Below are 57,671 nucleotides of genomic sequence, written 5' to 3' on the forward strand. Positions count from 1 at the left end.
TCTTCTTCTGCCAAAGCACGCCGACAGCGACGAGCTGATCGACTTCGGCTGGTACACCACCACGACTCTCAACCAGCTGGTCCACGTGGCGGACGCACGGCGTGGCCGGTGATCACCCGCCTTCACGAACGGGCCCTTATCCCGCATAGCCCGCTTCAAGAAGCGGTGGGCCGTCCGGTGTCCTGGGAGGAAGGGCTGACCGAGTGCACGGTCGTCGCTTACTGGCCGGGCCTCGACTCATACGTCCTGGACGCCGAGCACCAGAGGTGGACTTCTGCCCCAGGGGGCCGAACACCTCGAAGACCTCTCCCGTCCCGCCAGTCGCCGTTCGCTGCCGACCGGGCTGGTGATAGGCCCTCCGCGCACCGATCGCAGTAGGAGAAACGTCCCTGTCTCGCTCTTCCCGCTTCCTGACCATCCGCCGCGCCCCGCATTCCGGCGAAGTCCTCGCCCGCGGTGGTGACCCCGAAGCGCACGGCATCCTTCAGCGCGCGGGCTTCGTCGACGTCCACCGTCTCCACGAGTCCTATCACCGCGCCCCCTCCGGTCTCACCACAGCGGAGGAGGCGTACCTCGCGAAGGATGCCGTCGGCCGCCTGCGCGCCGTCGGCTACCAGGTCGACTGCGACGAGAACTTCGACACCGATGCCCGACCCCCGCAGTACCCGTCGCTGGGTGCGTCCGTCGCTCGCTACGCCGAGGGGATCCGCGCAGCCGTGACGACGGAGGACGCAGGAGACGCTCTCACCGAAGTCACCGCCGCCCACGACGGCGTCCTCGCCGCCCTGGATGAAGTCCTGCGTGCCACGGCCGAGTTCTATGACGGCCTGAGCGATACCGCCGCCGACCCGTGTACCGCACGGCGGCTGCGCTATCTCGCCGACGAGCACCTCCGCGTCATCCGTAATGACCTCTCCCGCACCCGGAACGATCTCGCCGACCGGCACGCTGAGCACCCCGGTCGCAGCATCTGCACCGAAGAGGTGCCCGTCACCGAGCGCGAGCGTTCCGCCGTGTGCGCCTGCCCGCCCAGGCCACGCACGCCGCCGGTCCCGCCGCCTCCACTGGCCGCCGGTCTGCGCCGCTGACCTCCACCTCGCCGAAGGACCCCATGCACGACCAAGCCGCTTCCGAGCGCCTCGCCTCCTACGCCGACGTTCTCGCCGGCGAACTGCCCGACACCTGGACCTGCTCCCACCTGGCGGCCGACGCCGGGGACGATCTCGCCGAATTCGCCGACCGCATCTGGGACCTGGACCTGGTCGCCGCCTGCCTGGCCCAGCATCCCCTCCAGCAGGCCGCTGTCCTGAGCCGACCGGACGGCGCACAGCTCGTTCTGCTGGACCGCCGCGACGGCCGCGACGGCTATCTCATCGCTGCAATCGCCCCGGACACCCTGCCCGACGAGGCGTACCGCACCGTCTCCGAGCCCAACGGCATCGCTCTGTCCGACGATCCCTTCCTGAGCGCCGAGCAGGTCACCAGCGACCTGCTCACCCGCTACGACAGCGCCCTCACCCAGGTCCGCCACAACGCCCTGGAGCGCATACAGCCCTCAGGGCCCGACCGGGTGATCCTGACGTGGCAACGGGACGGCAGCATCGCCACCGTCACCGGCGACGCCCATGTCAGCGCGGTCCTCGTGGCCCACGGCTTCGCCCACGACTCGCACAGCGGCATCCACCGCCTCCCTGGCGACGACACTCAGGCTCAGGCCCGCTCCCTGCGCGAAATCAGCCCGGACCTCGACGCGCTCGGCCTGGGCACCGCTCTCCAGCATCCCGCTGGCCGCACCGCGCCCACCGCCGCGCCCGCATCCGTGCCGCCCGTTCCAGCCGGTCTCCGCACGGCGGCCACTCAGTCCCGGTGAAGCAGGCGGAGCCCGATTTCCGGGTGCTGGAGTACGTCACCATCACCAAGGACCCGCGCACCGACCTGGTCGTCGCCATCGGCGGCACCGAAAAGAGCGCGGCTATCCTCCAGCGAACCGGCGGCTTCCTCTCCGCTCCCGGCCCACGCGGGGACTATCACCGCCTCCCGCACGGCCTACCCATCGAGCAACAGCGCGTCAAGGCGACCGCGGCCTCGCACGCCCTGCTCGCCGCCGGACACAGCGTCCACCTCGACCCCGCCTTGAACATGCTGGCGGTTCCGCCGGACGGCGAACGTGAGGCCGCCTTGCGTTACCTCGCGGATCTAGCTGGGCGGGCCACCGTCGCCACCACCAGCAGCGAGGTGGCGGAGGTCCTTACCGAGGTCGCTGCTCCCGTAGACGGCCTACTGCCTCTGGCCAGAGAGGTCATCGTCCGCTCCTGGATCACCGCCGGCGAACTCCAGGGGCCCACGCCTTCCGAGGACCTCGATCCGATCGGTCGGCTCGGAGACACCGCCGACTCCCTAACTGCGGCGACCCATGCCATCCTCCGCGCCCGTAACCACGCCGCGAGCCAGGCGCCGCAGCCGGCACCTACCTCGCCGCTGCCAAACTGTGCCCCCGCGGCGAGCCGCCGACGCCGACGTTGACCCCCGGCGGCCTGTAGCCAACCTCGTCGACGCCCATACACCGAAGCCAGCGCCGACTACCGAACCCCATAAGACGGCCGAGCGGTCTTGGCACCGCGCCGGGACCGCTCCGCCGAGCCATTCGAGATCCGGAGAAATCCGTAGCCATCCGCACACCCCCGCCGATCAGCAACAGGCTCAAGCCCCGCCTCGCCACGGCCCTCTTCCGCCGCTACCTACGCGCCTGCATCCCGACCGGTCCCGACGACACCTCCTCGTTGGCCGGCGCCCGCCCGGAGGCCGTTCTCGCCGAGAGACAGCGCATCCGGCAGCGTCACCGTCACTGACCGTCCACCGCCCCGGAGGAGCATGTCCCACCTCGCCCCCATCCCGGTGAGACTGGCCGACGAAATCACCCGCCAGCTCGGCCAACTCGCCGACCATCTCTCCCAGCTTCCGCCGTCCCAAGCGGCTCAAGTGATCGCCCGTGTGCTCGACCCTGACCACGGGGTCCTGGGCGGCGTCACTCACCTCGTCGCCACCGGCAGCGTGTTCGCCAAGGACCAGGCCGAGCGAGGCGCGCTCCCCGCCGAGGTATGGCTCGCTCTGGGCCGTGCCGCGAATGAACTCGACGACATAGTCCTCGACCTGGACGAACACAAGGACACCCTTCACCGCGTCGGCGCCCAGCCCGCTACTGCGGCGGCCAAACGCCCGGCCCCCGCACCGCTCGTCGTCCGGAGACACCGGTGAGGAAGAAGCAGCGGCAGGGCTGGGCGTCGCCCGGCGAACAGGCCGAGCAGCACTACCTCGTCCAGCCTCGCGCTCTGGCGGGCGGCGGCGACATCCGGCACGTCTCGGAGTTCTTGCGTGCCTCGGGCTGGCGCGACAAATCCAAGCGGGGCGGCCCGCTGCACATGGAGAGCCCGGACCGCGCCGTCCCCATCACCTACGACCCCTACGTCCTCCCCGTCGGCGGCTGGTCCGTCCGCGGCCGTGCGGACGGGACGAATGGTGAGTGGTCGGCGCACCTGGGCACCCAGACCCCCGTGGAGATCGTCGCCGGCCTGACCGACGCCCTCGCCCAGCCCCGCTTCGCACACGCCCCCAACGTCTGGGCCCCGCTGCAGGAGCAGCAATGGCACGCACGCTCCGAGGGCCAGACCTACACAGCGACGAGCCCCGACGGCACGGCGTGGATGCAGTACCGGCAGGGGCCCGAGGGGACGGCGCTGTGGTGGACCGGAGCGAAGGACACGCAGGGCAACGGATGGACGGCCACCTTCACGCCGAACATCCCGCTGCACCTGGTGCAGGCCCTCTCCGCTGAACTGGCCAGTCCTGAACCCGTGTTGCGCCCCCGCGGACGCGTACCACTCAGTGCGCAGATCCGCACCTGGTCGGTGTCCGTGAGCCCCGCCCAACTGGGTGCGTGGCAACAGGCCCGCATCACGGCCGCCCGAGCCGCCATCTGGGCCCGCACCAGCACCCGAAACGCCAGTCCCTACACCCCGTCTGGCGGCGTGCGCACCCGCCGCTGACCGCATCAGTCCACCCGGAGGAGCCAGATGCCCGCACTCACACCGGACACCACCCGAACCTCGACCGAACCGCTCGCCGACCTCACCGAGGACCTGCTCAAGGACACCGCCCCCGTACGAGCCCCCGCGCTCGCCGAGCCCCTCCTCGATGAGCACATGGATCTTGCTGCCCATTTCGCTGACTCGACGCGCGCCCTCGCCCGCGCCGAACAGGAGAAATGCGTGCCGGGTGATCGCCGCGAGCAGTGCGGCAATGCGCAGTCGAGCAAGTCGGTGTGCGCCAAGTGCCCCTGAACGAACGGCAGCTCGCGGCGTTCGCCGACAAGCTCACCGAACAGATCCCCATCGACACCAGCCCTCGTCACCTCGCCGGACCGGGAGACGCCCGCCACGTCACCCACGGCCTGGCCGCCGCCGGATGGAAACCCATCTCCGACCCCCTGAGCGCTGAGATCGTCCTAGCAAGCCCTGACCAGCGTTATCAGATCCAGTTCGATCCGCAGTCCCACACCTTGGCGTGGTGGCGGCTGCGGGCGGAGCCCGTCGGCGCCGAGCCCGGCTGGTACGCCGAGTTCGGCGAGCACGTCCCCGCCGAAGTTCTCGCCGGCCTCACCGACGCACTCGTGACCCAGGCGCCCACCACACCGAGGAGCCCGCAGGCCGTGCTGGACGCCGCGGGCTGGCTCATCGACGGCCGCGGCATCGCATACAGCGACCCACCGGTTTGCCGGGTGGAGCGCAAATCCGAGAACGGCGTGGGCACCGTGCCGTGGCGGGATCAGGTGCGCGTCGCATGGCACATCGACGTGCGCGACCGACCCGCCGCCGGCGGCCTTAGCACTCACCTCTGGCACGCCTTCTTCCAAGGTCGCACGCCCGAACATCTCGTGACCGCCTTCATGACCGCGCTGACCAACCCGGCGCCGCTGCAACGCGGCGCATTCGATCACACGGCCATCCACAACGTGACCCACAGGCCCAGCAGCCTCGCCCCTCGTCAGAGAGCCGACGCGCACATCACCCGTATCAAGGCCCTCCGCGCACGCAACAAACCCCCCACGCCCCCCGCGCCACCCCCCGCGGCCGCCAGCAGCACACAGCCCGCCGCCCCTCGCCGCTGAACCGACAGGACCCTTACCCATCGCCCGAGACCACCACGCACACCGCGATCTCCTGCGCCGTCTCGACCACTTTGTGCGCGACAGCCAGAAGATCCTCAATGCCTGGGACATCTATTCCGACGAGCACACCGACCTCGAAGGCTGGCCCTACGACGACCACGCCTACGGCGTGCGCAAGAGCCAGCGTGACGCCGACACTGCTGAGGCGTTCGAGTCGTTCCGCCACGGTGCCCGGCATCTGCTGGCGACCGCCGAGACGCAGTTGGTCCAGTTGCCGGAGAACACGGTGCAGGGCCGCTGGATCTACCAGCTGGGCGTGCTGCAGTCGGCCCTCGACCGGCTCGACGAACTGCGCGAGCAGTGGCTCGTGGCGCGTGACGCCCTGCCCATCGGCGCCCGGCCCGGCACCGTCGAATTCGACGACGCTCTCGCCGACCACCATGCCGAATCGTGGAGCCTTCTTGACGAGTGGGCCACCCACGGTGCAGTGCTCCGGGAGATCAACACAGCATCCCGCCGAGCTTCTTCACCCCTAGCCCGCGCACCGGTCCTCGGTGCCGCCCGGCGAACCGCGGCACGGAAGTAACCGCACCGACGGCACCCCCTCCCTTCACGGCGCGCGCCGGCCCGGCACGGCCGCAGCCGCTGACCTTCCCGTCCCCGCCTGGAAGTACGTAGTCCTTGTCACCTTCCTCCTCCAGCAGCGACAGCACCGGATACGACGTCGTCCTGCGCCTCCTCCTCGGTGTGCTCGCCGTCGTCATCCCTCTGTCCCATCTGGCGTGGCTGTCCGGCAACATCACCGCCTACCTCAGCGGCACCGGGTGGGCCTCATACCAACCGACCAAGGCGCTGCTCCATCCCGAACAGGTCTGGCCCGCCGCAGGAGAAACGTCCCTGCTGATCGGTGCCCGCATCGTCCCCGTTTCCCTGTTCCTCGCCCTCGGGGCAGCGGCGGGCGCCCTGTGGGCCCGGCACAAGAACCGAACCGGCGGCCGGAACAAGATCACCGACATGGCCAAGGCCCGAGACATCGAGCCGCTGATGGCCAAGGCCATCACCGCCAAGGCCCGCTCCCTGCGCCCCAGCCTGAAGAACACCAAGCACATCGACGCGAAAGACACCGGCATCCTGCTCGGCAACCTGCAGAGCAGCCGCCTCGAGGTCCGCATGGGGTTCGAGGACGTCGCCGTCGCGATCATGGCCCCCCGGTCCGGCAAGACGACGAGCTTGGCAATCCCCTCCATGCTCGGCGCCCCCGGCCCGGTCCTGCTGACGTCGAACAAAGCCGCCGGCGACGCCTTCACCACCGCCTACGAGGCACGGGCTCGGGCGGGGGCGGTATGGACCATGGACCCACAGCAGATCGCGCACGCCACCCGCGAGATGTGGTGGAACCCCCTCGCCAGCGCGAAAACCCTGGACGGAGCCAACCGACTCGCCGGACACTTCCTCGCCGCAAGCGTCGACGCGTCCCAGCAGGGCGACTTCTGGTCGAAGGCCGGCAGCAACATCCTCTCCCAACTGCTCCTGGCCGCAGCTCTCGACGAACGCCCGATCACCGACATCATGCAGTGGCTCGCCTTCCCCGCCGACCGCACACCACTCGACATCCTCCGCGACCACGGCTTCGCCGCCGTCGCCGCTCAGCTCAAGGGCACGGTGGAAGGGCCGCCCGAGACCCGGGACGGAATCTACGAGACCGCCCGGCAGTACGCCTCCGCACTCCTGAACGCAGACATCGCCGCATGGGTGACGCCGCAGAAGGACGTCCCGGAATTCAGGCCGGAGCAGTTCGTCACCTCCACCGACACGCTGTTCCTGCTCAGCAAGGACGGCGGAGGCGGAGCCTCGGCGCTGATCGCCGCGTGCGCGGACTCCGTGATGCGGGCCGCGACCGCCCAGGCCGAACGCGCCGGCGGGCGCCTCGATCCGCCCATGCTGGCGATCCTCGACGAGGCCGCCAACGTGTGCAAAATCAACGATCTTCCGGACTTGTACTCCCACCTCGGCAGCCGCGGGATCATTCCGATCACCATCCTCCAGTCCTACCGACAGGGCCAGAAAGTGTGGGGCGACGCGGGCATGGACGCCCTGTGGAGCGCTTCCACCGTCAAGGTGATCGGCAGTGGCATCGATGACCCCGACTTCGCCGACAAGCTGTCCCGTCTGATCGGCGACCACGACGTGGAGACCACGTCCACCTCGCACTCGGAGTCCGGCAAGAGCACGTCGGTGTCGATGCGACAGGAGCGGATACTGCCCGCCGACGCGATCCGCGCACTGCCTAAGGGAACCGCGCTCTGCTTCGCCACCGGAATGCGCGCGGCCATGCTCGATCTTCGACCGTGGTACCGAGAGCCCGGCGCGGAGGAGCTGTCCGCTGCCTCCGCCCGCGCGTCGCAGGCGATCACCGCCCGAGCCGTCGCCAAGCACACGCTGACGCAGTCCGACTTCGGGAAGGCCGCGTGACCGACACCCCGCTGCATCTGGTGCCAGTCCGCTCACGCCAGGCCAAGGACTTCGTGCGCACCTGGCATCGCCACCACCCGCCGCCCGCAGGGCAGATCTTCGCCGTCGGCGCAGCAGACGAAAACGCCGTCCTGCGCGCTGTCGCCATCGTCGGGCGGCCCGTGGCCCGCCACCTCGACGACGGCACCACCCTTGAGGTCACCCGGACCGCCAGCGACGGCACGCGCAACACCAACTCGCTGCTCTACGGGGCATCGTGGCGCGCGGCGAAGGCCCTCGGCTACCGACGCCTGATCACGTATACCCAAGAGGGCGAAAGCGGTGCCTCCCTGCGCGGCGCGGGCTGGCACGTGATCGCCAGCCGCCCGCCCCAAGCCGGGTGGCACACACCCTCCCGGCCTCGGGCCGGCAACGGCAACGACAACGTCGGCCGCTTCCTGTGGCAAGCCCCCGAACAGATGTCGTCAGGCGACAGGGTCCAGCGGTCCGGCCTGGCCGCTGCCTGCCCGCGCGATCCAGCCGACGAGGAGCAGCCTCCGCCCACCTGAAAGCAAATATGAAGAGAACCGCTGCAGCGCCCCTCCCGGTCCAGCTCCTTTACTTGGGCGCCGACTTCACCCGCTACTACGACGCCTTGAGCGACTTGACGCCCCTGCACGGGCCGGAGCCCGTAAGGGCCCTGGTGCAGCATGTCCAGGCCACCGCGGACCTGGCCAAGAAGGCTCTGACCCTCCGAGACCTCCATCGCGGCACGGAGCAGTGGTACCACTTGCCGGACGTAGCCGCGGCCACAGACCGCTGCACCCAGCTCGCCGGGCTCCTCGCCCTCGCCGGCGACCACCTGCTCAGCGCTGTAGACACCATCAAAGACGCTTCCCACGCAACGGGGCCCCACGCGGCAGCTCACCAGCAACGCGCGCTTCGCAGAGCGGAACTCCGCGTGCGCCTCGCGCTTCAGCTCACCTCGCTCGGCGCGGAGGACTGCCTGGCCACCGCTTCCGTCGTCAGTCAGGCTCAACGACGGCAACACTCGAAACCAGCTAACGACGCAGCCGGGCTGTCGACGGTCCAGGCCAGAGCACTCCGGACCATCGCTGCCGGTCACATAACCTTCGGTCCGCGCCAAGACAATCCGGCCGTCGCACGCGGGGGCACCTTCATCTCCAACAGCGCCCTCCGCTCACTCGCCGCGCAGGGCCTCATTCAGCCGGAGAACACCGACAGCCCACCCTCCACCGGGCACCTACGTCTCACGGACGCAGGCTGCCACCGACTCGCTGCCGCCCTGTCCAAAACGCCCGGACCGGCATCCGGCCGCTCAGCGCTTCGGCCCGCTCCAAGGCTCGGCGCACAGACCCTCTCGGGCCGTCACCGCTAGGCAAAACGCATCTCCTCGAAACGCACCGGCCCCTGGTACGCCGAACCTGACGCCAGCGAACTAGCCGCAGCGTCGACCCACGCGTCGAAGACCATCACCGAGCGCGCCATCGCCAAGCACGCCCCGGTCCAGTCCGACTACGGCCAAGCCGCCCGACCCGCGCGACCGGACCAACCGACGAACCCGCACGCACCGTGTCGCATACCTGTTCCCTACATGGAGTTGTTCTGCACTTCGTCGACTTGACCGAACACACCCGCCTCCTCGGCGCAGTGGCCCCCGCGCTGAAGGACCTGTGCGCGGAGGTGGAACGCGTCCGAAACGGCGAGATCGCCAAGCCGGTCCGTGAGATCGCGCCCGTCAGCCTGCGGGTGCAGGAGCTCGCGATGCAGTGCACGCGGCAGCTCCACGGCCTGTCCACCAGCCAGTTCGCGGCAATGAAGGGCGGCAAGGAGGACCTGGCGTTCCTCGCCGGCGCCTGCTCCCAGATCTCCCTCGCCGCCACGCTGTGCAATCTGGCCATCAACGACCGCACCGAAGCCATCGTGTACGAAGACGCGGACCCCACCCCCACAGCCAGCCGGGCCCGATTGCGTCAGGCCGGGGACGAAATGCACCGCGCGGCCACCACCTTCCACGGTGCGGCCAGGCGGCTTTCCCGCCGACTGGCGTCGGCGAGCGCCCAGCGCGAGGACCGGCACCTCATCGCTCAGGCCCTGGACGGTAGACCGGAGGAGCCGTCCTTCAGCCCTGCGCCCTCGCCGGCCACCACGATGCCACCGGACCCGGCCTTGAAGCCGGTCGCATGCAAAAAGCGCTGACGTTCCCGAACGTCAGAAGCCAGCCAACGCCGAACCCGAACCCTGCAATGAGGTGTTCGCGAACCCATCCGATCACTGACCGACGTTCATGGTCGTGCAGTCTGTGACCCCCTGCTCGGAGAGCACCGTCCGAATGCGCCCTAAGGCCGCAACCAAGATCCCCGCCCTCCGCGACTTCGGGGTCAAGATGGCAGCAACCCAGGTCGCTGGCCGCGCCGGTGACGTCGCCGTCGAGCTTGAACGCCGCCTCCAAAGTTGCCGACCTTTTCACCGTCGATCGGAAGCCGCACAAACACGACCTCGGCGAACACCCCGGCCCTCGCCTTCAACTCGGCGAACCGTAGCGGTCAGAGCGCCAGCCACCGGACCGCGCACCAGCCCCCGCGTGCTCTTCGCCCTGAACACAAGGAACCACTCTGACGAACCCTGACTTCGAGCTGTACGACAACGTCGGCCGCACCAGTGAGCAGATCGCCGCCGCCCACATCGGTGGGACCACTTGGGACGATCTACGGCGCTGGGCCGCCAGCGACGCAGACCCCTTCCGCAGCGCGCACCCGCTGCCGGACACCCTGCCCATACCTGACCTGGCCCCCTTCAAGAATGCCCTGCGCGACGCCACGACGCCGGTCGAGTTCAGCCACGTCCTCAACTCCCTCGTCGAAGCGGTCTATCCGCTCCTGTACGAATTCACCGAACTCCTCGATCTGGCCCGCGTCTGGAACAACCAGCACGTGAACACCGCACCCGACTCGCCGTCAAAACTGCTGGGCAAAGCCGCCAGCAGCATCTCGCTCGGGCTCAGTTACGCAGCCCGCGCCGACCTGGAGGGGCTACGCGATCACTACGGTCTCCGCGCCACGCCGCCTCAGACCGTAGCCGCAACGCCGCCGGACTCGCCCGCCAACGGACCTCACCCGCCCCGCCGATGACATCGGCCAATCCCCCCTCGGACCCCGGCATCGATCCGGAAAGAAGAGGAATTCAGCCCGGTGAGGAGCACAGCACGAAGCGCGCACGGCCGAAGGACACCCGTAAAGACCGCCACCGCTGGGAACTCGCCCGCGGGCCCATCACGGCCTTCGGAGAGACCAAGGTGGTCTCCGCCTGGGCCAAGGACGCCCGATGCACCGTGAACCTCCAAGCTCTGCGCACCCGCCTGGCTCTCGGATGGAATCCGGAAACCGCCATCAGCCGACCGCGCCACGAACGCGGAGTTCTGGAATACACCCACGCCGGCCGCACCATGACGCTCCGTGGCTGGGCCGACCAGAGCGGAATTAAGTACCACACGCTGTGGAGCCGCATCAAAGACAGCGGAATGAGTTTCGAAGCGGCCCTCGACAAAGGTGCCGAGGGCGCCCATTTCACACAGCTCGTCAGTGCTTTCGGCGAGACAAAACCTGTGAGTCATTGGGCAGTTGATGCGCGCGCCAACTGCGCTGCCACAACTCTTCTGCGACGACTGGCCGAAGGCTGGGAGCCAGAGCGGGCAATCATCGAGGAACCCCTTTCCCGCTCCAATCTCGGCTCTGGGCTGCCCTACCACGCGTTCGGCCACAGCATGGGGATCGAAGACTGGGGGCGGCACACCCAGATCCCTGCGGGAATGCTCGTCCACCGGATGGAACGACATCAGGTCACCCTGGAAGCCGCTCTCCGCTCATTCGGATGGGCCCCCAGCAATGCCGTGGATTCCGCCGACGCCGAGTTGACGGAGGTCACCTCCGCCCACCTGCACCCACGAGACCACATCCCCGCCGTCTCCAGCGATGCGGATCCCATTTTCACTGTCCGCCGCCCCGCGGCACCTCCTGCCGAGACTCAACGCCGTTCCCCAGCAGCGCCACTGCCCTCCACACGTGCTCCAGCTGCTCCCGCACCTTCCTCGCCGCCGCCCGTGCGACGCCGCTGATAACGCCCCCTCCCCGAGCCGGAAGCGCGCGGGACCTCTCAGCCCGCCGGCCCGCAGGATGCCCAGCGCTACCCCAGCACGTGCGCTCACCACCGCGCATCCAAAGCAGCACACTGCACGCCACCGCGCGCGGGGATGTGACCGTCAGCGAGGGCCGGCCCTACGACCGCCGTGCGGGCGCCCGCATCAACATCAGCACCATCCGCTCGCTGGGGAACCGCGCCCTGATCACACGCGAGGACTGCCAACTGTGGCTCGTCGACGAGCGCGTGCACCTGAGCCCTGCCGGGCGCCGTGACATCGCAGCCTCCTTCGCGCGCTCCCGACCCACCCTGGCACCACGCACCCGCTCCTACGACAGCAGGCCGATCCAACGCTCGGCTCCCCGTCACCTCACCGATCCGGCTCACTCTGAACCCACAGCTCTGGAGACCTCACGTCCTCAAGTACGCCCTCCATACATGACTTTGCTCGTGCGCTCGCTGCCCAGATTCCCGGCGCCGCTCCTCGCGACGTGATCGTCAACTTCGGGGTTCGGCGTCAGGTCGCAGCCCAGTACGGCTACCGCTCCGGCGGCGGCCCCGTAACCGTCTATGCGCAAGCCCTCCACGCCGAGCTCTACGGCCTACCCTCGGACGACGACCCCGTTCCCGCCGCGCTGGACGCGCTGCTGCAGGCCGCGCACAGTGCCCGCAGTCCCGAACAGCAGACCGCGATCCTGCAGCAGCTCGCCGAGCAACTGCGCAATGCCGCCGAGATCTTCGAATGGGCGCGTGACCACGCGCGCCGGAGTCAACTCCCCCACGCATCCTGGGAATGGCTGCGCGATGCCACCGATAACACGCGCGGCCTCGCCGACGGCCTCGATGTCATCCGATCCGCCTTCATCCGTGATGCCCCCGCATCCGCCCTGCCGTCGCAGCCAACCCGCCACCCCCCTGGGCCGACCGTCGCCGCACCGGACGGTCGCCGCCGCTGACCGGGCCCTTCGGGGGTCGCCGCGCCCCAGCTCTTCCTCGATCCAGTGCGGGGACCGGCAAGCGCCTAGTCCGTGCACCTGTCGTTTCTCGATCCCCTGGCACGTCTGGTTTGGCCGCCCAGGACGCGAGCACGGAACTGACCCGCCGCACTGCCGCGCCGTCGAGAACGAGCCTGCCGGCACGCCCATCGCGTCCGCCACCAACCTGCTCGACGAGTTCCTCGCCCTGTGCGACCCCCCGCGTCGAAGGCCAGCTTCGGCCGCCCCCGCACTCGTGCCGCCGACGCGCTCGGCCGCATCTCCGCTCCCCGCCATCTTCAGGATTCCACCATCACCGACCAGCCCCAGTTCCGCGCCCTGTCCCTGGGCGCCGGAGTCCAGTCCAGCACCCTGCTAGCCCTCTCCGCCGAAGGCATCCTTCCCAAGGTCGACTACGCGATCTTCGCCGACACCGGGTGGGAACCGCGTGCCGTCTATGACCATCTCGACCGTCTGGAGCGGGAGATAGCCGCCCCGGCCGGAATCCCCGTCCTGCGCGTGTCCACCGGCAACATTCGCCACGACGCGCTCGACCCGCACCACCGATTCGCCTCCATGCCGCTGTACATCCTCAACCAGAACGGCAAAGCCGGGATGACCCGGCGGCAGTGCACCGGCGAATACAAGATCAAACCGATCAAGAAGCAGGTCCGCGCGCTCCTCGGTTACCCCTACCCCGCCCGGATCCCACGGGAGGTGTTCGTCGAGCAGTGGGTCGGCATCTCGACCGACGAGTTCCACCGCGCCAAAGACGCGGACGTGAAGTACATGCGCAACCGGCACCCGCTCATCGACCTGGGCTGGTCGCGAGCAGACTGCGTCCGCTATCTGTCGTCACTGGGCCTCGCCGACACCCCCAAGAGCAGCTGCCTGGGCTGCCCGTTCCACGGCAACGCGCAGTGGCGGCAGATCCGCGACACCTCTCCCGAGGAGTGGGCGGACGTGGTCGCCTTCGACGCCGCGATCCGCCAGGGCAACGCCCGCGCCAACGCGAGCGGCAACCCCCTGCTCGGCCAAGCCTTCCTGCACCGCTCGCGAGTCCCTCTGGCCGAGGCACCCATCGACCACGTCACCGCCGCCGAGTGGGCCACCCTGCAGCAGGAACTGGGCAGCGACGAAGACGTCGAGGCGCTGGAAGAGGGCGTCACCGATGGATGCTCGCCCTGGGCCTGTCGCGGCGACGCAGACGCTCTTACCCGCGATGACTTCGGGCTGGCCACGTGATCGTGCTCGACTTGTTTGCCGGTCCCGGTGGCTGGAGCCACGCACTGAACGCCCTCGGTGTACGCGACATCGGCCTGGAATGGGACGAGTGGGCATGCAAGACCCGAGTGGCCGCCGGGCAGTTGACCCTGCGTACCGACATCGCCTTGTACCCGGTGTGGCCCTGGGTCGGCCGGACGCTCGGGGTGATCGCGAGTCCGCCGTGCCAGGCGTGGTCGATGGCGGGGAAACGGCTGGGCCTGGTCGACCAGCCCCTCGTGCACCAGGCTGTCGCCGACCTGGCCGCCGGACGCGACACCCGCGCCCAGCTCCTCGCCGCATGTCAGGACCCACGCAGCCTGCTGGCTGCCGAGCCGATGCGCTACCTCCACGCCCTGCACGCCGCGGGCGAGCCGGAGTGGGTGGCGATGGAGGAGGTTCCCCACGTCCTGCCCCTGTGGCGGCAGTACGCGGCCATCCTTCGGACCTGGGGATTCTCGGTGTGGACCGGGATCTTGAACTCGGCCGACTACGGGGTACCGCAGACCCGTAGGCGGGCCATTCTGCTCGCTTCCCGCGTGCGGACCGCCGAGCCGCCGGTCCCGACACACGCCCAAGTCGCCGAGCCGGAATCGCTGTTCGGTCCGGGCCGTGCCCGGTGGGTCAGCATGGCTGAGGCCCTCGGGTGGGGTGCCACCGACCGGCCCGTGCCGACGGTGTGCGCGGGCGGCGGACCCGGTGGCGGGCCGGAACCATTCCCTTCCGGCTCACGCCAGACCCTCGCCGCCGCCCGCGACCGCGGCGCCTGGCTCCAGCATCCCGAGCACCACGTCGTCCTGGAGCCTCACGCGCGCGGGGCGGGCTGGATCACCCGTCACGGCGACCGCAGCGCCACGCCCGCGTGCGCCCCGGCGCCCACATTCACCGGCAAAGCCGGGCAGTGGCGGTGGTCCCTGCGAAGCAATAACCAGACCAACGCCACCGTCCGGTCCATCGAGGAACCGGCGGGCACGCTGTTCTTCGGGCACCGCGCCAACGAGTGCACCTGGGTCGCCGAACCGGCCGCACCGCCCACAGGCGACGCGGTGGACCTGGCGGCGCCGGAGCCGATCCGGATCACCACCCGTGAGGCCGGCCTGTTGCAGACCTTTCCCGCCGACTACCCCTGGGCGGGAAACAAGGGCCAGCAGTTCTCGCAGATCGGCAACGCCGTGCCCCCGCTCCTGGCGGCCCAGCTACTCGCCCCGCACCTCGGAGTGGACCTGCGCCCCGACGACTTCACCCTGGCCGCCTGATGCTCCACCCCCCGACCTCGTATGAGGACCACACAGCCCCTGGCCCGCCGCCTGAGCCGGGCTTCTACGCCGAGCAGGCCCTCCTCGGCGCTCTCCTCCTCGAACCCCCACTCCTGGACGAGATATCCGGGATCGAACCCGACTCGTTCTCCCGTCCCGCGCACACCGCGCTGTTCACCGCGATACGCAGCCTGCCGGCCCCCGACCCCGAGCAGCACACCGAGACCGTGGCATGGCTGGACCGGGTGCTCACCGCAGCCCGCGAGCACGTACGAGGACTCGACGCCCCTTACCTGCACGCACTGATCCAGTTCTCCCCGATGCCCCGCCACGCGAGCGCGTACGCACGGACCGTCGAGGCCGGCCACGCCCGCCGTCTCCTGCGCACCGCAGCCCAGCGTCTCGCACACAGCGCCCAAGACCTCACCCACCCACATTCCGTCCCGGCCGCCCTGGCCGAAGCCGACAATCTGGCGGCTGTCACAGACACCATCGCGGCACGCTTCCCCCCGCACCCCGGCTCGGTGCCCCGCACCCCCTCTACTCCACCGGCCGAGAAAGGCGACAGCGCCGAGGCAGCCGAGGAGGAGCGGCTGCTGCTCGCCACCGCGACGGCGCACCCCGAGGAGGCTAAGGAGATGCGGTGGCTGACCGCCGCCGACTTCACCCACCCCCTGCACGCCGGGCTGTGGCAGTCCCTGGCTTTCCTGCTCCAGCGCCGTCTCCCCGTTGACCCGGTCACGGTCCTGTGCGAGGCCCAGCAGCGTGGCCTGCTTACCGCCGACGGCGACACCGACTCCGCCGCCCTTCTGCGTCTCCTCGCCGACCCGCTCGGCTCTCCTCAGCACTGGGGCGAACGCATCCTGGAACGTTCCCTGCTGGCGACCGCGCGCGGTGTCGGACACCGCGTCGGCTGCTACACCGCGGATCCGGCGACAACGCCGTACCAACTGGTCGTCGGCAGCCGCCGCGCCTTGGCCGACCTTTCCGCGATCCGCGCCCGCTGGCAGCACGCCACCTCGCCGGCACCACCTCGTCCCGCACACCCGAAGACCACCGCGCCGCGAGCCGGTCCGCCGCGGACCAGGGCTGCGACCGTCACGCCACCAGCCCGTTGACCCTTTGACGACCAGGGGCCCGGATCACCCGAACCGGGCCCCGGCAGAATCGAGCCCCTCCACATGACCAGCCCCACGCCGCCCTCGGAGCAGGTCCGCTTCGACCTCCACCCCGACCACCCCACTGCCGTCACCGCCACCCTGCCCGGCAAGGGACTTCAGCTCGCGCGCGCCCTCCTGACCGCGCGCGGCTTCGAAGCCCTCGCCGAGCACACCCTGGTGCTGGCCCGCATCGACCGCGAGGAGCCCCACTGGGCCGAGCAGGCAGCCCACGCACTGGACGGTGAGAACATCCCGATCGAAATCACGCCCCGGCTGCGCGAGAAGATCGACGATGATTGGACCTGGCCCGTCTACCCGATGCCCTTGCTCTCCCGCCAGGAGTTCCGGGAGGTCTCCGACGAAGCCAACACGATCTACGAGGACATCCGCAGCGGCCGCCTGATCATCCACGCCCACGCCGACGACGGCTGGACCACCGTCGCCGTCGGCACCTACCGGGACACCGGCAAGAGCGTGCACCTCCACGGCCAGGACTACTTGCGCCAAGTGGAATCCGGCTACGACACCCCCGCGAGCGCCCTCACCGCCTTCCAGGAGAATCACGGTCCCCGTGTGAGGTCCGGCCCCGCGCCCGCCACCGCCACCGAACGGCAGGCCGAGAAGGCCCGCACCTCACTCGGCACACCCCCGGCGGAGCCGGAGCCCGAACAGCCCACCGTCGCCCCGCAGACCGTGCCCGCCTACGCAGCCGATCCCGGCGACGGCGACGCCCTCCTCGAAGAATTCCTGACCGGACACCGCGACTGGGAGAAGTGGCGCACCTGGTACGACAACTACACCCACGCCTTCCGCGAGAACCACACCCTGCGCATCGAGCGCGTCCACGAAGCCCACCCGCGTGAGACCGCCTGGACCGTGGCCGCCTACGAGACACCCGTCTCCGACCGGCTCTGGCACCTCACCGCCAGCGGCGCCACCCCCGCCCCCCTGATCCAGACCCTGCTCCTCGCGCTCAGTAGCGACCTCGGGGATTCCCCCGTCGGTGACCCGCTCCCGCAGCAGGCAATCACCGAGGCCACACGCCCTCTCACCGACGCTGGATGGCAGCAGAGCGACTCCGGACGGTGGACTCACTGGCAGACCACCGCCGGGACGGGCTTGCACGCCGGCATCCAGTTCAACCTCGTCGCCGCGCAGAATTCCCACGACTCGGTGCCAGCCTGGACGCTGTGGGCTGGACCCAGCCTCGACCAGCCCACGTGGACCATCACCGCCTCCACGCACACCCCCGCCGCCCTCCTGGCCGACCTCGCCGAGGAACTCGCCCACGGCACCGGCCAACACACCCCCGCCGAGCCGAAGCCCACCGCCTGCCACACCACGACACACGCTTCACTGCCCGAGCCACCCGCGCCAACCACCAACGGCCGAACCCGCTGACCGTCCACCACCTAACCCGGCTGGCCCTCACCACCGGGCGACGAGCGTCTCCTGCTTACCCCGGTTGCGGTACAGCCAGGTGGTGCCTGGCGGGACGGCCCCGGTCAGATAGCCGACAATGGGCTCCCGTTGCGTTGCGCTGTCCAGTTCGCCTAGCAGCTCTAGGGCGTCGGGCAGGGGGAAGAAAGCGGCCTGTTTGATGTCCTCGTCGCGAGGTGCGAGGTCCCCCGACCACTCGTCGATCTCGAAGGCAGCGGCCAACGCCGAAGGGTGGCGCTCGGTGTCGATGTGCATGAGGAATGCGGTCTGTACCGGATTGCCCACCAGCAGCCCGGTCTCTTCATGCAGCTCGCGCCGGAGAGCTTCGTGCATGAGCTCGCCGTCCTCGACCCCGCCACCGGGCAGGGACCAGAGCATCTCGCCGCCAGCGCCGAGGATCTCTCGTACGAGCAGGATCTCGTCGTCTTGGCGGATGATGCCAATGACTAGCTGCACCCGAGGTCTGGGGGCCGTCGTGCTCTCTGCCGTCATGCCGTAGACCGTACGGGATGGCCTCCTCGGTGGTCTTCTACCGCGTCCGCCTCATGAAGGTTACGGACGCGTGGGCCGCGTTGGAGGACTTCGAGGAGGTCACCGGATCGGCAGCATCCTGCTCGAACCCGCCCTCGGGTACTTCAGTACAGAGGTCGATCAGCGGCTCGAATACCTGGGAACGGACCTGCTGGTCATGAGCCGCTTGACGCGCGGCTTCAGCCACCGCTCCCGTCATCCCAACGGCTGAAAACCGCCGACGCCGACCCCTCTCAGCGGATGCCTCCCGCTCCGAGCAGCAGGTAGTGCGTGACGCGCGCGCGAGCCTTCTCCGGGGCAACGCCCAAGGCGGTGCCGAGGGCCTCCCACTGGAGTTGCCCGTCGTCTTGGACAGCGCCGGCGGCCAGCTGGCCCGTGCGCCGGCTGAGTCGGCCCAGGGCTTCCGCCGCGCGCAGCGCGGCCGCCGGGGCGTCCTCTACGAGAGTGTCGAGCACCGTCTCCAGCTGGTGCAGCAGTTCGTCCAGGGCGACGGGGAAGGGCACCGTCGCCTGCTCGACGGCCTCGATGTGGGCGTTCCAGTCCTCGTACGGTCCGGCGACGTCCAGGACGTCGGACTCTTCGCCGAGCTGCTCCCAGTCGATCGGATAGGAGGCGCCGCGCCATCCGCATGCACAACAGCCCCGCACGCATGCCGCCTTCGGCCTGCCGAGCATGCCGCTGTAGGCCCACCACTCCCTGGTGGCACGGAAATCGGCCCCGCTACCGGGGTCGAGATACACCGGCTTCGGCTCGCTTCCGTCGGGGAGAACTGCCCCGACATACCCTTCGTGGGACTCACCGAAGTCGGACTTCCAGGTCATCGGCCACCCTTGATCGCTCATGGTACCCAGGTCGTAACCACATGCTTCCAGGTAGCGCCCCAGCTCAAGCGGCCTTTGCGGACACTGCGACGAAAGAACCGTGAGCCTGCGTCCCACTCGGCGCCCAGGCGACCTGGCGCGCTCGCCGACAAAGACTAGTGATCCGCAGCTCGCAGCACACGGGAATCACCCGGTACGCGCCAAACCGCGGGCTGAGGTAGCACCGCGACGTCGCCGAACCGGAGGGGCTAGCAGCCGCTCACAATCCCGCACCCTCTGGCCCACAATCAAGCGGCCGGACGCCAGATACACCCATCCGTGGGACAGCATTGTTCGATTATAGAGGGCTAGCATTCCCTTCACGTCAGCGCGTGAAATTGCAGGGCGGAATTGCACGAGGCCCCCACCTGCACATCTCGGCTAACCGCAACACGGAAGTCAGAAAAATGGGATTATCGAACAGAGAGGGCGCACCCCAATGATGGAGTTCATTAACGGAATGCCTGCTAATCTCATCCCCGGGCACTGGGTGAAGAGTCGCCAGAGCGAGGCGCAGGGCATGTGTGTCGAGGCGATCCCACTGCCTCACGGCGGGGTGGCGCTGAGGAACTCGACCGACCCGAACGGGCCCGCCCTCGTCTTCACCGAAGGCGAGATGAGCGCCTTCCTCGACGGCGCCAAGAATGGCGAGTTTGACCCCCTGGTGGGGGCCAACTAGCTTTTGGGGGACGAGAGTTCGGGCGACACCTTTGCCCTGGGCGTGTCATCATGTGAATATGACAGCGCCTTAAGGAGAATGCGTGTCCACGGACCCTATCCCGATCATCCGTCCGGCCCGGCCCCTGGCCGGGCCGGAAACGACGAAGACGGCCGCCGGCATCATGCTGGGCCTGATGGTGAAACAGCGCCGGGAAGCCCTCGGGCTGAAGCAGAACCAGCTCGCCAAGGATGTTGCCGTCTCCAACTCCAAGATCTGCCGCTTGGAGAATGCCGACGGCCCGCCCGAACGGCGCATGGTCCACGACGTCATCAAGCAGCTGAGATTCGATGACGCCGGGCGCGAGGTCATGATGATGCTGCTCGCCCGCGCCCTGGAGCCCGAGTGGTTCCAGCACCGGTTCAACGACATCACCCCTGACTACCTGAAGCGACTCCTCGGCCTGGAGTCGATGGCTCTCTCCCTGACCGCGTACGACGTGCGCCTGGTGACGGGACTGCTCCAGACGCCGAAGTACGCGAGCCGGATCCTCCAGTCCGGCCTGCACCTCAACGAGCAGGACGGCGAGGAGATGGAGCTACGGCTGGCGCAGCGGCTGGAGCGCCAGAGCCGCGTGCTCGGACAGGCCGAGCCACCGCGGTGCGTGTTCTTGATGGACGAGTCCGTCCTGATGCGCCGGGTTGGGGACGACGACGTGATGCACGGGCAGATGGTGCACCTGCGTGAGTACGCCGATCACCCCTACGTCACCATCCGCTTCGTGATGCTGGACCGGCTGATCGCCGGCAACGCGGCATCGATGGCCGGGTCCATGGCCGAGCTTCAGTTCGGGCGCGACGGCCTTCCCGACATGGTCTACTCCGAGGGGTACGAAAAGGCCGACTACCACACGCGACCCTCCTCCGTCTCGGACAGGCTCGGCGCCAGGCTCACCCGAAAGCAGAACGACTACGAGCGGCACCTTCAGCTACTGCTCCGAATCCAGGGCGAGGCGTGCGCCTCGCCGGCCGAGAGCAGGCACCTGCTGGACGCCGCCATCAAGCGTTACGCCCCCTAGACCTCGTCGTGCGCCTCGGACGACCTCCGGGGCGGCACCTTGCCCAGCCCGCCGTACTCCGTCCACTCGACGCTGCGCTGACGCTGCTGGAGTTCGGAGTCAGGTCTCCAGTCGGTCACATCGACAAGACCCGGCTCCTCCACGACGAGGCCCTCGAACATCGCGTCCACATCGCCCTGCTCACGCACCCGGCCCCAATTGCCACGGGTGAGCACGCGCATGAGTTCGGTGACCTCATCACGGACCTGCGGATCTTCGCTCACAAGCTGGCAGACGACAACGAAGCTGCCGGGCACGAGCTTGCTGACGACCCGCTGGACGAGGGCTTTCGGTTCCGCGCTGTCCGGGAGACAGTGCAGCACGGAGACGAACAGGGCAGCTGTCGGCTCCCTGAAGTCAATCAGCCGCTTGAAGTCCTCGTGCGCGAAGATCTTGGCAGTGTCGGTCATGTCCGCCGACAAGATCGCGGTGTTCTCGTTCTCATCGAGCAACGACTGGCCGAGAGCCAGGACCACAGGGTCATTGTCGACGTAGACGACGCGGGCCGCCGGATCGACGTCTTGAGCGATCTGGTGCACGTTGCGCTGGGTCGGCAGGCCGGAGCCGAAATCGATGAACTGCCGGATCCCGTGCTCCTGAGCAAGCACGTGGACAACGCGCTGGAGGAACCAGCGGTTATTTAGCGCGACTTCGCGGGAGGTAGGCGCTACTCCCAGTAGCCTCTCGCAGGCTTCCGCATCGGCTTCGTAGTTGTGACTGCCGCCGAGCAGCCAGTCGTACATCCGTGCAGGGCTCGGCACCGACAAGTCGACCTGTTTTGGCTCCGCCAACGGACATGTCCCCTCGCCGATTCCGTCGCCCTCGAAGTGCAGTTGCCCATCCTAGGGAAGGCAGCACAGGGGGCACCACCGCTGGTGTGGGTGAAATATGGCGGATGGTGGCGGGAGGTAGCGAAAAGAGGCGGAGCGGCGCACTCCGCTGCTGAATGAGCGCGGGTGCGGTTCACCCTCGGTTCAAGGGCCCCACCCTTCGACGAGCGCAGGCAAGACGCGTGACGCCTCCCCCAGTGCCATTTCGACCAGACGGCTCGATGCCCATCAGCTCAGCCGCTTCGGGCCCTTCAAGTCCCAGGCAACCGCACAGCAGCGCGCTGTCAGCGCTGCGCGCCGGCAACCGGTGATACAGAGTCGCGACTGCCGTGATGGGCGGCAGAGCTCCGTTGGTCTGGATGACGATCTGAGCGCGCAACTCTTCCCAGACGGGGGCCGCGACGGAAGGCTGGCTCAGCAGCCAGGCCCAGCGGGCATGGACGAACGTGAGGGTGGGGCGTACGGCGCCTGCCGCGCGGGTGTCCGCATAGAAGCGCGCCTTGGCGTAGCGGGCGTACCGCGGCAAGTTGTGTTCGGCGAACGCCGCGAAACCTGGATCCGCGACAACTGCTGCCGTACTCATGGCGTACATCCGTGCATCGACGCGTGCAGTGGCACGCAGGGCAGGGATGATGGAGCGCTCCTCACACAGAGGCAGGACCGGTGAGGCGGGGCGCACGGCACCGGCCGCAGCGGCAACCGGAAGGAAGCCTCGCGCTCCAGGAGCGCGAGGCCGATATGCCCACGGGCTACTTGCGCGGGACCCAGGTGAACTGGAAGCCGGCGTGCCAAGCGAAGCCGAGCATGGTCGCCACGAAGGCTGACTCGGCGGCATCAACAGGTGTGTCGGCTACCAGGCGCCACACGAGGGCAAAACCAGCGAGAAGGGCGCTCAGACGCACCATTCCCTGCACACCGGAATGAGCACGAGTTCCCGCTGAATCGATGTTGCAACTGATATCGTGCAATTGCCCGGAGGGCAACTGCTCTCGGCGCATAGGTTCGAACATTTCGGCTTTTCTTTCGATCTGTGCGTCCCCAGGGAACGTGGTAGGACACATTCCCAGGGCGGGCCCTAACTGGGCCTGCCGAAAACCTACCGCGCCGAACCCTTAAACCGGGCGCTATGGCCCTCCGTGCAAAATCATTTTGTGCACACGCGACGTGGCGACCGATTAAGCACAAAGGGCGGACGAATTCGATCACAAACAAAAATTTGGCGCGCTACTTTTTTTATCACCAGTCGCAAGTGGTCGCCACGCGAAAGGTGAGGATTCCCATTCGGTTCCCGTGCGCCCGTCCGGAGCGCCGGACGCACTTCTGCCCGTCCACAGATGAGGTCCCACCTTCACCCGCTCCGGTTGAGGCCCCGACTAAGCGCTCAGCACCCAGTAACGAGATCGGATCGGCTGTCAGCGTGCGAAGGTGACGGTCACTGGGATTTTCGGGCAGTCCTCCAATAGCCCACCGAGCGCTGCTCGCTCAGCGGGGTCGATGGCGAGCCCCCAGCGGGACTTGTCCGCCACCCAGTTCGCGACATAGGTGCACCGGTAGCCGACAGCGGTTGGCAACCACGTAGCCGGGTCCTGGTCTGCCTTCGACCTGTTGCTGGCGGCGGACACCGCGATCAGGTCGCGTGCGTCGCCGAGATCGTTGGCGTACGCCTCGCGCTCGGCCGGCGACCAGGCGGACGCGCCTGAGTCCCATGCCTCGGCGAGCGGGACAAGGTGGTCGATGTCGAGACCGCGCGGACCGTCGACAGTGCAGTCGTCGTAGGGCGAAAACCAGGAGCCGCCGGTCAGGGTGCAGGTTCCGGTCTGCTCCGGAGCCACGACAGCTTCCTCCAGGAGGACTTCGTTCCTCGTGTTACAGCCGTCCTTGTCGGCGTCGACCCAGTGCCGGAACAGGGTGCGCCGGTACCCGGTGCGGTCCTCGGTGCGGACAGGAAGCTGGGCGAGGGCCTCGCGGACAGAGAGGGTGACAGTGTCGCCGGGCGCGTGGGCGGCGGCCGAGGCGGCGTGGGTGGTGAGGGGGCCGAGCAGGCCAGCGAGGGCGGCTGCGGTGAGGGCGGTGCGAGCGATGCGCACGGCGGGGGTCCTCTCGAAGATCACTGACTGGTCGTGATCTTCGTAGCGGTTCCAGCACCGAGTGCGCCTGGCGTCTGGCTACGGCTCTACCTGATCGGGCGGTAAGTCCGATCGTCGCCGAGGTGGACGGGCCGTCTTAAGATCCGTTCGTGGCAGACATCCCCGAGAATTTGATCGATTTGGAGCGCACGGCCGAGGAGGAGCGAGCCGGGCTGGCTGGCCTCGACGGCGAGGCGTATGACAAGCAGTGGCGGCGCTGGCGTGAAGCGTCTGCAGCGGTGCACGCGGCCGTGGCCGAATACGCCGCGCGCGAGGACGTGGAGCTGACACGGCTCGCCGTGGAGCAGGCGGTGAAGAAGGCGGTCCGGCACCCCGAGTGACGCGTGAACTAGCACTCGGCCGAGCAAGCAGGGTTCAGGGGCCCGCCGCGGAAGATAGCCCGGGACCGCCGGTTGGCCAAACCGGCGATCCTGCGGAGGATTGATGGTCCACCGCCATCCCTGACCGTACGACGGAAGGCACGACCGAGCCCCTCACCACAACAGCACCCGGACCGTGGTCGTACGGCCAAGACGACAGTGATTCAGGCCGACGCGTAACCGGCCCGGAACAGCTCGTGAGCACGCGTCAGGTCCCGCTCGGTGCGCACCTGAACCTCTAGGTCACCCGTCCCGTGATGGCCGATCCCCGTCACGTCCCGCGTGAACCCATCGAGGAGATCAACCTGTGTCGGGTCGACTTTCAGATAGACCAAGACCTTGCTCCGCTGCGGTGGACATACGCACGCAAAGTTCCGGAGCTTCTGGAAGGCCGTGTACGTCTTACGCTCGACGCGGGCAACCCCGTCTCCGAGGCCGAGCAGCGCCTCGTCCACCGCGGCTGCCAGCTCCGCCATTGGCGTGCCGTGGACACCGGCCACCGTCCGCACGGCGGCCTGTCGACGCGCTCGACGGGCAGCCAGCGGAGCGCCGCTGACGGATGCCACGGGCTCCAGGCCGAGCAGGTCACTGCCGAAAAGCCGGTAGCGGACCAGGCCGATCGACCTGCGGTGTTCGCGCACAGCGTGCACGTCGTAACGCGTGAAATCACCGGCAATACAGATCAGGCGCGGTGCGCTCCACCGCACCTCAGACGCAGCCGCAGCTCCGAGCCGATCACGGACCAGGTGCTCGAACTCGGCCCGGTGGTCCATAAGCCACGAGAGGTAGAACAGACCCTGGTTGATCACGCCGGCATCCGTGCCCCGCTTGTACTCGACGATGACCGGCGAGCCGTTCTCGTCCAGCCCGAGCGAGTCGATCCGGCCCCTGTGCACCGGTCCGGTGCTGTACTCGCTCGCCAGGAACCGGACGCCCAGCAGCATCTCCATGTGCGTCTCGACGAGACCCTGCACATCGGCCTCGATCTCAGCAAGACGCGGCATGACCTCGGTCATGCCGCTATTCGTCGTGTCCGTGCGAAACAGCTTCAGGCCCGACACCTTCCCCTCCTCGGTTCGGAGATCGACAACGCTGCGGAGGGGCACGATTGTTTCCGCCTGGCGCCCGGAGGATGTGAAGATGGCGTGAGACGCTATTTGCGATTCGCCGTCAGGCATTTGTGTCCCACGGATCCCAGGGGCATGCGATCCCACATACATCCCACAGGCTCATGGGATGGAAGCTTGGAAGAGCACGTCTACGCAGGTCAGCGCCCGTAGCTCAGTCGGTAGAGCAGGCGCCTTCTAAGCGCTCGCCCCATCTCCCGCGGTGCAGGAGGTTTCGCTCCCCATTAAGCGCCGACGGCTGCGGACGCCCCCCTCCGACTCACAAACGACGATTAGTAGGGCCCGGAATGGCGACCCGCTCAACGACGATGCATCGCCGGTAGGCGGCTCGGTTCAGAGGGTGACGCTCACATCAGCCGACTATGCAGCGGCTTTATAGGTGACGTGCTGCTGTCCGCACCCGGCAGCAGTGAGCCCTTTCCAACCTCCCCCGTCAGCTGACCAGTTGGGATGACAGACGGATGAAGCCTCTGTAGATGGGTTTTCGACCAAGAGAACCGCGTTCACCAGAGGCTTCGTATGCTCGTCTATCCGTCCGGCGTCGACGTGTCCAGCTCTGCCCTGCGCTTCCTCGCCGCCCGCCTGAGGGAGCACCGCCGCGCTCTCGGAACCCGATGGCGGCGCCTGAACGCAGGCCGGCAGGCGCTGCTCACCCTCGCCCACCTGCGCAATGGCCAGCCCTACGCCCAGCTCGCGGCCGGATTCGGAATCGGCACCGCCACTGCCTACCGATACATCACCGAGGCCGCCCACCTCCTGGCCGCCCTCGCCCCCACCCTCACCGAAGCCGTACGGACGGCGTCAGCGAAGGCGTACGTGATCCTGGACGGGACGCTCCTGCCCATCGACCGAATCGCCGCCGATCGCCCGTTCTACTCGGGCAAACACAAGAAGCACAGCATGAACGTGCAGGTCATAGCCGACCCGAAGGGGCGTCTGATGTGGGCGTCACCAGCCTTGGCCGGCGCCGTCCACGACGTCCGGGCCGCGCGCGAGCACGGCATCATCGAGGCACTCGCCGAGGCCGGCATCACCTGGTGGGCTGACAAGGGCTACCAGGGGGCAGGCGGCACGGCCCGTCTCCCCTACCGCGGCCGATGGGACAGCCTCTCCACCGGCCAGCAGGCCGTCAACCGGTTCCACGCAAAGATCCGCGCACTGGTCGAGCAGGCCATCGCCACCCTCAAGTCCTGGCGCCTCCTCCGCAAACTCCGCTGTTCCACGACCCGGATCACGAGCCTCGTCCAAGCCGTCCTGGTCCTCCAACTCGCCGCCACGGGCTGAGATCAACCCGCAGCATTCACCAGGTCCGTCAATTCGGCCTCGGTCGCCCCAGCCCGCAGACGAACGTCGAAGGTGTAACCCTCATCGCAGAGCACCAGGTCAAGGTGCATGGGTGTCAGCCTGCGGAAGAGGATCGCCAACCAGATCGCGTCTTCCTCCCAGACGTCCATGTACAGGCAGGTACCGTCCTCGTGCAGGTACGCCTCACCTGGACCGTTCTCCGTCTCGAACTGCCATATGAGGCTGCGTACTTGGCTGCGGTGCATCGAGTCGATCCCGACCTCAGACCACCGGGCACGGATCGCGTCCGTCAGCGCATCCCGATCGATGCGCCATCCACCCGCATCACCCTCGACCACCGCCAAGAACGTCATAGCCAGGGTCTACCAGACGTCCGTGACACAGTGCCGATCGAGTGTTGCCTGAAGTTGGAATGGGCTCAGTGTCGGTGACAGCGGCGTGCTCGGCAGGGTCGACGGTCAGGTTCCAGCGGAGCTTGGTCTCCACCCAGTCCGCGACGTAGGTGCAGCGGGCGTCGGCCAGCGGGGGGAGCCACTCGGACGGGTCGCTGTCGTCCTTTGCCCGGTTGGTGCGCGCGGTCACCGCTGCGGTGCTGCTGTCGGCGTCCAGGTCGTTGGTGTACGCCTGCAGGCGTTCCGGCGTCCAAGCCGAGGCGCCGGAGTCCCACGCTTCGGCGAGCGGCACGACGTGGTCGATGTCGAGCGCGGCCGGGTCGGTGACGGTGACCCCGTCGTAGTAAAAGAACCACGTGCCCGCCGTCACCCGGCAGCCGGTGTGCACGGTGGGCTCAGTGCGGGACTCGGAATCAGCACTTCGGCGCGGGTGTCGCAGCCGTCCTGGTCGACGTCGACCCAGTGCTTGAAGAGGTCGCGCTGGTAGCCGTCGCGGGATTCGGAGGCCGCCGGGAGGCGTTCGACGGCCGTCGTGAGCGGCAACGTCCTGGTCACAGCCGGTGCGTGGGCCGCTGCCGGGGGAGCCGGAGAAGGCCGGGGAGACGAGCGTGGCGGCGCCGAGCGCCATGAATCTCGGGGCCATGGCTCGTTGTTAGCGGAGCGGAAGCCGCTCGGGGATGGCTGGCCGCTCCGGTCATCCCAACGGCTGAAGACTGCCGACGCCGAAGCCGACGCTGCTCAGCGGATGCCGCCCGCTCCGAGTAGCAGGTAGTGCGTGACGCGCGCGCGAGCTTTCTCCGGGGGAATGCCCAGTGCGGTGCCGAGGGCCTCCCACTGGAGTGGTTCGTCGTCTTGGACGGCGTCGGCGGCCAGCCGGCCTGTGCGCTGGCTGAGGCGGCTCAGGACTTCCGCCGCCCGCAGCGCGGCCGCCGGGGCGTCCTCTGCGAGGGTGTCGAGCACCGTCTCCAGCTGGCGCAGCAGTTCGTCCAGGGCGGCGGGGAAGGGAACCGTCGCCCGCTCGACGGCCTCGATGTGGGCGCTCCAGTCCTTGTACAGGCCGGCGACGTCCAGGACGTCGTCCTCGTTGCTGAGCTGCTCCCAGTCGATCGGATAGGAGGCACCGCGCCACCCGCAGGCACAACAGCCCCGCACGGACGCTGCCTTGGGCCTGCCCAGTTCGCCGCTGTAGGCCCACCACTCTTTGGTGGCGCGGAAATCGGCCCCGCTGCCGGGATCGAGGTACACCGGCTTCGGCTCACTTCCGTCGGGAAGAACTGCCCCCGCGTACCCCTCGTGGGACTCACCGAACTCCGTCTTCCAAGTCATCGGCTACCTTCCATCGCTCGCTGTATCCATGACGTAACCACATGCTTCCAGGTAGCACCCCAGCTCAAGCGGCCTTTGTGAAACACCGCGACCGAAGAACGAGTGCGCCGATGATGATGAGGGTTAGGCCGTTTCGTTCGGATCTTGCGAGGCTTGTCATACTTCCCGAGTGGAGATGCAAGCCGAAGAGGCAGCGCGGCGTTGGTTGGCTGATCAGGGCGTCCGCCAGATGGGCGACGGGTGGGTGAGCGACGAGAAGCCGGACGTGTTGCTGACTGGCAACCAGGTGGCGCAGTCCTGGGCCGGCGATGTGTTCGCAGAAGACCTGGATGCAGCCGACCAGCTACGGTTGGCCTTCGGGCTGCTGGACCTCCTCGACGACTACTGGGTCACGTGCGAGATCCGGTTCGCGAACGAGAGCGCGGAGGGCCCCCTGCCGGCCGACGTGCTGTGGGACGGTTACCGTCAGCGGCTGGAGGCGGACCGGGACGTCGAGGCCGTCACCTACTCGCTGTGGGTGGACTGGTTCGAGGACCACACCACTTCCGCGACGGCCTTCGCCGAGGTCCTCGGTAACGACATCGACCGCGTGGTGGCCGAGCGATCGGAAGCCCTGCTCCGCCGAGCCCGTAGCGTTCTGGAATGTTCAGGCCCGGTGCGCTGGACGGTGAAGGAGCCGACGTACCGCACCGCCATACGGCTTCCCGCCCTGCACGTGGCCGTCTTCCGCGGCCTCCTGGCAAGCTTCCACGACGTCTACGGCGACCTGGAACCGGCTGCCGCACTGGCCATCCTTGACCAGTTGGATCTCCCCCCGAACACCCAGCATCTTGCCCAACTGCGCCACGTACTCGCTGCCGGGCGCAAGAACCGCTACCGCAGCCCCGGCGCCTGGGACGATGCGGCTCGCTCCTGCTCCTGAGTCGTTGGCCTGGCAGACCAAAGAAAGATGCCGGCGACGTAGAGTCCGGCCAGGTAGATGGTTGCGGTCTTCTCGTAGCGGCTGGCTATGCCACGCCACTGCTTCAAGCGGTTGATGCACCGCTCGACGGTATTGCGTTGCTTGTACGCCTCGCGGTCGAAGGCGGGTGGTCTGCCACCTCGGCTGCCGCGCCGCAGCCGGTGGCCGCGTTGATCGGCCGGAACGGGGATGACCGCCCGGATTCCGCGCTTGCGCAGGTGCTCGCGGATCGCGCGGGAGGAGTACGCCTTGTCGGCCAGGACCACGTCCGGCCTGGTACGGGGACGTCCTCGCCGCCGAGGCACGCGGAGACGGGCCATGACGTGGGCGAAGGCGGGTGCGTCACCGGCCTGTCCGGCGGTGAGCACGAAGGCCAGTGGTCGGCAGTGGGCATCGGAGGCGAGGTGGATCTTCGTGGTCAGTCCGCCGCGAGACCGGCCGATGGCATTGTCATCGGGCTCGTCGGCCGGGGCCCCCTTTTGCGGGCCCCGGCTGCGTGCTGGTGAGCCCGCACGACAGTGGAGTCGACCGAGACGGCCCAGCCGAGGTCTTCCTCTGCGTCGGCCTGTGCGATGAGCGCGGTGAAGACCCGTTCCCAGGTGCCGTCGATGGCCCACATCCGCAGCCTGTTGTAAACGCCCCTCCAGTTCCCGTACTTCTCGGGGAGGTGGACCCACTGCGATCCGGTCTGGAACTTCCAGGCGATCGCGTCGATCACCTCACGGTGATCCCGCCATCGGCCACCCCGCTGCGGCGTCCGGTCTGGCAGCAACGGCTCGATCCGCGCCCACTGCGTGTCAGTCAACGGCACGCCCAGACCAACGATCAGATGATCCAAACGAAACGGCCTAGGGGCAGGTCGGTGAGGGAGTCAGTGACGCCTGCTCCGGTGCGGGTTCTACAAGGCGTGAAAGGGGTCCGGCGCGCAGGCCGCCGTCGGCACAACCATGACCATCGACGACGGCCCGTGATGCCCCAACGGCGCTGCAAAGATGAGGAGTTGCTGGGCTGGAAACAAGGTCACAACAAGTCTCACAGACAGGTCCGCGCCCGCGCGGAGCACCCTTTCGTCTGCATGAAGATCTAGAACTTCCTCCGCGACTGCCGTCTCGAAGGCGACGGCGTCCACCACCCCATGCTCGGTATCGCACGGATGCACAACCTCGCTGCCCTCGTCGGGTAGACCACCGAGCCGTGCAGCAGATCACCACGCCTGAGGCCGCTCAGAATCATCTACGGGACGGCCCGTGGCGCGGCGTGGCGGTTGGGCACCAACTGTCTGAATTTATTCGGATACAAGTTTGATTCATTGCCTGGGTGGCCGACTCCTCGGATACTGGCAGGCTTGCCACGGTGGCGGGCGTTGGGGGGATTCGATGGCTCGCTCGGCCGTACGTGACGGTAGCGATCCCAGGGCTATTCGTGACACTCGTGTGCTGATCGACTGTCTGCAGGAGCTGGTGAGGGGTGCCATCTCCAAGACCGTGCGCAACTGTTCCAAGTATCCGGAGGCGATCTGGCTCTCCGACGCGCCGGAAGGCATGGTGCGGCGGTTCAAGGACTCGGACCCGCGCTTCATGGTGGTCAAGCATCGTCCGCTTAAAGACGCTCCACGGCTGCCATCGCTGCTGCAGGGCAGAGTTCAGGCGGAGGCTGTGGCCACACCAGGCGCGGAGCCTCCTGAGTTGATCGACGAAGCCACGCCAAATGAGCGCGGGAGCACTCCGGAGAATCCGGATGAGACACAACCGGCGTTGGAAAGCGGCCCCTCACACGTCCGCGCATCCTACGAGGCGTGGGCACAGCAGTGGAGGCGCTGGTCTCAGGAGGAGCTGGCCGCGGAGGCTCAGCGTCGGCTGCACGGACGGCTCTACCGGATGGCGAAGAAGGTCCAGCAGGACGGCGACTCCTTCGAGATCGTTCTCGCGGTCGGACTGCTTCAGCTGGGATCCCAGCGGCCCTCGTCGCGGGTGCGCAGGCACATCGTTACGGTTCCGGTCACCGTTACCGTGGACCCCGCGTCGATCAGTGTGACGGTGTCCCTGCTGCCGGATCAGTCCGGGCGCTTGGAGGACACGGATTTCCTCAGCGAGTCCGACGGTTTTTCCTCCGAGCTAACGGGAGTCGTGCGGTCCGCAGTGGAGGATGTTCCCTTCCATCCGCTGTCGGACCGGGCCACGGATGCGGTGCGCATGTGGGCGCAACGGGCCTTCGGTGTCGAGCGGGTGGTGCCTTTCGAACCGACCGGCAACCCGGAGGATGTGACTGCCGAGGCGCGGGCGCGTACTTTGCACTACGCGCCCGCGCTGATCCTGCGGGAACACGGGCAGCGCTCCGTCCTGGGGTTCTACGAGAGCATCTCCCGATCGCTCAAGCGTCCGGGGGCGGAGGCTCCCTTGGGCTTGGCGCAGTTGCTGTACGACCTTGATCCCGAGCACCGCACGGCATGGAGAAGCAGGATCGGTGCGGTTCCGCCAGCACTGGGACCAGATCCGCTGTTCCCTATGGTTACCAACAGCGCTCAGCGGGACGTTCTGCAGCGACTCCAGTCGGACACGAGCGTGGTGGTGCAGGGTCCGCCTGGTACCGGCAAGACACACACGATCGCCAACCTGATCGCGGCACTGCTGGCAGACGGCAAGCGTGTTCTGGTCACCAGTGAAAAAGGCCGGGCTCTGAACGTCCTGCGTGATCAGCTTCCACCCAGGTTGCGCAGCATGTGTGTCATCCAGGGCGATCAGTGGCAGAGCGGCTCCTCAGACCTGCGCCGCTCTCTGGAAGCGCTGAATCACCTCAATGCGACAACCAGCCTCGAACGGCTGCGGCAGCGCATCACTGCCGCGCAGGAGCAGCGTCCTCAGTTCATGGCTCAGCGGGCCCGGATCCACGACAGTCTGCGCCAGATCCGCGAGGCCGAATGGTATGAGCATCCCGAGATAGCACCCGGCTACCGGGGGCTGCTTGAGGACATCGTGCAGGCGGTGGCGAGCGGAACAGACCGCTACCAATGGCTGCCGCCCCTCCCCTCCCCCGCTGCCGCACCGCCGGTCTTGACCACGGACGAGGCACAACGGTTGCGCCTGCTGGCGGAGCTGCACGGAGCGGGCCTCCTAGATACAGATGCGCTGTACTGCCCTGATCCGGCCAGTCTTCCCGATCCGGCAGAGGTGGCGCGAACTGCCGAGAGGCTGCGGGTTGCTGAAGATGCCTTGGAGCAAGAGCCTCCATCGGACCTGGCTCGCGTGCTTGCAGCCCTCGGTGATGCCGAACTGGGCCGCCTGGAGGAAATGCTCGAGCAGGCTCAACAGGCACTGCAGCTGGTCGGGTTGTCATCGGACACCGAAGCGTGGGAGGACGAGGACTGGACGACGCGGGCGTTGACGGACGGCCTGGCCGGGCGTCGGCAGCAGTTGTGGGACAGCATCCGCAAAGCCTCGCTGCGTGCCCAGCAGACCTACGAGCAGATCGCGGCCACGGCCTTCCTGGACGTGGAAGTTCCTCATGTCTCCGAGAGCGCGGAGAAGGATCACCTGATCGCAGCCCGCAATCTGGAGCAACATCTCCAGCGCGTTGGAAGGCTGAGTCTGCGCTGGCCTCGGTCTGCGGTCGTCCGGCAGGCGCGCTTCCTTATTGAGCAATGCCGGGTCGAAGGCATGGCTCCAGTCGACCGGGAGCGGATCACCGCAGTTGTGCGGCATCTGGAGATGCGCGCCCACGTCCGCACCCTGCGCGGCCGGTGGGAGGGCGTGGGGGCAGCGCCGGATCCCAATCCGGAAGATCGCCTCATTTCCGAGCTCTTGGACCGAGCCGCGGTCCTTCGGGCCATCGATGAAAGCGCGGAGTCCGTCCGCCGCGTCCACGCGGCTCTGCTAACGGCCGGGATCCAGCAGCCGGTCACTACCACCGAACAGTGGAAGGAGGTACGGCAAGCCTGTTCCGTTGCCCGGCGGCTACTGCGCCTCGACGCCTCGCTTCGCGAGTTCGACGCCTTGTTGGACGCCCTCCCGCCGGCTCGTCCGAACGGTGTTCAGGAGCTACAGCGTGCCGCGGAAGCCGCAGTGGCTCGCGACGCCTCTGCCTACCTGCGCGCCGTCGAGGATCTGTCCGTCGCCTACCAGCGTGAAGCTGACCGTCGTGAGGCCGGCAAGCTCTTCGAGCGTCTGACCGAGACCCACCCCGAACTGGCGCGGGAGTTCGCCTCCGAGCCTCTCGCAGCCCACTGGGAGGTCAGGTTCGCCGTACTCCCCCAAGCCTGGGCGTGGCGTCAGGCCCGCGCGTTCCTCGACGAACACCTGCTCCCCGGCCGGGAGGAGCAGCTTGAAGGCGAACTCACCCAGCTTGAGGCCAGGCTCCATGACCTGGTGGAGCAGTTGGTGTGCGACCGCGCCGCCCTCCACTGCGTAAGCCGTATGACCACGAAGCACAAGCAGGCCCTGGCTGCCTATGCGAGCGCTGTCGCGAATGCCGGGCAGGGGACGACCGATTACGGCAAACGCCACCAGCGGCACGCACGATCAGCCATGCAGGCCGCCCAGGGAGCCGTGCCCGCCTGGATCATGCCGCTGCGGCGCGTCGCGGAGACCATCACACCTGAGCCGGACTCCTTCGACGTCGTCATCGTCGACGAGGCAAGCCAGGTGGGCCTGGACGGATTGCTGCTGCTCTGGCTCGCCCCACGCGTGATCGTCGTCGGAGACGACCGTCAGTGCGCGCCGTACTACACCGGCAGCAAGCACGACCGCATCACTCAGATCTTCGACGAACGCCTGGCCGCTCTGGAGCCCTGGCAACGAGAAGGCTTCGACCCCAAATCGAACCTCTACGAGCTGCTGCAGTCCCGCTTCACCGAGGTCATCCGCCTCACCGAGCACTTCCGCTGCATGCCCGAGATCATCAAGTGGTCATCCATGCAGTTCTACGCCGATAACCAACTCGTCCTCCTGCGCCAGCACGGCTCCGACCGGCTGCCCCCACTCAAGGCCGTGCACGTATCCGAGGGACATTGTGAAGGGCTGCGTGAAAGAATGATCAACCGGCCGGAAGCAGAAGCTGTGGTCAGCCAGTTGCACAGCCTCACCCAGGACCCCGCCTACGCCAACCGCAGCATAGGCATCATCGTCCTCCGTCACGGCGACCAGACCCGGCTCGTGCAGGATCTCGTCAATGAACGCATCGATGTCGCCGCCCTGGAGCGTCACCGCATCGTGGTCGGCACACCCGAACGGTTCCAGGGAGATCAGCGCGACGTGATCCTCCTGTCCATGGTCGTGGACGGTGACCACGCCATCGCCGCCACCGGCCGCCACCATGAGCGGCGCTTCAACGTCGCTGCCAGCCGCGCCCGCGACCAGATGTGGCTATTCCACTCCGTGACCGCCGACCAGCTCAGTAGCAAAGACCTCCGCCGCTCCCTGCTCACCTACATGCAAAGCCCGCCCCCGCCTTACACTCACTCCCACCAGCTGACCGACGTCCGTCCCGACACACCGTGCAAGCCCTTCGACTCCCTTTTCGAGCAACGCGTCTACCTGCGCATCAAGGAACGCGGCTATGACGTCGTGCCTCAATGGGAAGTCAACGGCAAGCGCATCGACCTCGTCGTTACCGGAGACCACGGCCGCCTCGCGGTGGAGTGCGACGGCAGCCCTTACCATTCGGCCCCCGACGACATCCGCCACGACGCCGAACGTGAGCGGGAGCTGCGCCGCGCCGGCTGGACATTCTGGCGCATCCGCAGCAGTGCATTCGCCCTCAATCCGGAACAGGCACTGGAGCCCCTTTGGAAGCGCCTGAAGGAACTGGGCATCCACCCGGCCACCGCCCCCGACAGCCCGTCACCTGGCGCACTCGGCCAGCCGGCGTGGACCCCAGTCGGTCTGGCCGAGACCGAACACGATGACGACCTGGACCCCTACGACGGCGAGCCGGGACCGGATAGTGCACCCGATGACGACAGCGAGGGATTCTGACATGGAACACTTCGACGACAGCACTCTCACCGAACTCGCGGCCATCGTCTGCGGCGACGAACCGGGAATGAAGCGACGGTCCGGCTGGGAACTCGCCGGCTTCCTGAAACGAGCGGGTTGGGAGAACGTTCCCGAACACGATGGGCGCCCCCGGATGCTCTGGGTGGAAGAAACCCTGCGAGAACGGCAAGACGACGAGGCAGCCGACATCGAAAGAGTCATCCTCCGTCTCGCCGACCGACGCGAATACCTCCAACAACCCCACGACTACGACGCCGTCATCACACGCCTCCAGGACATTCTCTCCCTCGAAGGCCAGCGCATCGACTACCACAAGAACCGGCCCTTCCTCGCCGACCACGACTCCGACGAGGTCCGGCGCCCTCAGCGCGTAGAACTGAAAGTAGCCATCACCGACCTGGTCGACGACCCCGATCTCGCCAGTGCGGTCCAGCTACGCCTGGACGAAGCACGCATCTGCCAGGAACACGGCGCCTACACCTCCGCCGTCATCATGCTCGGCAGCCTCCTCGAAGGCGTCCTCGTCCACGCCGCCGACACACGCCCCGCAGCGGTGCCGCTCATCCGCCCCGCCCGCGACACCCGGCTCCAGGAACTCATCCAGCACGCGCACACCAACGGATGGATCGACCAGGACGCCAAAATGGCGTCAGACCTCCTGCGGACCTACCGCAACCTCGTTCATCCCCTCGCCGAAAAACGAGCCCGGCACAGCGCGGACTTCGACACAGCCGATTTGTGCTGGTCCACCGTAAACGCCGTCCTCAACGACCTTGCTGCCAGCACCCCCTGATACCCCCACCCACGAACTGTTCACCGGACACGCCGTACGCTCCGGCATGGCCATCAAGGCCCGCCGCGCCGGCAAGGACCGGAAAGCCATCGCCGCAGTGGCCGGGCACGCCGACGGCTCGAAGGTTCTAGACGGCTACATGCAGATCGTTGACCAGTGGGACGAGAACGACAACGCCCTCATCGGCATCGGCCTATGAACCTGCGGCGCTCTCAGCCGCATCTCCCAACGCTTCCTGCCGATCACGGCGACGGGCTCGAGTGCCATTGCCCTGCTTGGCCTTCTCCGCCTTCCAGTCGGACTCCTGCTCCGGGTCCGGGCCGTCACGGAACTTCTTCAGGTCCAACCCTGCGATCCGGGCTCGGGTTCCCTGACCAGTGTCATAGGTGAGGAACTTAATCGGCTGCCCTGCTACGCCCTGCACGGCGGCGGAGCGATGACGACCACCCCGTCCGTGAACGACGCCAGCAACCCGCTGGAGGAGCTGGGCTGGCTGCTGCAGCAGTTCGCATGAGCGCCACCGTGCCTGGCGACCGTGACCCCTAAAAGGGGCGAACTTGCAGGTGCCGAAGGTGGGTCATCGAAGCACCATGTTCCGACTGACCGGCTATCCCCCACTCAACCACCGCTATGAGCGGAAACCAGCCAACCATCTGGCCTCGTGATCGACGCGCATGGCTTCCGTGTGGCCACCCAGTGTAGGTTGTGCATGTCATGTACACATAGGTGTTTGTGAGGGGGATCGTATGCGTAACAAGCAAGTGCTTGCTGGCTCATTCGCAGCAGCGGCGCTCTTCGCCGGTGTGGCTGTAAGCGCGGTCGGTAACGGTGCGGCACCGGATGAGACTTCACCGCAGACGGTGGCGGCCAACGCTGTCGACGAGAGCAAGTGGCCAAACCGGACGCCAGAGCGTGGACTGGCCAAGGGGTTGTCCCTACCCGTGGAGAAGTATCTCGTCGGCTATACGGACGTCGTGGAGTGGCAGCGTGCCCAACGTGACCTTTGGGTAAGCTGTATGGCTCGGTTCGGTTTTGACAAGTTCAACCCCCCGGTCCCTGGGGCGAACCCGCCCGCTGAATTCAATGATGCCAACATGCCCAGGCGCTACGGAGCTTCCGACGCAGCGCATGCTGCGGCGTATGGGTACCACCTGCCGCCGGAGCAAATGGGCGAGCCGCCTGTGTGGGAGCCGGCCGCCGGGCCGGAGGAAGACGTGTTCGTCGGAGGTGGACCAGAGCTCTCGGGAGGCACGTACAACGGAGTAGCGGTTCCCGAGGGAGGATGCCGCGGAGAAGCGGAGCGTCGGCTGGGACGTCTCGTGCAGGGCGAAGACGCCTCAAGAGTCAACGCGTCGAGCATGACCGAGTCTTTGCAGCAGCCCGCTGTTCAAAAGGTCATCGCAAGCTGGGCAGCGTGTATGAAGGAAAAGGGCTATGCATACGATAGCCCATTCAAGCCCGCCGAGAGTTTCAATCTGTCGACGCCGTCGGCGTCGACAGAGGAAATCGAAGTGGCCACCGCCGACGTCGCCTGCAAAAGTAAGACCGATCTGACCGCAATCTGGTATGCAGAGGAAACCGCGATCCAGGACCAGAAGATCGCCAACAAGAAGACCTCACTCGAGGCCGCACTTGCGAAAACGAACACCATTAAGGCCGCCGCGCAAAAGGTGGTCTCGGAAGGTACGAACAGGTAACTAAGGCCATGCGAAACCTGATCCGTTCCATTCCCGTCGCCGCGCTCATCGCCGGAAGTATCTTCTACGCCCAGCCCGCGCAGGCCGCCACCACCTATGAATCCGATAGTTGCTCATCCAGCAACAACGCATACTGCTTCGTGCTCTACTACAACAGCGCTGGTTCGATCACAAACTCCGGGCAGGGAGCCTGCTACGTATCGAACATGAGCGTCCCCGACCACTACGGATACTCTCCGAACGGCGCGACCCTCGTCCGTCTGGTCTTTGGCTACGGGAAACTTCCGAACGCCACCTGCAAATCCGAAAGCGGAGACGGGACAACCCTCAAGAACAACGCCGCTTCCATAGTGAATGGCGAATGCGGCGTCACCAACCGGGTCTACTTCAGTTCTGGTTACCAAGGTATCTCGCAAGCCAGTACCGCTACCTGCGGTGGTTACGGCGGCTTGGCGGAGAACCTCGTGCCCGAGTTGAAGAACGAAAACGCTTCCCATAAGAGATATTAGCCCCTCCTCCATACCGGTGTGTTACCGCACAAAACTAGGGCCGTGGCACTTAGGGATACCCGCAGGCAAGGCCCGCGAGGCTGTCCTGATCGGCTCGAAGAGTACGTGTCCGCTTCCGCAGGTGCCGAGGATCTACGTGGACGAGTTCAGTCCATCTCCCTAATCGATAGGAAATAGTCGGCCGGACGCGCGGCGTGAGTGCATTCCTCGCATCTCCCCCGCGCGTCCGGTGGTCCAGCCGGCGTAGCTCCGCCCTGGGCGCGCCGTTCTCCCGTGCGCAACATCGTGCGGCACCTATACCCCGGTGTCGGCCGATGGCGCACCCACAGAAGGGAAAACCCGGCGAACATGCGTAAACGTTACCGAGAGAGACGGATGATGCGGTCATCCGCTCTGGCCGTCACCGCGGCGATCGCGTTGATCGCTTCCACCTTCACCATTGATGCCGCCCAGGCGGCGACACGGGGAAGTCACCACAGCTCCGGCCGGCAGCAGGCCCGTACACCGGGAAAGGCGCCCACGTCGTCGGCAGTTCCGCTCAAGGACCGCGACCCGGTTCTGGGCAAGGGCTGGAAGGGCTCCGCCGACCGGGCCGTGACCACGGCCGCCGACAGTGACGGACTCCATCTCCTGGTCGCCGACAGCCATACCGGCTACGGGTGGCGCACCACCACGGTACTGAGCGAGCCTCAGCTCCCGGCGGACCTGTGGATCGGCAACCAGTGCCTCATGGACGACCACCACGCCGCCGTCGTATACGCGCCCCGTACCTTCACCAACAAGCCGGACCTAATGATGGGCGGCGCGTTCACGGCCATCGTGAACCTCGACGACGGCAGCGTCACCAAGCTTCCTGTCACGGCGTCCCTCGCCTACTTCGACCCCTCGTGCAACCCGGCCACGCACACCGCCGTCTTCACCGCGCTGCGCGACAGCAGGACGCGTCTGGTCACGGTGGACAGCAAGGGCGCCACCGTCGCGGACACCACCGCAAGAGGCGAGATCACCTCCGCCGTGCCCGTCGAGCACGGGGTGATCGCGGCTGCCGGCAATCAGCTGGTCCGGGTCGACGGCAAGGGGAAAGTGGCTGAACTCGCCGCGACTGAGCACCCTCCATACGGCATCCGCGTCAAGCGGGACGGCTCGGTCGGCTATCTGGATCGTTCGGACGGCGACCACGTCAGAGTTCGCACCTACGCGCACGGCAAAAAGGCGACCGTCGCCAGCGGCGACCTTGCCGCCATGAGTCTCCGCCAGGGCACGGACGGAACGGTCTACCTGACCGGAAAGGCCAGTCACGACGAGGGCCTCACGGCAAGCGGCATCAAAGCCCTGAACGTCTCACCCGACGCGGAAGTCTCCACCCGCGGACGCCTCGCCGTCGACCCAGTCCTGTCACAGGCCGTCCTGGCAGGCGTCGATCACATCAAGGCTGCCGGCCGCGGGTTCACCAGGACCGCGACCACGGAACCGGCTGCCGAGACCACACCAGGCCGCACCAGTCACGCCCTGACCATCAGCGGCACGGTGCCGGGCACGGGCAGACACACCCACCACAAGATCGCCGAACCGGGCAGCACCGCAGGCGACAGGCCGTCACCAGCGCTCACCGGCGCCTCGAAGCCACAGGTCTCGACGATCACCGCACTCACCGCGGCCGCCGACCCCCGGGCCAATGACCCGGTCGACAGCGACCGCTGGTGCTCGGTGCCCCGCAACGATGTCGGCACGCAGGCTCTCCAGCCAACCCCGAATCAGGTCGAGTGGGCCGTGGACATGGCGATCCAGGGCAACCTGCGTTCCGGCTACCTCACGCAGGGTGGCTGGCGCGCGCAGACCGGACTGTCCACGATCGACCCGCAAGGGCTGTTCCCGAGACCCACGCTGACCGGTGGTGGGCGCATCCCCGCCCAAGTTCAACTGGGCATTCTTGCTCAGGAATCCAACCTCTGGCAGGCGGAGTCCGGGGCCATCCCGGGCCAGATGGGCAGCCCTCTCGCGGCCGTCGACGGCTTCTACGGACACCAGACCGGAGGGTCCCTCTCGGAGTTCTGGACCATCCACTGGGACAAGTCCGACTGCGGATACGGTGTCGGACAGGTCACCGACGGCATGCGCAAGGCCGGCTACGAGAAGCCGAATGAAACGTCCCTGCCGACCAGCACGCAGCGTGCCGTCGCTATCGACTACACCACCAACATCGCCGCGTCGCTGTACATCCTGGCCGCCAAGTGGAACGAGGTCCATAAGTCCGACCAGACCATCGCCGTGAACAACGACGACCCGGCCAAGCCCGAGAACTGGTTCACCGCCGTCTGGAATTACAACCTCGGATTCAACACGAAGGCCGACGCGGGCACCAACGGAAACTGGGGACTCGGCTGGTACAACAACCCCGCCAACCCGGTCTATCCGCCGTCCCGGCTCGCGTTCATGAACACCGACCTCGACCCGCTGGCATCCAAGGACGCAGCCCATCCGCAGAACTGGCCCTATGAGGAAAAGGTGATGGGCTGGGCCGCCTGGTCCATCGACACCGGTCACTCCTACGCCACCTCCGGACGGCAGGACTGGCCGGGCGAATCCGGCTTCTCCTCCGCCGGCTTCCGCCCCGCCTCCTGGAACGGCACCGACGGAAAGGTCATAGAGACGACCAGCGCGAAGTACCGCCGGGCCCACGTAGTGCCCCCGCTCGACGCGTTCTGCAACGCCAAGAACAACTGCAACACGGCAAGCCCGCCCGACTGCCCCGATGCGAACTGCTACAAGCAGTACTGGTGGCACGAGGCCAGGACGACATGGAAGTCCGACTGCGCCACCAGCTGCGGCTTCGAAAGCATCAAGTACCAGACGGTGGTCAACGAGCCCGGCCGAGGCACCCGCCTACAGTACGGGACCCCCGTCTGCTCCGGTGCCCCGTCGGGTGCGAAGGTCGTGACCTCCGTGCCCGACGGCACCAACAGCTGGAGCAGCTGCGGCACCACAACATCCGACGGCTCGTTCCAGTTCACCTTCTACCCTGACCCGAACGCCACCGGACCGGGCCTCGGACAGTACGATGCGAAAGCCGACCTGCACCAGATCGGCGGCGGCTACAACGGCCACTTCTGGTTCACCCACGCGCGCGACGCCGACCACCTCGGCGGCGACGGCGGACGCATGACCATCCTCGGCGACTGGAAACTGAACTCCGCCATCTCCGGTAGCCAGGCCAAGGTCTACGTGCACATCCCCGACACCGGCGCCCAGGTCTCCAACGCCACCTACAAGATCCTCACACCCTTCGGCGCGGTCACCAAAACCATCAATCAGAACTCCCAGAACAACAAATGGGTTTCCCTCGGCGCCTATAACTTCAAGGACCACGCGCCGGAGGTGCAGCTGACCAACTCCACGTCGGACGGCGCCGCCGACAAGGACGTGGCCTACGACGCCGTCGCGTTCGTACCAGGCGACTACTCCGGCATCCCCTCCGACCTGACCTTCAGCGACCCGGACGTCAACGCTGCGGATCCCGTGCCGACCGAGACACCGAACACCATCGAGGGATCGTTCTTCGCCGGCAGTACCTCGCTGAGCAGCAAGGCAAAGGCGTCGTCAACCGCTTCCGTGATCACCTCTAAGAGCAGCGAGGGACTGGCGACGCCATCCGTGTCCGCCGGCGAGACCGCGGCATGTTCGGTCACAGAGAAATCGATGACATACACCCGCACGAAGGCGTGTATTCACGACGAAATGACCGTCGTTCACCTTACCGACGGCCGTCCCGACGGTGCAGCGGTCTTCGATTACAGGAACGCAATCGAAACCGACGTGAACAGCGACACATTCACGCAGAGCACAAGCATCCGGCTGGATTCCATGAGTGGCGTGATGGCCGAGGTGAAGCTTGACCTCGGTTACCAGTGCCGAGGATATTGCTCCGTCGTCAGCTCCACATGGACCGGATCCGACACCTGGACCCTCGGGGACACTCACTCCGCGATCATCACCACGAAAATAAAATGGACCCAATCGAGCGAGACAAAGAACTCCATCCTCCCCTACTGGACCTTCGACGGCGTTGCGAACGACATGCCCATCGAAAATACGGCCACCGTCGAGAAGGATAACCTCAACGTCCGGTGCGACGTCGAGGTGAAGTCCACCCCCGGATGTGTGTTCAGTTGGTACAAGCCGACGTACGAAATCAACGAAAGGAAGTTTCCGGCAGCCGCGGCACACATATGGCTCGTGCAGCATCAGCTGCCAGGGCACAACGGACTGCGGGGCGTCGGAGAACCGCTCACCTACCTCGGCGGTGACGTGCTCGTGCCCGGCGGCAACCAGGCGATCAGCGACTACAACCGGAATGTCATTTGCCCGGAGGGCTGGGCACAGAACGAACCGGTCACGCTCTCGCCGGAACTTAGCAGCAGCAACAACGACCAACCCAGTTGCGACGAGTTCCCCTTCGCTGCGAGCTATGAGAGCGCGGCCATGCCCAAGACGTGGGGCGGGAAGAACTCCTCCCCAGTCACCTCGGGCGACCAGTGCGTGAACACCCGCGCCGTCAAGGGCTCGGACGGCAAATGGCGTATGGTGATGAACCCGAACTATCCGGTTCCCACCTGGACGGAATCCTGCGGCCGGGCGGCGATGTCACTGAACCAGAACTCGCAATCGATGAGCCTGTTCCCGACCTTCCGTAAAAACAACCGCGTCGTTGACGGCGACGGATACTGGCTGCAGGCGGACAAGCCGAGCTGATCGACGTCGTCACAGGAAAATGGCCCCTGGTCACCCCAGGGGCCATTGCCTCTTCCAGGCGGTTTGTCGTCAACTGCGGGGATGCTGCCTCGTCCCGATCAACGCCACTCGATACCGCCGTCCACCACGCGGGCGCTCGTGCTCATGAGATCGGCAAGTTCATCGAAGAACTCCGTCAGCGAGCAGTGGGTCCCGAGGCGGTTCATGTCCCCGTCGCTCCAACTCCCCACCGCGCCTGTCCTGACGTCAATGAACCGTCCGTACAGTTCGTCACTGTCGGCGACAAACGGGAACCACTCGCGACGCCATACCAAGACTTCGTCGTCCTCGTCATCAGGTACATCACCCGTCCTCTGGAAATCCATCCGCCGCTCATACACCTTGACTAGCTCGGCAGTGGACAGAAGGTGCCACCCGTACGGTACGAAACTGCTGCCCGGAGCCGGAGACAGCCATCCCTGCCGGGTCTCCTTCATTTCCACGCCGTTGTTGATGAGAAGCCATACCCGCAACTCTTCGGGGAGCGACAGGCCCAATTTGCTCTCTGCGTCACTGATCTGCTTCGACGTCGCGGGTGGTTGCAATGCCGCGGCGTTCTTCGGAGCATTCCGCTCCAGCCAATACGTCACGCGACCCCATGCCCGACGCACTTCGTCCGCCCCACTTGCCATACCAAGTCCTCTTCCCGGGTGACCGGCCTGCATTCCCTGCCCCCGCACAACAGACGCCTCGTCGCGTGGTGGGAGTCCAACGATACGAACGACGTTCTGTCGCACAAGGACCGGGCCCAGGGCTCCGGTGTAGTGCGTGATGCGGTTCGGGGGGCGAACTGCCAGCTCAGAGGCGCTCTCGAAGCGCGGCAGACAGAGGCTTTTCGACCGCCCAGCTCTAAGGGCTGTCCCGCTATTCGCGCGTCCACACCCCTCGTGTGGTCCGGCAGCACTGACTGGGCGGCCGACTGGCCAGATCGGGCACCAGGAAACCGGTTGGGCCCGCCCACGGACGGTGCGTACCCTGTCCGACTATGTGCTACCACGCGTTCAACGGCGCCTTCCGGCACTACGTGTGCATCGCGTGCCGACTCTCCTTCAAAGGCAGCACCTGGCCGATCCGGAAGCGCATCTGTCCTGGCTGTCGTGAACAGCTCGTCTTCGCCGGCTACGACTTCGCCGCGCCCCGGCGACGCGACACGAAGGCATGGTCCGTCGTTGCGACCGTGCTCGCGGAGGGGCTGACCTACGATCACCGCCCTGGCTGCGGCTGCTCGCCGCTTCCCTCTTTCCGGCCCCGGACCCGAGCTCAGGTGCGTGTCCGGCGCCGTGCAGCCGAGCGCCTGGCCCTGCCTCTGTCGGTGACCCTCGCTCGCCGCGACGCCTTCACCGCGGAGAGCCGCGACGAACAACAGCCCTCTCCGTCGGGCGCGAAGCGCGATACGACCTGAGCGTCGCGTCGACGCGGCATGCCGCGCTGGCGATGTGAGCAATCAGGGCATAGGTCGCCCTGAGAGGATCCTGCTGTGGCTGGAGTGATCACGGCAGCGGAACCGTCCTGGATATCCCCGTTCACTGGGCTGCGTTTGCGCGATTTTCGAAAGCTGGTCACGCTTTTGCGCCGAGAGGGCGCCGATCGGACTCGCCAAGGGCGTCCCTGGTCACTGCCGCTGGAGGACCGGGTGCTCCCGGTCGCTGCATACTGGCGGACCAACCTGACGCTGCGGCAGCTCGCCCCGCTGTTCGGCATCTCCAAGCTCGGCGGCCTCGTCCAACTCAGCGAGCCTTCCCGCCTCCAAAGGATCGTCGGCAGCGCACTACGCAAGGCCGCCCGATGCTCCTCCGACCCCATCTGCTGGAAGCGCACCCCGCAGGACCCCGAGGACTTCCTCCACGGTGCCGCCTGCCATTGCTGTGTCATGGCCTCGGAGACCTCCTGCGAACGCGCCAACCGTTTCCTCGACCGCCGCTTCCTCCTCGACCTGCCCGGCAGCAACCTCGGGTTCTTCCAGGTCCATGAGTGAGGCGGACGCGCCACGACGCCTTGGCCAACTCCTCACCGGGACCGAGGCCAAAGGCATGGCGGACCGGCTCGCCGACGGTGACACCCTCACCGCGGCGCTCAAGGTCGTCGCGGTCGGCCAGCGGGCAGAGGTCCGACGCCTTCTGGAGGCGGTTGCCAGCGGCACCGGGCCAAGGCACCAACAGGTCCTGGCCCTGCGCGCAATCGAGGGGGCACGGGCTCTGCCGACCACGTTGTCACCGCTCTGGACCATGCCCGGACACCTCGTCCAGAGCGGGCCGCTCACCACCTCGGTGAACCGCGTCGTGGACAGCGCACGCCACGCAATCACGTGCTCGACCTTCAACTTCCAACGAAGTTCAGCGCTTTGGAAGTCATTACGAGAGGCCGCACAGCGTGACGACATCGCCGTCCGCGTCTATATGGACGCCCGGGCCGCAGACGGCGTCGGACAGCAACGGTCCCCGACGACTGCAGAAGTCGCTGCGCACCTAGCGCCGGCCGAGGTCTGGCGAACCAAGCAGTTCGACGGCACATACGTCCGCAACCACGCCAACTTCCTCGCCATCGATCACCATCTTCTCCTGGTGACCAGCGCGAAGTTTTCCTGAAGCGCGGAGAACAACAACGTCGAGTTCGGCGTCCTCATCGACAACCCGAACCTCGCCGAAGCCGTCGAGCGCGAGCTGCGCGAGGCGGAGGGCGCCCTGTACGAACGGATTTCCTGACGTCTCGCAAAGCGGCCTTCCGGAGCCTCTCTGTGAGAACCAGGCGTCGCCAACCCACCCGAGCTGCATCGCCAACAAACAACGGTGCCCTCGACCGTGCCCGCCTGGCGCACCGCATGACCGGCGGGGAGCTGACGCTCGGCGCGGTGCTGGCACGGCTAGAGGAGCGGGAACGCGAGATCGCCGCACAGGCCGAGACGACGCGGGAACAGATCACGCAGCTGAGCACCCAGCTCGATGAACTCGGCCGGGCCGCCGAAGAAGTCCGGATCACCCGCAAGACTCTGCCGGCGCTACCGGACTCGCAGCCGCCCGCGCCGCCGGCACTGAAACTGCCGGACCATCCTGCCTACCAGCAGATCATGGCGGTGTTCACCGCGGCCGACCATCCGCTGCGGGCCCGGCAGGTGTGCGAGGCGATGGACCTGCCGGTCGCGCCCAACAACATCAACAACACCCGCCTCAAGCTCAAGCGGCTGGCCGACCGCGGAATCCTGGCCGAAACCGAGCCAGGACTGTTCACCAGGCCACGTCCGCAATCGCCCGGAGTTCAGCCCTGACCAGCGCGCCTACTCGAGGTCCACGGCGGAGTCGGCCGATGCGTCACGGCCCATCGCCTCGGACGGCGCGGTCTTGATGCTGCCCGGAGCCCAGCCGAGGAGTTCCTCGAAGGTTCGGGCAACGGTCGGGGTGGGCAGGTCCCCACGGCCGCGTTCGAAGGTCCTGATGGTCGCCTCACTCAGCCAGGTGCGGCGCGCGAGTTCACGCTCCGAGATGCCTTCGGCCTCACGGAACTCGATGAGGGCTCTCGCCAGCCGTGTCGAATCCTCTCCACTTATGACCGCAGTATGTCGCCGAGCCCGGGCCGGGGAGCCCTGATCTGCACGCCAATCCCATAGCAGAGTCAGATACAAGGCAAAAAACCGCACACCGCCCTCTGGAGGCGCGTTGTGCGGTCGGCCCGACTAGTGTGCGTTGCTAGGTGTGCGAGCAGCCCGTCGTGGACCCGGCCACCGACTGCAACGACGGCGGTCCGCACTCGTACTGCGCATGGAAGTCCAAGCGCATAGAGCGCGGCCTTACAGCCCTCCGCCGGCGACGGGCTGGTCCGACGTTCGCTGGTGGATTCGGACGTCAGGCAACGGGAAGCGCGGCGGCAGCAGCAGCGATCTTGGCGGCGACGGCGTCGAGCGACGACTCCTTCGTGCTCAGCCCGGAGTGCGACGCGAGCATGGGGCTGACGTCATAGAGCTCGTCGAAGGTCACCCCGTGCGTCACGGGCACGACGCGGTTGGTGCCGAGCAGGACGGCGAGCTCCTTCTCGGCGATCCCCTCGTTCTTGATGCTCTCGAGCAGGGCTGGCGTGACCAGCACGATGCCGATCCGGGAGTTACGAAGCCCTTTATCGATCTCCCGCATCTGCAGCGAGCCCAGCGGGAGGTCTTCCTGGCTGAACCACACCGTCGCACCGCTCGTCTTCAGGTGACCGTAGAGCTCCTTCGCGCTGCCCTCTCGGTCGTTCCAGGCGTGGCAGAGGAAGAGGTCTCGCTTGTCCGGGTGTACCTGTGCCTGTACCGCGGCCTTGTCGGCGTAGGGCTCGACCGCCCGCCACTCGGTCGGGGTGTACGACACCGTCCTGCCGGACCTGGTGCGCCGCGAGGTGCCGCCGCCATACGACCCGCCGGACGACCGACCGCCACCGCCGTAGGAGGGTCCGGACGAATACGACGGGGATCGCGATCTTCGTCCCCAGCTGCTGCACGCTGGGCAGTTCGCGGTCCCACTCGCGGTGCGGTGGCCTCGGGAGGGTGCTGTGCATTGCGCCATGCGCCCATGGTAAAGCGAGCCACCGACACAGTGTCGTGGTTTGTTGAACGGCCGGCAGCAGCATGTTCAGGGCCGTCGCGGGCGTGGTTCGTCGGAGGTGCGACGTACGCTCGTTGGCCAACGCGGAAGGACTCAGGATGACGGATCCCGCGCTCGACCAGATCGCCGCCGCGCAGGCCGACGCGCGCAACGCGATGAAGACGACGTTCGGCTCCGACAGGCCGATGTCGGGCACCAGCCCGATCATCGAGCGCTACCTGGTGCGATTACCGCTCGACAACAGGTGGGCGCACCTGCGCGCGGTGCCGTTGCAGCCGATGTTCCTACTGATGCCGACCGACCTGTGGCGCTGCCGTGACTGCATCGCCGCGTACGCCGCCAGCCACAGCTGACCGACATCGAGGAGAACACCTGCGACAACTGCTGCAGGCACTTCCCGGGGCAGGGTGCGAGCTTCACACCGTTCGTGTTCCGGCAGGATCTACTGATGCTCCACGGGTCCGACTGCGACGAGTGCATCGCCAGTCACGAGCCCCGCTAATCTCTTCCGGAACATCTGATCTGCACGATCCGGCGGGCCCCGCATAGAGCGCCACCAGCCCTCGGCGTCACATCGTCGCTCGCAGCTTTGACGCCACCTGACCTGCCCAATACATACCTGACACCCCATCAGAACAAGCGTCGAATGAGCGTCACGAGCGTCATTTCAACGTCAAGATATCGCCCGTAACGCCCACACCGCGCATTATGCGCACGGGCAAAACCGCAGTTCAGGAGCCCTTCGCGGCGGGTTCGAGGATGGCGACGCCCCTCTGCTGGTGGTACAAGGCCAGGCAGCGCCCGGAAGCCGTACGAAGGGCATAGGCGCGAAACCTCCTATGGCGACAGAACGTGCGCGAGGCTCCGCTTCCCGCGATCCCAATAGCCGAAATCGGAACCCATAGTTCCGCCGCTACGCTCTCTCGGTATGCCACCGTCGTCCCCTGGCCCCGCTAGCGACTCCATCCCCAGACGCCTCACCACTTCGCGTGATGTCGACCGTTTCCTCCGGACCGCAGCGTTGGCCGGGAGGAGTTCCTATCGGTGTCTCACCGATTCAGAGGTGGGGGTCGCCTTGGGGATGGCGGGGTTCCCGGCCGAGCGTGGCGATCAGCTCAGAATGCGGCGCGCGGTGGTATCGCGGGGTTACTTCACCAGGGAGAAGCAGGGGGACGGGTACCAAGCCCCCTTTGGTCCCTACCTGCTGTGGACAACCGAAGGCTTGGACCGCATAGCCGCCCTGGAGGAGCAGGCAGCGGACATAGTCGGGATCTGCGACTACATCCATACCGCCTTGCCGCGCTGGCTTTACGGATTCCTACCTGGCCAGCGGGCTGTCGACCTTGCGCAATTCCACGATAGCGATGCCGCCTGGCACGGAGGGGTTGCGATCGACCCGGCAGTGGTGGAGTTGGCCACCGAGCACCTCGTCGTGGAAGGGCTGCTCACCTCACACCGGCGCGAGGACAGAGACACTGACCTGCAGCTCACTCACCTGGGGATCCGTTTCGTCCATTCCAACCAGTCACTGGGGAGATTCATGTCCAGGCCACAGCCGCAGTTGGGTAATGAGGTCACGAACTACGGGGTCTACGTCGGGGGAAACGCGACCCACAGCAACCTGGCGAGCGGCAGCCACAACTCCCAGACGATCAACCAGGGCATCGACGGTGATGCCCTGACATCCCTGGTTAGCCAACTCCGTGCAGCTGCGTCCGCTCTGACTCTGCCCGCAGGTGATGCTGAGGATCTTGCCGAGGAGATCAGCACGCTGGAGCACGAGGGAGTCGATCTGAAGCGGGGCCAGAGGATATGGCGGTCGATCGTGCGTATTCTCACGCCAGCTGTTACCTCCGCTCTGACAGGCGAGGCGGAGCAAGCCGTGCACGTTGCGATCACAGCGGGCACAGACCTATTTAGCTGACTCATGGGTCTTCGACGCGCGCGGCCGTGCTGCACCCCATACATGTGGGGTGTCCTTGACTCCTCCGGACGAGGCGATGCCGGCCGAAGCGCGGCGCGAGCTTCCACCGGACAGGGCGCTGCCGGGGCATCTCGTAGAGCAGAAGCCGGACGGCTTCCGGGCGGTGCTCTTCGCCCGGACCGGCATGGTCATGCTCCAGTCCCGCCGCAGTGCGGACCTGGTGCCGGCGTCCCCAGACACCGCCGCCGCGGCATCTGCGCTCGGTGAGGACCTGGTGCTCGACGGCGAACTGGTCGTGCCGCGCGCAGGGCGGCTGCACTTCGGCGAGCTCCAGCATCGCGCCCGCCAGCTCAGCTAGAGCGTGCGGACGGGCGCCGCTGAGCATCTCGCTTATGTGATGTCTTCGACATGCTAGAGGCCGCGATGGTCGAGCTGCGGACCGGCCATACAGGGAGCGCCGGGCCGTCTTGGAGGACGCCTTCGCCCACGCGGTCCTCGATGGGCCGTTCACGTTCTGCCCAGCCACCACGGACCGGGCGACCACTCTCGACTGGCTGGACCCGGCCTGGGGTGCGGCCGGTATCGAGGGCGTGGTACGAAGGGCAGCGAGTAGAAGTACGCGCCAGGCAGGAGCCACTGGGCCAGCGCGATACCGCCATCCTCATCGCCTCGCTCGGCCAGCCTGCCCCAGAGTCCGAGTTTCCAGAACAACCGTGGTTGCTCTGGAAACTCTGTGTGGTGCGCGCGGTGTAGTCAGACCTCGCCGCCCTCGTCCCACCCACATTCAGTACAACGAACTCCCGCGTACATGTCGTCTCGGACGTGATCAACGGCGCTCCAGCCTTCCAACTTGGAACTCGGGGCTCCGCACCGGGGACAGCCAACGATGACGCCGAATCCATGGAAGTACGTGTACTCCAGTCCAGACTCCTCAACGGTCCGCTGCATCGTCTTCACGAGTTCTGCTTGGGAGTCCACACCTACGAGTTCCCGAGCAGCTCGATCGACATCACCGTCAACCATGGAAACCCACATGATCGGCTCGAGGAGCGGCGGAAGCGGGGTGTCGTCGAGGACAACCGGGATGACGCGGACAGAGTCATCCCTCAGTCGCCGTGTGAGGGCGGCCTCCCACTCTGTGTTCACCCAAGGGGACTTCGAAGAGTTGGCGGACCAGAAGACCATGACGGTGTCTACGAGCCCCAGCGCCTCGTTGATCTTGCCAGGGATCCGATCCCCATGTCGGATCTTCCATGAATCAAGCCAGACGTCCACGCCGAGCAACCTCAATCGGGCGGCAAGTGGCGTCACTTGGGGCTTGTCGCGGTGGTTGTGAGAGATGAAAGCGTGCATGAACACAGCCTCCCATCGGGGGCTCCACCACAAAGGGGAAATCGTCAAACTGACGAGATCGTGCGTCTGGCTCGTCGCCCGCGCAGTCGACCTCACCGTCCGGGACGTGAAGGAACGCGAGCTGGACACTACCCGGCCCAACCGCTGCAGTAGGGCCAGTTCCCCGGCTCGGCCAGTCTGAAGCTGCCAGTGGGTCCAAGAAGTCTTCCAGCCTACCGAGAGGCGCCATCAGAGAACTCCGCACCACCTCATGCCGCGCATCCCGCGAAACCCGGTCTCAGGCAGCAGCAGCCGCTGCACAATCAGGTTCATAGGGTTGCGCCGGTCGGACATCGTCCAGATCGAAGCACCCCGGAGAGCGGCTCCCGCGCGGAAGGTGCAGATGACGAGTGGCCCACAACGACGCCTACCACTGGCCCCCTGAGCTTTTGGACCTGCTGATCGAACTGGTGCCCCGGCTCAACCGGAGCAAAGAAGGGGTCCTTGGATTCTTGCGGGGCGCTGGCGTCAGCGAAGACCTGCTCGCGCCCCATCGACACCAGCTCGCCGCGGACAAGTCAGCAGTCAGCAAGTACAAGATCGTTCGTGCCGTGCTCAGCCGGATCAATGAACAGGGCGATGCAGGCTTGGGCGTTCGCAGGGAGATCCTCAAACGAGCGGTCGAATTCGAGGACTTCTCCACACTGTGGCCGGACGACCGTCTCCCGGCCCAGGGGCTACAAGCAAGCGTGCGACGACTTGTGAACGTCAAGGACTCGTTCACGCGGATGAGCCAGGCGCATGATGAAGAGCGAGCAGCTCGCATCAAAGCACGCACAAGCGAGCTTGAGCGCCTTGCTCGACGGAAGGCAAAGTTTCAAGCACTCCGAGACCGACTCAACGATCTGTTCAACGAAGACGACCCGAGAAAGCGAGGCACCGCCCTGGAAGGTGTGCTCAACGACCTGTTCGTAACTGAAGGCATCTTGATCAGGGAATCCTTCACGCTGCGCAGCGAGGAGGGGCATCCCGTTGAACAGATCGACGGCGCCCTCGAAGTCGACGGATCCGCGTACCTCGTAGAGATCAAGTGGTGGGGTGAGCCTGTCGAGATCAACGCGATGAGCCGCCACCTGGTTCGGGTGTACGGGCGCTCGGAAGTCCGCGCCCTATTCATTTCTGCATCTGGCTTCACCGGGCCGGCCATCGAAGAGAGTGAACGCGCACTGAACCAGCGAGTGATCGTCCTGGGCGAACTCCGGGAACTCGTTCTCCTGCTCGAACGGCAAGGTGATGTTGCGGCCTGGCTGCGCGAAAAGGTCCGCTTCGCGCAGCTCGAACGTCGTCCTCTCGCCCTGCTGGGCTCCGATTTCTGAGCACCCTACGCACCATCAGAACACTCACGCGCACAGCGTCCAGCCAGGCAGTCCTTCGCCCAATACCGATGGCAAGGCGCTCCTCCAATACCGTCGCTGCACACAGGGGATCCGCTGCGCATCTTCTGTCACGTCCGTGTCACGAGCCCCATGGACGCTTGCGTGTCACAGGGCTCCGGACCGGACTTACGCGCCCGTCCTGGACCAGCTCGACGCCCAGAGACGGCTTCTACGACATGTGCCATGTGGTACCGCACACGAATCCACGAGACAGGAAAGATCCGGACCATACGCGGACCAACCGAGCCGCAAAGGCCACCTCCTACACCCTCACTGCAGTTCAGGGGCTCGCAAGCGCTGTACTACCAGCAGACGAAGAACATGCTGGTGTCGTACTCACCGAAGAGGCTGGGCTTCTTCTAGACACGGGAAAAGGGCGTCTGAACAGGGCAGACGCCCGGCCGGAGAGTCCGGCCGGGCGTCCGTCCATCAGGGGGTGCCGGGTCAGGCCGCCGGGTGGAACTGCTGGTTGGGGTTGCCCGTGCATGTCCAGATCTGCAGTCGGGCCGCGTCGGCCGTGGACATGTCGGTGACGTCCAGGCACTTGCCCGACGCCTTGTTCACCAGGGTGTCCCCGGTGCCCTTCTGCCAGACCTGGGCATCGGTGCCGTTGCAGTCGAAGAGCTGGACCTTGGTGCCGTCCGCGGTGGCGGCACCGGGGACGTCGATGCACTTGCCGAGCGACCGGAGGGTGCCGTCGCCGCCCACCGTCCACGTCTGGGCCGCGGTGCCGTTGCACGTGTACATCTGGACGGGCGTGGTGTTGGTGCTGTTGGCCTCGGCCACGTCCACACACTTGTCACCGAGACCGGTGATCGGCCCCTTGGGCAGCTGGGTGTCGGGCATGACGGGGTTCTCCGCGTTCGTCAGCGTCTCCCACGCCACGAACAGGATGTTCGTCCCGGAGGGCCGCGTCTCCTCCGTCAGGGCCTGGGTGTTCGCCATGGCCACGCCCTGCCGCGTGTGCAGCGCGTTGAACCCGGACTCGGTGACCGGCCCCAGACCACGCTTGAGGCCCTTGGTGCCGCACACCGCGGGCTCGGGAACCGCCCGCCGCTCCTGGGTCGCGTGCCAGCCGAGTACCTGACGCAGACGCTCGCCCACCTGCGGATACAGGTCCACGTTCTGCATGAGGGCCGTCTCGGCGATGTGCGACATCGAGGCGATGCTGTAGCCCGTGTGCACGAAGTCGCGGCACGTCTCCTGCGCCATCCCGGTGACGTACTGGGTCGCGCCCTCCCAGTTGAAGGGGGCGTTCGGAATCCGGTTCGGGGTCGGGCCGTCCGACTCGAGGTAGACGAAGGCGGGGACACGTTCGAGGTACTGGTCGACGGCCTTGTCGAACGTGGCGCCGTCGTCGGTGAAGACCGCGATCCCGATCGACGCCTCGGCCTCGGTGAGGTCCCAGTTGCTGGTCCGGTCGTCGCCGTTCACGACCACGGGAAGGTAGACGGTCCGCAGCATGTTCGCGAAGCGGGCCGCGTTCGGCCAGTTGCCGTACTGGTACTTCATGAGCTCGGCGGCCTTGACCCAGGACGCGGCCGACCACGCCGTCTGGATGCCCGTGTTGTCACCCGTGTGCTTCGTGATGGTCCACGACCAGGCGTCCATGATCTGGATCGCCTTCTTCGCATACCGCTCGTCGCCGCTTATGGACCACGCCAGCGCGTCGGTGTACGCGGCTATCGCGTCCTGCCGTTCATCCGTGCATCCGTTGTTCGGATTGCTGCTCTGACCGCAGTTGACGTCCGCCCGAGGCTTGGGGACGCGCGACAGCGACGCCAGGGAGTTGTTGATCATCGCGTCGTAGGCGCCCTTCCAGGGCGACGCTCCCTGCTGCACCTTGGTGCGCACGAACTCGAGCTGCGTCGAAGTGATGTTGACACCCGGGTGCGCGAAGGTCTGCGGAGCACGCGTCTGTTCGGGCTGTGCCGCGGTGGGCGCGGCCACGGCCGTACCCGTCGGCACTCCGGAGAGAGCCAGAAGTCCCAGCGCTGTCGCGAACGCGAAGCGCTTCTTGATCGATGTCATGAGAGTTTTCCCCACCCGTTTGCATGACTGTGTTTCTGAGCCCCGTCGCCGCACGGCGCCCAAGCGGCACCGTGCGGCGACGGTCCGGTGCCTGTTCGGACCTCAGCAGTAGAGGTTGGAGCCAGGGCTCACGCCCAGGATGGCGGTGAAGTTCCGGTACGCCGTCACCCGGCTCTCCACCTGCCCGGGGTTCTTCCCGTCGCATTCGAGGGAGCCGTTGATGGTGCGGATGGTCTGACCGAAGCCCTTGTCATTCACCATCGCGTTGTGCGCGGTCATCGTGCCGGCGCCCGTCGAGGTGTTCCAGAACCACAGACCGGTCCGCCACGCCACCGCCGAGTCGGTCTGGACCAGGCTGGGGTTGCGGAGGAGGTCGATGCCCAGGGCGTCGCCCGCGGCCTTGTAGTTGAAGTTCCAGGACAGCTGGATGGGGCCGCGCCCGTAGTAGGCGGACTGACCCGCCGGGCAGCCGTAGGACTGGCTCCAGTCGCAGTAGTGCGAGTAGTTGGCCGTGTTCTGCTCCACCACGTGCACCAGATGACCGGTCTCGTGGTCGACGTTGGCGAGGAACGCGGCGGCTTCCCGCTTCTTGATCGTGTCGCTGCCGGTGTTGGCGAACCCGGGGTAGGAGCTCAGCGCCTGCACCAGACCGCTGTAGCTGTAGAAGCTGTTGCGGCTCGGGAACATCTGGTTGAACTGGGACTCGCTGACCACGAAGCCGGAGGGAGTCGAGCCGCCGGCGGCGGGCGCGGTCCACTTCTGGTTCGACGCACCCGTGCAGGTCCAGATCTGCAGGCGGGTGCCGTTGGCGGAGTTCTTCTCGCGGACGTCCAGGCACTTGTCGGCCGCGGGGTTCACGATGTCCCGGGCGGAGGTGACCACCCACTTCTGGTTGGGGTTGCCGGTGCAGTCCCACAGCTGCACGCCGGCGCCGTCGGCGGTGCTCATCTCGACGACGTCGAGGCACTTGCCGAGCGCGCGCAGAGTGCCGTCCCCCGGGTTGGACCAGACCTGTGCGTTGTTCCCGTTGCAGTCGTGCAGCTGGATCGGCGTCCCGTTGGTGCTGTCCGCCCATGCCACGTCGACGCACTTTCCGGCGAGCCCCGTGATCTGGCCGTCGGCGGCGGAGGCGGACGGTGCGGCCACCAGCAGGGCCGTGATCAGCCCGGCGAGCAGGGTGAAGAGCGTCAGCCGCGCGGACGCGCCTGAGGCTCCGCGCCGCTGCGGGCGCCGTCCGGCAAGGAAACTGAACATAGGAATACCACTCCTTCGCCGGCCGCGAGGCCGACAGTGCGCGAAGAACGAAACTACGTCCAGGCAGGAGGCTCTTGAGCGTCAACTCCCGCCGATGGAACCCCCGTTGAGTTCCGTGACGTGGGAGACGTTTGCAGAGAGATGGGTGAACGGTCAACATTTTCCGGAGCGGTGGCAGGGGAATTCAATTCACATCGGCGCCCAGGTTCCATCAGGCCGGTGATGAGGCAGGACAGGGGAAACGGACAATGCATGAACAGGGCGTACGCGGCCCAGTGCACGGCCGGAGAGGTACGGCACAGCGCGGAGGCCGGCGGCCGACGTCATAAAGCCGCGCCTTTGATCGCGCTGGCGGTGGGCACTTTCGCCATCGGCTCGCGCGAATTCGGAACCAAGAGCATCACCCGACGCCCCGACGCTGATAGGGGCGAGGAATCCGGCGGCGCTCAACCTCGCAGCCCCTCTAGGAGCGGTCGGCGGGTCGGTCGCTCTCAGTACGGGTTTCAGGGTGCTCTCCCCCCCCTGTCCGCGAGCGACGTCATGAGCGACGTGCCGCAGACCGGGAGGCCGGGCGCGTCCTGGCCCGGCGGCCGCGATCCCCTGGGCATGATGGCCGCCCGGGGTACCGAGAACAGAACGGAGCCGTGTCGTGCCCTTCGCGGAGTCGACCGGTGGCCGTGCGTCCGGGCCCCCTGGAGCCGCACCGCCCGCCGTGCGGCGGTCCGTGGCGCCGCTGCTGGCCGTGTGCACGGGATACTTCATGGTCATCCTGGACGTCACGGTCATCAACGTCGCCGTGCCCGTGGTGGGCCGGGAACTGCCGGCCTCGCTCACCGGCATCCAGTGGATCACGGACGGGTACACCCTGGTCTTCGCCGGATTCCTGATGACCGGCGGCGCGCTGGGTGACCGCCTGGGCAATCGGCGCGTCTTCAGGGCGGGCGTCTCGGTGTTCACGGTGGCCTCGGCCGCCTGCGCGTTCGCGCCGAGTGCCGCCTTCCTCGTGGTGGCCCGGCTGCTGGAAGGGCTCGGTGCGGCGTTGATCGTCCCCGGCTCGCTCGCCCTGCTCCAGGAGGCGTACCCGCTGCCCGCCGCACGTTCGCGGGCTTTCGGGCTGTGGGGGTCGATGGCGGGTGTCGCGGCCTCCGCCGGGCCGCTGCTGGGCGGGTTGCTGGTGTCGACCGTGGGCTGGCGCTGGGTCTTCCTGATCAATCTGCCCGTCGGCGTGGCCTGCCTGTTCCTGACGTGGCGGCATGTGGCACCCTCCCCGCGTCACGCCGGCCGGTCCCTGGACTGGCCGGCGCAGTGCGCCGTGGTGGCGGCGGTGGCCCTGCTGACCGGCGCGCTGAACGAGGCCGGCCGGCGGGGCTGGTCCGATCCCCTCGTGCTCGCCGGGCTGGCCCTGGTCGTGCCCGCCGCCGGGGCGTTCGTGTGGCGCGAGCGGGTCGCCCGTTCGCCCGGCCTTCCACCGCGCCTGCTCGGCTCGCGCACGATGGCCGGCGGGGCCGTCCTCGGCCTGCTGTTCAACTTCGCCTTCTACGGCATGGTGTTCACAGCCAGCCTGGACTTCCAGCACCAGCGTGGCTTCGGCGCCCTCAGGACCGGACTGGCGCTGTTCCCGGCCGTGGCGATGACGATGTTCGCCTCCGTCCTGTCCGGACGGCTCGCCCGCCGCACCGGTCACCGTCCACTGGTGGTCTCCGGCATGCTCCTCGGCGCGCTGGGGCTGGCCGGCTGGGCCGCGGCGGGAACCGATCCTGCCTACCCCCTGCTGGTGGCCCCGATGATGGCCGTCGGATTCGGTACGTCCTTCGCGCTCACCGGCTCGACCGCCACGGTGATGGGTGCCGCGCCCCCGGAGTACGCCGGG

52 protein-coding genes and 4 pseudogenes (2 of these 56 only partly in view) are annotated in these 57,671 nt (G+C 67.0%); 39 read left to right on the top strand and 17 right to left on the bottom strand.

Annotated features, from left to right (window positions below; translation table 11 throughout):
* The 18 genes from ABZ898_RS04325 to ABZ898_RS04410 form a co-directional block, all read left to right on the top strand.
* Positions 1-112, top strand: partial view of a hypothetical protein gene (locus tag ABZ898_RS04325; RefSeq protein ID WP_361652613.1) — the end only. 299 nt of this gene lie to the left of the window's left edge; only the last 112 of its 411 coding nucleotides appear in the window; its start codon lies off the left edge, out of view; it ends in the stop codon at positions 110-112.
* A 604-nt stretch (positions 113-716) separates the two neighbouring features.
* On the top strand, positions 717-1,088 hold the full coding sequence (locus ABZ898_RS04330; protein WP_361652615.1) for a hypothetical protein: 372 nt from the start codon (positions 717-719) through the stop codon (positions 1,086-1,088).
* Positions 1,089-1,111: 23 nt separating this feature from the next.
* Entirely contained in the window at positions 1,112-1,870 is a 759-nt protein-coding gene (locus ABZ898_RS04335) for a hypothetical protein (RefSeq protein ID WP_361652617.1), read from the top strand.
* A complete protein-coding gene (locus tag ABZ898_RS04340; RefSeq protein WP_361652618.1) occupies positions 1,867-2,523 on the top strand; it encodes a hypothetical protein in 657 nt (218 codons plus the stop codon). The genes ABZ898_RS04335 and ABZ898_RS04340 overlap by 4 nt, the downstream gene beginning before the upstream one ends.
* Before the next feature lie 348 nt (positions 2,524-2,871).
* Complete coding sequence (locus ABZ898_RS04345) at positions 2,872-3,255, top strand: hypothetical protein (RefSeq protein WP_361652620.1); 384 nt, start codon at positions 2,872-2,874, stop codon at positions 3,253-3,255.
* Positions 3,252-4,043 (top strand): DUF317 domain-containing protein, encoded by a 792-nt coding sequence (locus ABZ898_RS04350; protein ID WP_361652622.1) that lies wholly within the window; start codon positions 3,252-3,254, stop codon positions 4,041-4,043. The genes ABZ898_RS04345 and ABZ898_RS04350 overlap by 4 nt, the downstream gene beginning before the upstream one ends.
* Positions 4,044-4,070: 27 nt before the next feature.
* Positions 4,071-4,337: a hypothetical protein gene (locus ABZ898_RS04355; RefSeq protein ID WP_361652624.1), complete on the top strand. Its 267-nt coding sequence runs from the start codon at positions 4,071-4,073 to the stop codon at positions 4,335-4,337.
* Positions 4,328-5,164, top strand: coding sequence for a DUF317 domain-containing protein (locus ABZ898_RS04360; protein ID WP_361652626.1), 837 nt, complete (start codon positions 4,328-4,330; stop codon positions 5,162-5,164). Before ABZ898_RS04355 ends, ABZ898_RS04360 begins: the two co-directional genes overlap by 10 nt.
* A 73-nt stretch (positions 5,165-5,237) precedes the next feature.
* Positions 5,238-5,750, top strand: coding sequence for a hypothetical protein (locus ABZ898_RS04365; RefSeq protein WP_361652628.1), 513 nt, complete (start codon positions 5,238-5,240; stop codon positions 5,748-5,750).
* A 95-nt stretch (positions 5,751-5,845) separates the two neighbouring features.
* Positions 5,846-7,636 carry a TraM recognition domain-containing protein gene (locus tag ABZ898_RS04370; protein WP_361652630.1) on the top strand — a complete coding sequence of 597 codons (1,791 nt, stop codon included), beginning with the start codon at positions 5,846-5,848 and terminating at the stop codon, positions 7,634-7,636.
* Complete coding sequence (locus ABZ898_RS04375) at positions 7,633-8,184, top strand: XF1762 family protein (RefSeq protein WP_361652632.1); 552 nt, start codon at positions 7,633-7,635, stop codon at positions 8,182-8,184. The genes ABZ898_RS04370 and ABZ898_RS04375 overlap by 4 nt, the downstream gene beginning before the upstream one ends.
* 1,072 nt (positions 8,185-9,256) lie before the next feature.
* Entirely contained in the window at positions 9,257-9,835 is a 579-nt protein-coding gene (locus ABZ898_RS04380) for a hypothetical protein (RefSeq protein WP_361652634.1), read from the top strand.
* 928 nt (positions 9,836-10,763) lie between these two features.
* Positions 10,764-11,750: a hypothetical protein gene (locus ABZ898_RS04385; protein WP_361652636.1), complete on the top strand. Its 987-nt coding sequence runs from the start codon at positions 10,764-10,766 to the stop codon at positions 11,748-11,750.
* A 514-nt stretch (positions 11,751-12,264) separates the two neighbouring features.
* The gene (locus tag ABZ898_RS04390) at positions 12,265-12,729 is read left to right on the top strand and encodes a hypothetical protein (RefSeq protein WP_361652638.1); all 465 of its coding nucleotides are present in this window, start codon (positions 12,265-12,267) and stop codon (positions 12,727-12,729) included.
* 390 nt (positions 12,730-13,119) lie between these two features.
* Positions 13,120-13,992 (top strand): hypothetical protein, encoded by an 873-nt coding sequence (locus tag ABZ898_RS04395; protein WP_361653114.1) that lies wholly within the window; start codon positions 13,120-13,122, stop codon positions 13,990-13,992.
* A complete protein-coding gene (locus tag ABZ898_RS04400) occupies positions 13,992-15,266 on the top strand; it encodes a DNA cytosine methyltransferase (protein ID WP_361653116.1) in 1,275 nt (424 codons plus the stop codon). Before ABZ898_RS04395 ends, ABZ898_RS04400 begins: the two co-directional genes overlap by 1 nt.
* Positions 15,266-16,384 carry a DnaB-like helicase N-terminal domain-containing protein gene (locus tag ABZ898_RS04405; protein WP_361652640.1) on the top strand — a complete coding sequence of 373 codons (1,119 nt, stop codon included), beginning with the start codon at positions 15,266-15,268 and terminating at the stop codon, positions 16,382-16,384. Before ABZ898_RS04400 ends, ABZ898_RS04405 begins: the two co-directional genes overlap by 1 nt.
* A 63-nt stretch (positions 16,385-16,447) precedes the next feature.
* A complete protein-coding gene (locus tag ABZ898_RS04410) occupies positions 16,448-17,827 on the top strand; it encodes a DUF317 domain-containing protein (RefSeq protein WP_361652642.1) in 1,380 nt (459 codons plus the stop codon).
* Positions 17,828-17,854: 27 nt separating this feature from the next.
* Here the strand turns inward: ABZ898_RS04410 and ABZ898_RS04415 are convergent, their stop codons facing one another.
* The gene (locus ABZ898_RS04415) at positions 17,855-18,358 is read right to left on the bottom strand and encodes an NUDIX hydrolase (RefSeq protein ID WP_361652644.1); all 504 of its coding nucleotides are present in this window, start codon (positions 18,356-18,358) and stop codon (positions 17,855-17,857) included.
* Positions 18,359-18,630: 272 nt separating this feature from the next.
* Positions 18,631-19,218, bottom strand: coding sequence for a hypothetical protein (locus ABZ898_RS04420; protein ID WP_361652646.1), 588 nt, complete (start codon positions 19,216-19,218; stop codon positions 18,631-18,633).
* A gap of 478 nt (positions 19,219-19,696) precedes the next feature.
* Between ABZ898_RS04420 and ABZ898_RS04425 the strand changes: the two genes are divergently transcribed.
* Complete coding sequence (locus ABZ898_RS04425) at positions 19,697-19,936, top strand: DUF397 domain-containing protein (RefSeq protein ID WP_361652648.1); 240 nt, start codon at positions 19,697-19,699, stop codon at positions 19,934-19,936.
* Positions 19,937-20,018: 82 nt separating this feature from the next.
* The gene (locus ABZ898_RS04430) at positions 20,019-20,993 is read left to right on the top strand and encodes a helix-turn-helix transcriptional regulator (protein WP_361652650.1); all 975 of its coding nucleotides are present in this window, start codon (positions 20,019-20,021) and stop codon (positions 20,991-20,993) included.
* Here the strand turns inward: ABZ898_RS04430 and ABZ898_RS04435 are convergent.
* The 4 genes from ABZ898_RS04435 to ABZ898_RS04450 form a co-directional block, all read right to left on the bottom strand.
* The gene (locus ABZ898_RS04435) at positions 20,990-21,823 is read right to left on the bottom strand and encodes an SAM-dependent methyltransferase (protein ID WP_361652652.1); all 834 of its coding nucleotides are present in this window, start codon (positions 21,821-21,823) and stop codon (positions 20,990-20,992) included. The two genes, ABZ898_RS04430 and ABZ898_RS04435, sit on opposite strands and share 4 nt — an antisense overlap.
* Before the next feature lie 172 nt (positions 21,824-21,995).
* Positions 21,996-22,445: a hypothetical protein gene (locus ABZ898_RS04440; RefSeq protein ID WP_361652654.1), complete on the bottom strand. Its 450-nt coding sequence runs from the start codon at positions 22,443-22,445 to the stop codon at positions 21,996-21,998.
* A gap of 166 nt (positions 22,446-22,611) precedes the next feature.
* Complete coding sequence (locus tag ABZ898_RS04445; RefSeq protein ID WP_361652656.1) at positions 22,612-22,860, bottom strand: hypothetical protein; 249 nt, start codon at positions 22,858-22,860, stop codon at positions 22,612-22,614.
* A gap of 414 nt (positions 22,861-23,274) precedes the next feature.
* On the bottom strand, positions 23,275-23,949 hold the full coding sequence (locus ABZ898_RS04450; RefSeq protein WP_361652658.1) for an HNH endonuclease family protein: 675 nt from the start codon (positions 23,947-23,949) through the stop codon (positions 23,275-23,277).
* A gap of 149 nt (positions 23,950-24,098) precedes the next feature.
* Between ABZ898_RS04450 and ABZ898_RS04455 the strand changes: the two genes are divergently transcribed.
* On the top strand, positions 24,099-24,329 hold the full coding sequence (locus ABZ898_RS04455) for a hypothetical protein (protein ID WP_361652660.1): 231 nt from the start codon (positions 24,099-24,101) through the stop codon (positions 24,327-24,329).
* Positions 24,330-24,532: 203 nt separating this feature from the next.
* Here the strand turns inward: ABZ898_RS04455 and ABZ898_RS04460 are convergent, their stop codons facing one another.
* Entirely contained in the window at positions 24,533-25,429 is an 897-nt protein-coding gene (locus tag ABZ898_RS04460; RefSeq protein WP_361652662.1) for a DUF5655 domain-containing protein, read from the bottom strand.
* Positions 25,430-26,014: 585 nt separating this feature from the next.
* Here ABZ898_RS04460 and ABZ898_RS04465 point away from each other — a divergent pair.
* Complete coding sequence (locus ABZ898_RS04465) at positions 26,015-26,779, top strand: IS5 family transposase (protein WP_361652664.1); 765 nt, start codon at positions 26,015-26,017, stop codon at positions 26,777-26,779.
* Positions 26,780-26,781: 2 nt separating this feature from the next.
* On the opposite strand, the gene ABZ898_RS04470 is transcribed toward ABZ898_RS04465, so the two are convergent.
* The 3 genes and pseudogenes from ABZ898_RS04470 to ABZ898_RS04480 form a co-directional block, all read right to left on the bottom strand.
* Positions 26,782-27,153 carry a hypothetical protein gene (locus ABZ898_RS04470; protein WP_361652666.1) on the bottom strand — a complete coding sequence of 124 codons (372 nt, stop codon included), beginning with the start codon at positions 27,151-27,153 and terminating at the stop codon, positions 26,782-26,784.
* Positions 27,125-27,708, bottom strand: a pseudogene (locus ABZ898_RS04475) (HNH endonuclease family protein); the annotation flags it as partial. The pseudogene ABZ898_RS04475 and the gene ABZ898_RS04470, both read right to left, overlap by 29 nt.
* Before the next feature lie 222 nt (positions 27,709-27,930).
* On the bottom strand, positions 27,931-28,518 hold the full coding sequence (locus tag ABZ898_RS04480) for a hypothetical protein (RefSeq protein ID WP_361652668.1): 588 nt from the start codon (positions 28,516-28,518) through the stop codon (positions 27,931-27,933).
* A gap of 175 nt (positions 28,519-28,693) precedes the next feature.
* Here ABZ898_RS04480 and ABZ898_RS04485 point away from each other — a divergent pair, with 175 nt between their 5' ends.
* Positions 28,694-29,440, top strand: a complete 747-nt coding sequence (locus tag ABZ898_RS04485) for a hypothetical protein (protein WP_361653118.1) — start codon at positions 28,694-28,696, stop codon at positions 29,438-29,440.
* Here the strand turns inward: ABZ898_RS04485 and ABZ898_RS04490 are convergent.
* Positions 29,392-30,305 (bottom strand): annotated as a pseudogene (locus ABZ898_RS04490) (IS5 family transposase). The gene ABZ898_RS04485 and the pseudogene ABZ898_RS04490 overlap by 49 nt on opposite strands.
* A 76-nt stretch (positions 30,306-30,381) precedes the next feature.
* On the opposite strand from ABZ898_RS04490, the pseudogene ABZ898_RS04495 reads away from it, so the two are divergent.
* The 7 genes and pseudogenes from ABZ898_RS04495 to ABZ898_RS04525 all read left to right on the top strand — a co-directional run.
* A pseudogene (locus ABZ898_RS04495) lies at positions 30,382-30,662 on the top strand (IS5/IS1182 family transposase); the annotation flags it as partial.
* A gap of 250 nt (positions 30,663-30,912) precedes the next feature.
* The gene (locus tag ABZ898_RS04500; RefSeq protein ID WP_361652670.1) at positions 30,913-35,448 is read left to right on the top strand and encodes an AAA domain-containing protein; all 4,536 of its coding nucleotides are present in this window, start codon (positions 30,913-30,915) and stop codon (positions 35,446-35,448) included.
* A gap of 1 nt (position 35,449) precedes the next feature.
* Positions 35,450-36,262, top strand: a complete 813-nt coding sequence (locus ABZ898_RS04505) for a hypothetical protein (protein WP_361652672.1) — start codon at positions 35,450-35,452, stop codon at positions 36,260-36,262.
* A 46-nt stretch (positions 36,263-36,308) separates the two neighbouring features.
* A complete protein-coding gene (locus tag ABZ898_RS04510; RefSeq protein WP_361652674.1) occupies positions 36,309-36,461 on the top strand; it encodes a hypothetical protein in 153 nt (50 codons plus the stop codon).
* 547 nt (positions 36,462-37,008) lie between these two features.
* Positions 37,009-37,959 (top strand): hypothetical protein, encoded by a 951-nt coding sequence (locus ABZ898_RS04515; RefSeq protein WP_361652676.1) that lies wholly within the window; start codon positions 37,009-37,011, stop codon positions 37,957-37,959.
* Positions 37,960-37,967: 8 nt separating this feature from the next.
* Complete coding sequence (locus tag ABZ898_RS04520; protein WP_361652678.1) at positions 37,968-38,468, top strand: hypothetical protein; 501 nt, start codon at positions 37,968-37,970, stop codon at positions 38,466-38,468.
* Between the two features lie 273 nt (positions 38,469-38,741).
* Entirely contained in the window at positions 38,742-43,217 is a 4,476-nt protein-coding gene (locus ABZ898_RS04525) for a Tat pathway signal protein (RefSeq protein WP_361652680.1), read from the top strand.
* Between the two features lie 98 nt (positions 43,218-43,315).
* On the opposite strand, the gene ABZ898_RS04530 is transcribed toward ABZ898_RS04525, so the two are convergent.
* A complete protein-coding gene (locus ABZ898_RS04530; RefSeq protein WP_361652682.1) occupies positions 43,316-43,846 on the bottom strand; it encodes an SMI1/KNR4 family protein in 531 nt (176 codons plus the stop codon).
* Between the two features lie 395 nt (positions 43,847-44,241).
* Here ABZ898_RS04530 and ABZ898_RS04535 point away from each other — a divergent pair, with 395 nt between their 5' ends.
* The 4 genes and pseudogenes from ABZ898_RS04535 to ABZ898_RS04550 all read left to right on the top strand — a co-directional run bounded on the left by ABZ898_RS04535 (position 44,242) and on the right by ABZ898_RS04550 (position 46,518).
* On the top strand, positions 44,242-44,658 hold the full coding sequence (locus tag ABZ898_RS04535) for a hypothetical protein (protein ID WP_361652684.1): 417 nt from the start codon (positions 44,242-44,244) through the stop codon (positions 44,656-44,658).
* A 75-nt stretch (positions 44,659-44,733) separates the two neighbouring features.
* Positions 44,734-44,964: pseudogene (locus ABZ898_RS04540) on the top strand (transposase family protein); the annotation flags it as partial.
* Positions 44,965-45,223: 259 nt separating this feature from the next.
* Positions 45,224-45,841 carry a phospholipase gene (locus ABZ898_RS04545; RefSeq protein ID WP_361652686.1) on the top strand — a complete coding sequence of 206 codons (618 nt, stop codon included), beginning with the start codon at positions 45,224-45,226 and terminating at the stop codon, positions 45,839-45,841.
* Positions 45,842-46,074: 233 nt separating this feature from the next.
* Complete coding sequence (locus ABZ898_RS04550; protein WP_361652688.1) at positions 46,075-46,518, top strand: hypothetical protein; 444 nt, start codon at positions 46,075-46,077, stop codon at positions 46,516-46,518.
* A 9-nt stretch (positions 46,519-46,527) separates the two neighbouring features.
* On the opposite strand, the gene ABZ898_RS04555 is transcribed toward ABZ898_RS04550, so the two are convergent.
* Both ABZ898_RS04555 and ABZ898_RS04560 read right to left on the bottom strand, forming a co-directional pair.
* Positions 46,528-46,887 carry a helix-turn-helix transcriptional regulator gene (locus ABZ898_RS04555; RefSeq protein ID WP_361652690.1) on the bottom strand — a complete coding sequence of 120 codons (360 nt, stop codon included), beginning with the start codon at positions 46,885-46,887 and terminating at the stop codon, positions 46,528-46,530.
* 205 nt (positions 46,888-47,092) lie between these two features.
* Positions 47,093-47,590 carry a toll/interleukin-1 receptor domain-containing protein gene (locus tag ABZ898_RS04560; protein ID WP_361652692.1) on the bottom strand — a complete coding sequence of 166 codons (498 nt, stop codon included), beginning with the start codon at positions 47,588-47,590 and terminating at the stop codon, positions 47,093-47,095.
* 332 nt (positions 47,591-47,922) lie between these two features.
* Between ABZ898_RS04560 and ABZ898_RS04565 the strand changes: the two genes are divergently transcribed.
* The 3 genes from ABZ898_RS04565 (at position 47,923) to ABZ898_RS04575 (ending at position 50,106) form a co-directional block, all read left to right on the top strand.
* Complete coding sequence (locus ABZ898_RS04565; RefSeq protein ID WP_361652694.1) at positions 47,923-48,177, top strand: hypothetical protein; 255 nt, start codon at positions 47,923-47,925, stop codon at positions 48,175-48,177.
* Between the two features lie 710 nt (positions 48,178-48,887).
* Positions 48,888-49,748 carry a hypothetical protein gene (locus ABZ898_RS04570; RefSeq protein WP_361652696.1) on the top strand — a complete coding sequence of 287 codons (861 nt, stop codon included), beginning with the start codon at positions 48,888-48,890 and terminating at the stop codon, positions 49,746-49,748.
* Between the two features lie 49 nt (positions 49,749-49,797).
* A complete protein-coding gene (locus tag ABZ898_RS04575) occupies positions 49,798-50,106 on the top strand; it encodes a hypothetical protein (protein ID WP_361652698.1) in 309 nt (102 codons plus the stop codon).
* Positions 50,107-50,501: 395 nt separating this feature from the next.
* On the opposite strand, the gene ABZ898_RS04580 is transcribed toward ABZ898_RS04575, so the two are convergent.
* Positions 50,502-51,101 carry a toll/interleukin-1 receptor domain-containing protein gene (locus ABZ898_RS04580; RefSeq protein ID WP_361652700.1) on the bottom strand — a complete coding sequence of 200 codons (600 nt, stop codon included), beginning with the start codon at positions 51,099-51,101 and terminating at the stop codon, positions 50,502-50,504.
* Positions 51,102-51,490: 389 nt separating this feature from the next.
* Between ABZ898_RS04580 and ABZ898_RS04585 the strand changes: the two genes are divergently transcribed.
* On the top strand, positions 51,491-52,456 hold the full coding sequence (locus ABZ898_RS04585; RefSeq protein ID WP_361652702.1) for a restriction endonuclease: 966 nt from the start codon (positions 51,491-51,493) through the stop codon (positions 52,454-52,456).
* Between the two features lie 504 nt (positions 52,457-52,960).
* Here the strand turns inward: ABZ898_RS04585 and ABZ898_RS04590 are convergent.
* Positions 52,961-54,547, bottom strand: coding sequence for a ricin-type beta-trefoil lectin domain protein (locus tag ABZ898_RS04590; RefSeq protein WP_361652704.1), 1,587 nt, complete (start codon positions 54,545-54,547; stop codon positions 52,961-52,963).
* A 102-nt stretch (positions 54,548-54,649) separates the two neighbouring features.
* Entirely contained in the window at positions 54,650-55,801 is a 1,152-nt protein-coding gene (locus tag ABZ898_RS04595) for a glycoside hydrolase family 19 protein (RefSeq protein WP_361652706.1), read from the bottom strand.
* A gap of 724 nt (positions 55,802-56,525) precedes the next feature.
* Here ABZ898_RS04595 and ABZ898_RS04600 point away from each other — a divergent pair.
* Positions 56,526-57,671 carry the 5' portion of an MFS transporter gene (locus tag ABZ898_RS04600; protein WP_361653120.1) on the top strand. It continues 216 nt past the right edge of the window, so 1,146 of the gene's 1,362 nt are visible here — the first part of the coding sequence; the start codon lies at positions 56,526-56,528; its stop codon lies beyond the right edge, outside the window.

It is taken from the genome of Streptomyces sp. NPDC046860 (assembly GCF_040645115.1).
GTDB lineage: Bacteria > Actinomycetota > Actinomycetes > Streptomycetales > Streptomycetaceae > Streptomyces.

Coding starts and splice junctions, on each gene's coding strand:
- ABZ898_RS04335 (WP_361652617.1), top strand. CDS start 1,112: ATGCACGACCAAGCCGCTTCCGAGCGCCTCGCCTCCTACGCCGACGTT.
- ABZ898_RS04345 (WP_361652620.1), top strand. CDS start 2,872: ATGTCCCACCTCGCCCCCATCCCGGTGAGACTGGCCGACGAAATCACC.
- ABZ898_RS04355 (WP_361652624.1), top strand. CDS start 4,071: ATGCCCGCACTCACACCGGACACCACCCGAACCTCGACCGAACCGCTC.
- ABZ898_RS04385 (WP_361652636.1), top strand. CDS start 10,764: ATGACATCGGCCAATCCCCCCTCGGACCCCGGCATCGATCCGGAAAGA.
- ABZ898_RS04405 (WP_361652640.1), top strand. CDS start 15,266: ATGCTCCACCCCCCGACCTCGTATGAGGACCACACAGCCCCTGGCCCG.
- ABZ898_RS04410 (WP_361652642.1), top strand. CDS start 16,448: ATGACCAGCCCCACGCCGCCCTCGGAGCAGGTCCGCTTCGACCTCCAC.
- ABZ898_RS04415 (WP_361652644.1), bottom strand. CDS start 18,358: ATGACGGCAGAGAGCACGACGGCCCCCAGACCTCGGGTGCAGCTAGTC.
- ABZ898_RS04420 (WP_361652646.1), bottom strand. CDS start 19,218: ATGACCTGGAAGTCCGACTTCGGTGAGTCCCACGAAGGGTATGTCGGG.
- ABZ898_RS04425 (WP_361652648.1), top strand. CDS start 19,697: ATGATGGAGTTCATTAACGGAATGCCTGCTAATCTCATCCCCGGGCAC.
- ABZ898_RS04440 (WP_361652654.1), bottom strand. CDS start 22,445: ATGAGTACGGCAGCAGTTGTCGCGGATCCAGGTTTCGCGGCGTTCGCC.
- ABZ898_RS04445 (WP_361652656.1), bottom strand. CDS start 22,860: ATGCGCCGAGAGCAGTTGCCCTCCGGGCAATTGCACGATATCAGTTGC.
- ABZ898_RS04465 (WP_361652664.1), top strand. CDS start 26,015: ATGCTCGTCTATCCGTCCGGCGTCGACGTGTCCAGCTCTGCCCTGCGC.
- ABZ898_RS04470 (WP_361652666.1), bottom strand. CDS start 27,153: ATGACGTTCTTGGCGGTGGTCGAGGGTGATGCGGGTGGATGGCGCATC.
- ABZ898_RS04480 (WP_361652668.1), bottom strand. CDS start 28,518: ATGACTTGGAAGACGGAGTTCGGTGAGTCCCACGAGGGGTACGCGGGG.
- ABZ898_RS04485 (WP_361653118.1), top strand. CDS start 28,694: ATGCAAGCCGAAGAGGCAGCGCGGCGTTGGTTGGCTGATCAGGGCGTC.
- ABZ898_RS04505 (WP_361652672.1), top strand. CDS start 35,450: ATGGAACACTTCGACGACAGCACTCTCACCGAACTCGCGGCCATCGTC.
- ABZ898_RS04510 (WP_361652674.1), top strand. CDS start 36,309: ATGGCCATCAAGGCCCGCCGCGCCGGCAAGGACCGGAAAGCCATCGCC.
- ABZ898_RS04515 (WP_361652676.1), top strand. CDS start 37,009: ATGCGTAACAAGCAAGTGCTTGCTGGCTCATTCGCAGCAGCGGCGCTC.
- ABZ898_RS04520 (WP_361652678.1), top strand. CDS start 37,968: ATGCGAAACCTGATCCGTTCCATTCCCGTCGCCGCGCTCATCGCCGGA.
- ABZ898_RS04535 (WP_361652684.1), top strand. CDS start 44,242: ATGTGCTACCACGCGTTCAACGGCGCCTTCCGGCACTACGTGTGCATC.
- ABZ898_RS04545 (WP_361652686.1), top strand. CDS start 45,224: ATGAGTGAGGCGGACGCGCCACGACGCCTTGGCCAACTCCTCACCGGG.
- ABZ898_RS04550 (WP_361652688.1), top strand. CDS start 46,075: ATGACCGGCGGGGAGCTGACGCTCGGCGCGGTGCTGGCACGGCTAGAG.
- ABZ898_RS04565 (WP_361652694.1), top strand. CDS start 47,923: ATGACGGATCCCGCGCTCGACCAGATCGCCGCCGCGCAGGCCGACGCG.
- ABZ898_RS04580 (WP_361652700.1), bottom strand. CDS start 51,101: ATGCACGCTTTCATCTCTCACAACCACCGCGACAAGCCCCAAGTGACG.
- ABZ898_RS04590 (WP_361652704.1), bottom strand. CDS start 54,547: ATGACATCGATCAAGAAGCGCTTCGCGTTCGCGACAGCGCTGGGACTT.
- ABZ898_RS04595 (WP_361652706.1), bottom strand. CDS start 55,801: ATGTTCAGTTTCCTTGCCGGACGGCGCCCGCAGCGGCGCGGAGCCTCA.